A 57,671-nucleotide genomic window follows, 5' to 3' on the forward strand; every position below is an offset into this window, starting at 1 on the left:
TCTGAGATCCACCATCCAGGGTTTAATTTTTTGAGCTTCTTCCATAATGGCCATTTTTATCATCTCCAAACTAGATAATTCTCATTAGAACCTTGACGATTCTTTTTATTTAAAGAAGGTTTAATATTTGAAGGTATGGGGCATATATATTTTTCTCCGTGAAGTCTTTCTTTTAATTCTCTTTTAGCTTTATCAATTAGCTCAGGTTTTTCAAATAGCTCCAATGCAGAAAGTGCCATAACTTTTCCTGCCATCAGCATGCTTTTGTGGCAAAACTCGGCTTTTACCTGAGCTACCACCTGCCAGGAATGTCCCGGTGTTCCAAATGCATAACAGGCTGTAAAACACTGTGCTGTGGGTACAACCCAACTCACATCACTCACATCTGAAGAGGCATGAATTATATTCCGGCTCTCTCTATAAGGTATAATAAAATCCGCAATAGCCTTTTTTCTCAATTTGTCTTTGAGTTTATCATCCAGGGAGACGGGAAAATAATTTTTCTGCTCTTCTGTCAACGTATTTCTTATGGCTTCAGCATATTTGAGATCTTTTTCATCTGGGACAACAGGTCCTATTTCCAGCATCTTTTCATACATTATCTTGCTTAAAGTGCTGTTTATAATGAGATTTGAAAGAGCATTGTCAAAAATCACTTTCACTCTAGTACCTGTCATAAGTGCAGCTCCTCTGGCAATATTTTTAATTCTCTCGTAAATATCCTTTGTCTGGCTCACTTTAGGTGCTCTCACCAGATAAAGTACTTCCGCATAGGATTGTACAACATTAGGCGAAGATCCACCGCTGTTCGTAATGGCGTAATGTATCCTGGCATCCTGAATTACATGTTCTCTCAAATAATTTGCTCCTATGTCCATAAGCTCTACTGCATCCAGTGCACTTCTTCCAAGGTGGGGACAATCCGCCGCGTGGGAACTTACACCATAAAATCTGAAATAGGCTTCTATATTAGCAGTCATACTGCTGCCCAGTACTGTATTTATGCTTTGTGGATGCCATCCAAAGACTGCATCCACTCCATCAAATACTTTCTCACGAACCATATAGGTTTTACCTGAGCCACCCTCTTCTGCAGGACATCCAAAATAACATATAGTCCCGCTCATATTGTGCTTCTTAAGATAATCTTTAACTGCCACTGCAGCCGCTAGAGATCCCGCCCCCAGTGCATTGTGTCCACATCCATGTCCATTCCCATTTTCAACTATGGGTTCCTTTGTGGCAATTTTCCCTTTTTGACTTAAATTGTACAGTGCATCATATTCGCCCAGGATTCCGATTACCGGACTGCCACTGCCGTAAACCGCTTTGAATGCAGTGTCAATTCCCGCTGCATTTCTATGAACTGTAAAACCTTCTTTTTCAAGCACACTGCATAAAAGTTGGCAGGATTTAAATTCTTTAAAGCTGTTTTCAGCAAATTCCCATATTCTATCATTTACATCAATAAATAAATTTCTTTTTTCTTCTACAATATCTATTATTTCATCTGTATTTGCCATAAAATTGTGCCTCACTTCTCAAAAATTGATTATCTTTCATTTGTCGGATCAAAGGCATCTCTCAACCCATCACCAATGAAGTTAAATGCCAAAACAGTAATTACAATCATAATTCCTGGCGGAAACCAAAGCCATGGTTTTGTAGTCAGAACCGTAATAGCCTGGGCATCTGTAAGCATATTCCCCCAGCTTGCTGTAGGCGGCTGTACTCCCATACCTAGAAAACTAAGTGAAGCTTCATATATAATGGCCCTGGCAATTCCAAAAGTGGCATTTACAAGTATTGGCGCCATAGTATTTGGAAGTATATGAGAAAACAATATTCTAGAAGTACTAAACCCCAGTGCTACAGAAGATCTTACATAATCCATTTCTTTGATTGAAAGTACATTTCCTCTTACCAAACGTGCTACACTAGGCCATCCAAGAAAACCCAAAACCCATATAATATTCCAAAGTCCCGGACCTACAATGCTCACTACAACCAATATGAGCATCATCTGGGGAAATGACATGAAAATATCTGTTATACGCATGATAATCATATCTACCTTTCCACCAAAATATCCTGATATAAGTCCAAGAACTGTACCTATGCCTACACTTAAGATTACTGTTCCAATACCAACAATAAGCGAAACACGTGCAGCATATATAAGACGACTCATCACATCTCTTCCTACCTGATCAGTTCCAAGAATATGTCTTGCAGAAGGTGCGGCACCAAAAGAATTCTCTACGGCATACGGACTTTGTGGAGCCAACAATGGAGCAGTTACTGCAATTACAGCTAATATTGCTATAAATATAACTCCAGTTACAGCCATTTTATGTTTTTTAAAGCGCTTTAGAATCAAGCGCGCATAATTTTCACTAGCTTCGGTGGCCTCAATAGCTAAATCGCTTGAACCATTTTTTAATTCCGCTTCCATTTTGCTCATAATATTAACCTCCTAGTTATATCTAATACGCGGATCAACAATAGAATATATGACATCAATTAATAGATTTGCCACTATAACAACTACTGAACCAAATAGAATAAGACCCATTAAAGTAGTATAATCACGACTCATTACAGAGGCTATAGTGAGCTGTCCTATCCCCGGCCACTGAAATATCTGTTCAGTAACTACAGATCCTCCTAATAAAGTTACAATTTCTACACCCGTTATAGTTATAACAGGCAGTATTGCATTTTTAAAAGCATGTTTGTTTATAACTATAGATTCCTTTAGACCCTTTGATCTTGCAGTACGGAGATAATCCTGATTCAGTACTTCAAGCATACTGGAGCGTACATACCTGACAAGTGTTCCCGCCTCATTTACTCCAAGGACAACAGCAGGCAATATCAAATGCCTCAGTCTGTCCACAAAACCATTATCCTGTCCCAGTGTTATCATGCCTCCAGAAGGCAATAATTTTAACTTCAATGAAAAAATATATATAAATACAAGACCTAGAAAAAAAGTTGGAACTGATATTCCAATAAGTGATCCTGTTGTAGAAATATAATCTAATTTTGAATACTGTTTAGTAGCACTCAATACTCCAAGTGGAATGGCAATGACAAATCCAATGAGAAGTGCAGCCCCCATGAGAACAAAAGTAGGAAGTATTCTCTGACCAATTAATTCGGATACAGGTTGGAAAGATGTCATTGAATACCCTAAATTCCCATGGAGCACATTTCCTAACCAAGCTAAATACCTGGCATACAACGGTCCATTTAAGCCAAGTGCAGCTTTTCTAGCCGCAATATCAGCTGCTGTGAGATTTGGATCAACCATTTTGTCCAGCGGACTGCCTGGTGCCATATTTATAATTACAAAACTTATTATAGTTACACCAACTAATACTGGAATACTTATCAATATTCTTCGTAAAATATAGTTACCCATTTAAAAGTCCTCCTTAAATAACATTAGCTAAAAACTATCTTGAAAAAAGCAAGCCGACAGATGTTTCCCATCTGCCCCTTCTACTTGTTTCAACTCCGGTATGTCCTTATCGCATAAATTTTTCTTGGCAAATTTACACCTGGTATGAAATCTACATCCCTGTGGTGGATTAGCTGGACTAGGTACATCCCCTTCCAATATGACTCTCTCTTTGTTTCTCATATGTGGATTAGGTACTGGATAGGCACTTAAAAGCGCTTTAGTATAAGGATGTCTGGGATTTTTAAAAATTTCATCCGTGCTTGCAAGTTCTACAATTTTTCCCAAATACATAACTGCAATTCTATCACTTATATATTTTACTGCCCCTAATCCATGAGCTATAAAAAGATAGGTGAGATTCAATCTCTTCTGTAAGTCCTTTAAAAGATTTAATACCTGCGCTTGAGTAGATACATCAAGTGCAGATACAGGCTCATCGCAGACAATAAGTTTGGGCCTCAGCGCAAGGGCCCTTGCAATACCCACACGCTGTCTCTGGCCTCCAGAAAACTGATTTGGATATCTGTTTTTAAAATTTTTGGGAAGCTCTACCTCATCCAAGAGCTTGTCAATTTCCTCAGGTATTTTGTCTTCAGGGACAATTTTATGAACTTTAAGAGGTTCCGCCAGTATATCATAGACACGTTTCTTAGGGTTCAGTGAAGAATACGGATCCTGAAATATCATTTGCAAATCAGTGCGAATACTGCTCATGCGTTTATTGGAATACCCTGCAATATCTTCATTATTAAAAACTATACTTCCTTCAGTGGGATTTTCAAGTCTTACAATTGTACGTCCCATCGAAGATTTTCCGCATCCTGATTCTCCCACAAGCCCCAAGGTCTCCCCTTCATATATTTCCAAATCCACACCATCTACTGCCTTTATATATCCAACTGTCTTGGATAAAATACCTCTTTTTATAGGGTAATAGGTCTTCAATTTTTTAATAGAAAGCAAAGGCACTGGTGCTGCCTGTTTCTCTATGTCTTTAATCATAAGCTATATTGCCTCCTTATCTACTTCCTCCACATTTTCAGCTAAAAAGCATCGTACTTTATGACCCTCTCTATTAGAACTTAAAGTTGGCGCCTCCATCTTGCATCGTTGAGATGCGTAAGGACAGCGATTATGAAATCTGCATCCAACTATCCCCTGATAGGTAGATGGAACCATCCCTTTTATAGATTCCAGACGTTCATCGGATTTTGCATCAATTTGAGGAATTGACTTTATAAGTGCCCTTGTATAAGGGTGTTTTGGATTGTCAAACAGAGTGAAAACATCCGCTTCTTCAACTACCTGTCCAGCATACATTACAATAACCTTATCTGCCATTTCTGCTACAACTCCCAAATCATGGGTAATAAGCATAACCGACATTTTCATTTCTTTTCTGAGCTTCTTAATCAAATCTAAAATCTGAGCCTGAATGGTAACATCCAGTGCAGTAGTGGGTTCATCTGCAATCAAGAGTTCAGGTTTGCAGCAAAGCGCCATTGCAATCATCACTCTCTGTCTCATTCCTCCAGACAGTGTGTGAGGATAATCATTTATTATTTTGTTTGCCCTTGGTATGCCTACCAGTTTCAGCATCTTCACTGCACATTCCTCTGCTTCTTTATGGTTCATGTTCTGATGCAGCTTTATAGCTTCCGTTATCTGATCTCCTATGGTAAAAATAGGATTTAAAGATGTCATTGGTTCCTGAAATATCATGGATATTTTATTTCCCCTGATGTCTCTCATCTCTTTATCTTCCAAATTTACGAGATCTATATTGTCAAACTCTATCTCACCATTTTTTATATACCCTCTTTTGCCTAAAAGTCTCATTATAGATAGAGAAGTTACACTCTTACCACATCCTGATTCTCCAACTATTCCCACTGTTTCCCCTCGATTTATATCAAAACTCACATCTTCTACAGATACAACTTCTTTTTTATTGGACTTAAATGCCGTCTGGAGGTGTTTTACCGAAAGCAAACAACTCATAATATTTACCATCCTTTCTATAATTTTATAATAAATTCTACTGTATTTTATATTGCAAAAGATTATAGTCTTTAATAAACGTATAATCTTTTGCATAGATCAATTATTTTTACTATTTACTCTGTACATCCCATTTATATACATCAATGAACATACCGTAGTTCTTAGGTTTTCCATAAGTTACTCTCTTATTTACAGCTTTCAGCTGGTTCTGAACATATACTGATGGACAAGGTAAATCCTGCGCAAATATTTCCTGTACTTTATCATAAGTTGCTTTTACCTGAGCTGGATCAGTCTGATGTAAGCCGTTTGAAAGCAGGCTGTCCATTTCCGTATTGCTGTACTGTGACAAATTAAGTCCCTGTCCAGTTTTTAATATAGACGATACATCAGGATTCATAGGATAAACAGGTATACCTACCAGATATATATCAAAATTATGTTTTTTAGCTGTAGCAAGGCTTGTAACAAAATCATACTTTTGAGGATTAACTTTTATTCCCACACTCTTCAGGTTCTGAGTTATAATATCTGCTACCTGTTCACGAACTTTGTTTCCTGTAGGTATATCAAAGTTTATTGCCTTATTTGGATCCCATCCTGCTTCCTTCAAAAGTGCTTTAGCTTTTTCAGTATCATGAGAAGTAGGCTTTAAATCTTTATTTACAAACTTACTTTCCTTCAAATATGGCAGCTCGATTATTTGTCCCTGACCCTTTAATAAACTGTTTATTATCATATTTCTGTCTATAGCATAGGAAATAGCTTTTCTAACCTTTGGATCAGTTATAGTCTTTGTATTTATCATCAAAGTCTGAATAGTGCTTTGAACTCCCTTTGAATCAGTTGTCAAATTGCTCATGCCTTTTACCTTGCTGTAATCTTCAAAAGGTATTTGTCCTAAGTTAGGGTCATTCATGTCAATTTCTCCGCTCTGCAGCTGAGCAGTTATATTAGCTCCAGGCATTATTTTGAAAATCAACCCATCAAGTTTAGGTGTGCCTTTAAAATAGCTTTTATTAGCTGTAAATTGTACATACTGATCTTTTACATATTTTTCAAGTTTAAATGGTCCATCGCTTACTGTTGGCTTTTGAATGAAAGAACTCTGATAGATCTTTTCCGGTGCAGTACTCTGAAGTACGTGTTTAGGAAGAGCCTTAAGCTTAGTTCCAATTGTATCTTCAAACAGTGTCAATTCCATAGGCTGCTTTGTAGTGATTGTCATGGTGTGGTCATCAACTTTTTTCACACCAGATATATCTGTACCCCCTGCAGTATTTTTCCCTTTTTCATCCAAACCTTCAACTATGTTAAAATTTGATGCCACAGTGGATGGCACTTTAGGGTTAGATATAAGGCCAATAGTATACAATTCATCATCTACTGTTACAGGCTTCCCGTCACTCCATTTCGCCTTTGAATTGAGTTTAATTGTAAATGTCTTATTGTCCTTAGTTGTAATGGAATCGGCCAGCATAGGCTTATATTTCATATCATCATCCAATTCTACTAGAGCTTGAAATAATAGTCCACAGCTTACTTCCTGAGCTACGTCTGTCCACTCCAAAGGATTGAAACCACTTGGTGCATTCATCATTCCTATATTAATGATCTTTTTCTCTCCTCCAGAACTTCCGGAACTTCCACCTGAACTTCCACAGGCAGGTAAAATAAGTGCAAGAATACATACCAGCGAAATTAATATTTTACTTTTAATTCCCTTATTTCTTTTCATTCTAGTCATCCTCCCAAAATTATACTAAAAAAACAAATTCAAATGAATGTTTTTATAATAATACCACCATTTATTATTCAATTCAATAATATTTTAATATTTTTATGTTACATTTTTTATTATTTTCTTATATAATCATTCTATTTTTTTAAATATTATTAATCATGTATACGTTTAATGAATATAAATTACGGCATTTATTCATAATTGCAAATTATCATGTGCTTTTAAAAAATTTTTAAATTTAAATTTTCTTTTTCCCATTTAAAAAAGCATAATTAATTCACTAATGTGATATTAATCATGCTTTACCTATTCAATAATAATTAAGAATATATATATATAATTTTTTAATAATTTCTACATTTGATTTAAAATAATTAATCCTCGGTGCTGTCCCATGCCATTTTAGCCAGCGGAAATGGTTTTAAAGCCCTGTCCAATATTCCCTGAACATATGCAATCAAAATGCCGTAGTTGACTATAGGTACATTGAATTGTTTTGCAGTATTTATCCTGTAAATCATAGCAGATCTATTCAACATACACCCGCCGCAGTGAACTACGAGTGCATATTTTTTTATATCATCTGTAAAAGAAACGCCTGAAGAAAACTCAAAATCTATCTTCTTCCCCGTGATCTGCCTTATCCACCTGGGTATCTTCACTTTTCCTATATCATCGGACTGTCTGTGATGGGTGCATCCCTCTGCAATCAATACCTTGTCACCATCTTTTAATTTTTTTACAGCTTTTACTCCCTTTATAAGTTCCACCAGATCTCCCTTATATCTGGCAAACAATATGGAAAAAGATGTCATTAAAATATCTTTGGGAGTATCTGCTGAAACTTTTAAAAATACCTGGGAATCCGTAATCACCACTTTAGGTTTTTTGCCCAAATTCTCCAAAGTCTCTCTGAGCTCATATTCCTTTGTCACCACCGCCATGGCATCGCTTTCCAAGATATCCCTTATGGTCTGCTGCTGTGGAAGTATGAGCCTTCCCTTAGGTGCCGCCTTGTCAATTGGAATGACGAGCACCACAAAATCTCCGGGGCTTATCAGATCTCCTACTATTTTAAATCTATCTTCATCCTGGGGCAATATACCTGCTATTTCATTTCTCAGCTTCTTAATTCCTTCACCTGATACAGCAGACACCGATATTACCGGAGCATTAAATTCCTCTTTTACATTTTTGATATAATTATTATCCTTCTTTAGAATATCTATTTTGTTCAGTACCACTATAAGCGGTATATCCTTGTCTTTTATCTCATTTATTATATATCTGTCATAATCGGTAATTCCAAGAACAGAATCTATCACTACCAGAGAGATGTCAGTTTTATTTAACACCTCCATGGTCTTCTTCTTTCTCAAATGCCCCAATTTACCTTCATCATCAAGTCCTGCCGTATCTATTATCACACAGGGTCCTATAGGTAAAATCTCCATGGATTTATAAACTGGATCTGTAGTAGTCCCCCTTACATCTGATACTATGGCTATATCCTGCCCGGTTATTGCATTTATAATACTTGATTTCCCTGCATTTCTTTTTCCAAACAAGGCTATATGTACTCTTACAGATCGTGGAGTTTCGTTTAAGCCCATAATTACACCTCCAAATATTTATATGCCAGGTATCCCTGGTTTTGTAAGCTGATATGGATTCATTATCTCATTTATTTTTTCCTCTGTCAGCACTTTTTCTTCCAGAAGCACTTTTTTTATTGTCTTGTTTTCTCTCAATGCCTTTTTTGCCAGTTGTGCAGCCCTGTCATAGCCTATATAGTGCACAAGAGCTGTTACCAGCGCCGTAGATGATTCCAGGTTATTTCTGCATTTTTTTTCATTTATTTTAATATTTTCAATGCACTTTTCCTTAAATATGGTAACCGATCTTTCCAGCAATTCAAGAGATTCAAGCAGACACTCCGCAATAAGCGGTGTAAAAGCATTCAGCTCCAGCTGTCCCGAACCGCTGGCCAGGGTGATGGCAGTATCATTTGATATGACTCTCATACTGACCTGACCCACCATTTCCGCTATAACTGGATTTACTTTGCCCGGCATAATAGTAGATCCTGCCTGTACCTCGGGAAGTACTACCTCTCCAATTCCCCCTCTGGGTCCTGAATTGAGCAATCTCAAATCATTGGAAATCTTCATCAAATTTACAGCCAGAGCTTTCAATAGCCCCGACACCTCTACGAATACATCACAATTCTGGGTTATATCCATGGGATAATCGGATCTGGCAAGTCCAAGCCCTGTTAAATTCTGAAGTACATCCGTTATTTCATATATGAATTTATTTCGGGCGTTTAGACCTGTGCCTATGGCAGTACCTCCTATGTTCACTTCCCTCAGTCTTTCTTCTACCTTATAAATTCTCCATCTGTCCCTTGCTATTGCTTTGGCATAGGCGCCAAACCCCTGGCCTACCATCATTGGAAGTGCATCCATAAGCTGAGTTCTCCCCAATTTTATCATATCAGAAAATTCACTTTCCTTTACCTGCAGTTCTTCCTGTAAATCCGCCAGGCAATTACTCAATTTTCTTATCTGTCGTATAGCTGCAATTCTAAGAGCTGTAGGATACACATCATTGGTTGATTGTGACATGTTCACGTCATTTAGTGGATGTACCAGAGTGTACTGGCCCTTTTTACCGCCAAGTATTTCTATGGCTCTATTGGCTACAACCTCATTTACATTCATATTTGTAGAAGTACCTGCTCCCCCCTGAAACGCACTCAGATTAAATTGATCATCAAATCTGCCCTCTATAACCTCTTCACTGGCTCTAATTATGGCATCAGCCTTATCAGAGCTCATCTCTTTTAAATCCCTGTTTACTATTGCGGCTGCTTTTTTTATTAGTGCAATTTCTCTAATCAGATTCAAATTCACTATTTTGCCGCCCAGATTAAAATTTTCCATGGCTCTTTGAGTATTGATGCCAAAATAAGCTGAACTCTGAATTTTTTTCTCTCCCAGCAAATCTCTCTCAAATCTGTCTTCCACATTCTTACCCCCTTTATTTTGCAGTTCATAATTTCATTTCAAAATTGACTTGAATTTTTCATAGTTGGCTCTAATTCCACTGTCAAGATGAATTTCTACTTGCATGTTTTCCATATGATGCAGTTTTTTATCATATTCTCTCAATTCATCCAGCTGATTATGGAGAATTGAAAGTTTTTGAGCTGTGTTTCCTTTTTCAAGACACAGGGCATTCTTTTTTTTATACAATTTGCCTTGAAGTTTACATATATAATCAGTTCTAATTTTGGATAATATATTCTTATCAAATCTATGTACATAGATCAAGCAGTTAAAAGCCTTGTATTTACCGGAAGTAAGCAGCCAGTATATGGGCTTTTTTTTATATCTTTGAAAGTGATCTTTAAAAAAATCATTCATAAAATACCTTCTCAAAGTTTCCTTGTCGCTTTCATTTCTCTTTTTTTTAAGAGTCTGTGCTATAAAAGCAATATTCTGAGATAAATTCTTTTTTCCAAAAGCTATTCTCACAAATTCTACAAACCTGGATACTATGTCATTTCTGAAATAATCCTCATACAATACTGGAATTACATTGTCCTCCTCCGGAGCAAAGGAAGCATCTGTCCACAAATCAGATATAACATTGCCCTCATCATCTTTATCCACCTTTCTTACCTGCCACACCTTATCCCCGTGTTGAGAACTGTCAACTGTAAAGTGCGAACTGAAACTGCCTCCTGCATACACAATTCCCTCCATATCCAGAGAATACCTTCCAAACATACATCCTACTGCATAGGATATAAAGGACTTTATTCCCCTTTCCCTATTGGCTCTCTCTATTGTAATATCTTTTTCCCCAATTTCTGCAGTCATTTCATTTTCAAAACCATAAATTTTTATAAATATTTTATTTAATTCCTCTTCAATACACTTCATCCTATAAAATTGTTTCTCAGAAAAATTCTCCCAATTGTAATAGGCTTTCTCTATGGTATTTGAATTCCCCTTGTAGATCAGCAGAGGATGTTTTTTGAAATCCCAGGAGGTTTCAAAAGAATCCCAGTTATTTCTGGATATGGATATACATTCCCTGCAGAGCAGATCAATTTTTTTTCTTATGGATGGATTTTGTTCCATATATATTGGTATCTGCTTAACAGTACCTGCAGTGAGATTTAACGTAGGGGCAATAAACTCAAAGATATTTGTCATTATCTTGGTGTTAAAAAAGCTCAACATATAATTATAGTCCAATTCATTTTTCACAAATATTGAATCAGCAGACTGGTCAAAAATAAAACCCTCATTCAGTATTCTTATGGTATTTTTTCCAGAGGTTATTCTCTTCCAGCTTATGCCTTTGTGGAAAAAAAACTTTTCATTTCGTATGATGGAACCTTTTTCCTCTCTTACTTTCTGCCCGTTGTCCTTCCAATAAATTATCTCAGATATATTTCCATACCATTTTTTTGCCTCGCCGCCCATTTGATATGGAATCCAGTACTTATCATTCCTATTCACTCCAGAAAAGTTTATGTGATTATAGTCTACCTCAAACCACTGTCTTATGTATTTATCATTGCTACCTGTCTGCATGCCCGTGCAAGGATACGCAACATCAGCTACAACTTTCGATCTATTCAATATTTCAATCTCCCTATCTGTAAGCCAGTATCCAAATCTATTTCCTGGAATCTTTTTCATCTTTTTCTGTTCCACAGTAAATCTGTAATCCACACAGGAATTGGCTATTGCCTCTCTGGTTTTTTCCGGCTGTCTTTTTGCCCCCTTAAAATCCGACAATCTTATATAATTTCCCGGCACATCCACACTATAATTTCTCAAGGTAAATGTGCAAATAGGCACTGTCGCCTCTTCAAATCCAGAGTATTCGAGCTGAATCAAACTACTTATATTTCTGGTATGAATTACAATTTTTCTCAACTCTTCATAGGACTGTATAAACATCCACACAAAAGGTACCATAAAACCCAGATGCCCATTACATTTAACTTTTGAAAAACTATACAGCATAAAAGCAGAAAACATATCCATCTTTGCCACTGGATAATTTTTAGCAATATATTTTCCTAGCAGTGGATTAAAATACCTGTTTCCCATATAAGGTGGATTTGTCACTAAAATATCATAAGTTTCTGACATTATCTCAGCCTGCTTTACAAATTCAGACAATAATTTAATGATTTTTTCCCTTCTTTTATGTTGAATTAAATTGTAATCTGAATTATTTATCATATATTTCAATCTATCTATAAAAAAATCCTTTTTAAATCCTCTCAGTTGTATTAATGATCCGTATATTTTAGCATCTTTAAATGTTTCTATAAATGCCTTCGTCTTTACATAATTTTCACCAAATTTACTTCCTGCTATATAAACTATATCATCTTCATTAAGGTCATTGCTCTCTTGTATAGACACTATATTTAAATCAATGCTTTTAAACTGCCCGTCTCTTGATTTTCTCTCTATATTTTTGAGAAGTTTTTTGTTATATTTCATTCCCTGCATGACAACAGCAAAACACGCCAGCCTATATGCCTTGTCATCTATGTCCATTCCATAAAGATTATTCTCTATAATCAATTCTGGTATTTTCCCTCGATCATAACCACATCTTTCATATATCTGATACAATACATCAAACATGTATATAAGTATATGTCCCGATCCGCAAGCCGGATCAAAACATTTAACATTTTCAATACTTAATTTTCTATCAATATGAGGCCGTAATTTTTCATAAGCTCCAGGCCGTAGATCTTCAATATAAAATTCCCAATTTCTTTTTAGATCGCCATGCTCCGGATGGGCTTCTACCCAATACCTTCCCAGGGAATTTTCAACCATGTATTTGACTATCCAATCTGGAGTAAAGAGCTGTGTCACATATGGTATTTCACCTTTAGTATACTTTTTCTTTGTCTTCATCAGCTTATTTTTTTCCTCAGATATGTAGTATTCATAGAGCCACCCTATAACAGTTACATCTTTCCAATCCTTTTCTGGTATAAGGGAAGTATCTGTCAATTTCCTTATAAAATCTCCATTTATTAAAATTCCCTCCGGAAACAATAATTCACAGCTGCTTTCCATCCTTTCAAACACAAATGGAAGAGAGTTGCTTAAACTATTACACTGAGTTATTATCATATATTTAAACAGGCCCTCCATATCACCATTTAATTTCATCTTGTATATTTTCTCAGTATCTACAGGGAGCTTCACTTCAAAAGCGTATTTCATTAAATCTGGCTCCACAGATCCCGGTAAAGAAGAAGACAATGCCCTTACTCCTGTAGGCAGATAATCATTCACTTCCATAAACCTCAACGCTACAAATCTATTAAACCAGATATAGGCAATTCTCTCAATTACCTTTTTATATCCATTTTCACCTCTATTATTCAGGATCTCAATTTTCTCAATTATTTTTTCCCTCTGTAATTCTTCCTCATTGCTGAGGGTAATTCCATTCACAGCCTCAGGGTTAAATCTTTCAGCATCATCTCCGTGTATGCCATATTGCAGGGCCTTAATATGTACTTTTTCAATTAGTTCAGTTCTGCCTTCACAAGCCAAGTTTTTAAGTGCGCTTTTATTCATATTTCATACTCCTAAATTTAATTTTTCTATGATCAAAAACACTATTGAAATCATAAAAAGTAAAAGTAAATGAATTCAACAGTGCCTTTAACCTTAATCCTTACTAAAATCCTTTTTTTCATCAAAACCCAATGTATCTTTAATGGACTCCAATACAGATTTTACAGTTTTATTAGCCAGATTTTCTATTTCATCCATTATCTCTTCTTTACTTTTTATACCAGTTATATATACGTCTAATTCCTTTTTATAAAGATTTTTTACGGTCTTAACTACAGCATACTCTAAATTATCCTTTTCAGATACTATAATGTCACCTTCCTGAAGAGTTAAATATATAGGGTTCTCCGATTTTATCTGGCTGTGGAATTTTTCCGATTCTCCGGAATCTTCATCTGAAACAATGTAAAAATTTACAGTGATCTCCATTGTACTTCATCCTTTCTTTTCAATTTGTTTCACTGTATTATATTTATTCAGATGATAAAATGTTACTTTCACTTTCCCTCTTCAGATATTCCCTGCATTTTTTCTCTATGTCTTTTAACAAGCAGTGCAGCTGCAACTGTTGTAATGGGTATTGCCAAAATCAGTCCAATACTTCCAGCTAAAGCTTTTAATATTTCTGAAGCAATCACGTCCTGATCAATGGCAGTAGTAATAGAAGTGCTGTAGGAATAGGAAGAAACCATAATCATTATGTACATAGCTCCTCCTACATAGGCGAGTATTAAAGTATTAGCCATAGTTCCCATTATATCCTTACCTACATTCATACCAGATTTTATCAATTCCCTCACTGTTATATCCGGTTTAGCATCTTCAATTTCCTTTACCGAAGAAGCTATTGATATACTCACATCCATGACCGCACCCAGAGCCCCCATAATTATTCCTGCAAACAAAAGGCCCTGAAAATCAAAATTAGAATTTTGCGCAGTATAGATAATAGATTGCATTTGATCATCTGTAAGTCCATTTACCCTTATTATAGAATTCGAAAACATCGTTATAATTCCTGCAATCAGCACGCCTCCTGAAGTGCCTATAATAGCTGCCAGTGTCTTTTCATTTTTCCCGCCTATTATAACAAGATTTACCACAATCGCAAACATGCATATAATTGAAGAAACAACTACCGGATCAAACCCCTGTATTACAAGAGGTATTAAAACCTTCAACACCATAACTCCGGTTATAGCCAAAGTTATAACTGATTTGAGTCCTTTTTTGCCCCCAATAATTATCAAAAGCAGAATAAAAAATATTCCCAATTTATAGAGGTATTTATACCTGACTATTTCATATATATATGCACTCTTCACATTACCGCTTTTATCATATTTGTCGACATTTATCAAAACCTCGTCTCCAACTTTCACAAAACTTTGAGTGCTGCTGTTCTCATCTTTTATCTTCCCTCCTACAAAGTTTTGCACAGTAACCGTTTTGCCCTTGAGCTTTCCCGAAATTATTTTTACATCCACATTGGAAAATCTTTGAGAATTTTTGTCTCCCTGTGATTCTATTTTAACAACCATGCCATGGATAGGTTTGTTATATTCATCAGATACGGCTTTTACAGAAAATATACCCGAAAATAGCAATATAAAAATCATTAACATAACTGAAGTATTTTTTGCTCTTAATATTTTAATTCACCTTCTTCTCATGAAGTCTCTAACTAATCTGAATTTATTTATGGAACTTCACATAATAAAATGCTCCAACATCCATATATTATAATCTAAATTATATAGACATTAAAACCATATTATATAATATACTTTACATTATACAGTGTATATGTTACAATAATGTGAGTGATAACCTTAAGGTAATATTTAGCACATTTAGAGAATATATTACTCTGTAGAAATAATAAATATAAACTAACTTAAATATCAAAATATACTGTTAAAAGGAGTACTTTAGAATGGAAAATTTAGCTGCCTTTTTATCAGGAGCTTTACAGATAACTTTACTCGACATAGTCTTAAGTGGTGATAATATAGGAGTAATCGCTCTGGCAACGAGAGATTTGCCAAAAAAACATGCAAAATCCGCTTCAATGATTGGAGTGTTTGTTGCAGTTTTCCTGAGAATACTGTTTGCATGTCTTATTACCTATATACTCTTAATAGAATGGCTTCCCATAAAATTAATCGGTGGAATTTTACTTATAAAAATAACCTGGAATTTCATAAGACCCCAATCAAAAAAAGTGAAAAAAAAGCAGATAACCCCAACGGGCAAATATTTTTCAGCAATTTTAAGTATAGTCATAGCTGATGCCACTATGAGTTTGGATAATGTGCTGGCAATTGCCGGTGCGGCCGAAGGTCATATATTACTTATAATTTTCGGACTGCTGCTCAATATCCCCATTATATTCTTTGGAAGCCAGTATGTAGCAAAACTTATGAATAAACACCCTATGATAATATACCTGGGAGGCGCCATACTTGCCCATACAGCTTTTAAAATGCTATTAGAGGACAGACTTTTACATAATTACACTTCTCCCATGATGATAAATGTAATATCTTTCGGTTCTGCTTTAATTGTACTGCTCTATGGAGTTTATAGAACTAGGAGGCCCGTTTCCCGTTCTTTAAAAGAGTTTAAAGAACAGCATTCTATCAAATAAATTAGTAAACTAGAATCAAAAATAGGCTTCAGAGGAAATTTTTATTCCTCTGAAGTACCATACAGATCTTTATAGACTATATTAAACACTTCTAATGATTCTTCTATTTTATTTTTTAAAAGTTTCTTCTTACTCTTCAATTCACTGACACCCAAATCCGTTAAAGTATATATTTTTTGCATTTTGTTTTTAGAATCATCCCACTTTCCTTCAATTAATTTACTTTTCTCCAGTTTTTTTAACAATGGGTAAATTCCCCCCGTACTAGGTATCCACCTGCCGCCAGTTCTCTCTCCTATTTTTCGGGATATATCATTTCCATTAGTAGCTTCCAAGCTTAAAATATAAAGAACATATATTTGTAAAAGGCCTTTTGTAAATACCTGTCCTACAGCTTCCCTCTCTTTCTTCACCTTCTTGAGCTCAGCTAACTTTTGCTTGTATTCTCTATATAGACGCTTTTCTTCTTCTTTCGTACTCTTTTCCAAATCAAATTTATCCATAAAATTTATTCTTCCTCAAATAATACTAAACCCACTAGGCCAGGTCCGCTGTGCACTCCTGCCACAGGGCTTATATTTCCTCCAAAAGTGGCAGAAACTACATTTGGATTTTTTTTAATTTCATCAAATACTTTTTTAGAATCTTCCAGAGCACATCCATGTAGTATACTCATCCTGCATTTTTTGGTTTTAAGAATGTTATTTGCAATTTCAACCATTCTATTTAAAGATTTTTTTCTTCCCCTCACTTTGTCATAAGTAAAATATTTTCCATCATTTACATCAATGGCTACAATAGGCTTTATATTTAAAAGTTCTGCAATAGTACCTGCTACCTTGCCTATTCTCCCGCCTTTTTTTAAATATTCTAAAGTACCAACTACAAAATACAAATGCAGTCTTTTTCTTAAAGAAGGCAAACTATTTACTATTTCATCGAAAGTCATTCCTTTTTTTATAAGTTTTGCACATTCTTCTACTAGCATGGCCTCTCCTACAGAGATGGACTTGGAATCATATATGTAAGTCTTAATATTAGGATAATTCTCACTGACCAGCTTTACCCCATTAAAAATACCAGTCAAACCGCCAGAAAGAGTTACAACTATGGCATGAGTATATCCTTCATCTTGTAAATTGTTGAATAAGTTCTCCATTTCATTCATAGAAGGCAATGAAGATGTAGGTATTTCCCTGTCTAAATTATCATAAATATACTTTGAATCTACATTTATCCCATCAACAAATTCCCTGTCTTTATATATTATCCTATAATGAAGTATTTTTATATTATATTTATCCGCCACATCCTTAGGCATATCACTTGTACTATCCGTTATCAATGCAATTTTTTCCAAACTTTATTCCCTCCACTTTTTATAAAATTTTAATTAAATTTTTACAACATAATAATTATATCATCTTCTGCTCAATTATCAATAGTGATATATATCACTATTGATAATTAACTGGATAAAAAACAGCAGCCTATAAACAGACTGCTGCACTAACTTATCCGAACGCTACCATTGTTAATACTCCCAACTTCTTAAAGTGGGCGATAAGCACTGCTACGCGCCTGGATAAGTTCTGCTGAGGTTCAGGTGGAGAAAAGTATTCCTTATTAGAAAACTCCACCTGAGCCTAAGAATCACTTTATTTTGCCTTAAATTTTAAAGAGCATTTAGGACATGATAGCACATTATCTTTAGTTGTAGTTTTCAACAAGATAAGATTGCCGCATCTAGGACATTTTTTATATCTTTTTCTATTCTTCAACCTCAAATTTTTTAGAGATATTCTACCATGCCTAATATTATAGATAACACGAAACACATCATTTAAAAACTTCAGCAGTGACCTTTCTTCTCTAGTTCTTTTCATAACATTTTTAGATCGGCTTCTCCAAAAAGCATACGATATCATAAGCAATCCTAAAAAAGCTTCATAGGCAGTAAGTAAACAGAAAATGCATCCAATAAAAGTTAGGATCTTAGAAAAATTATCCCATCCATACGTGATCTTCTCTGGACAATTATTGTTTGTATTCATAACGTTTACATCTCCTTTTTATAAAACCTTTCCCTATTCCTTAATTTAATATTACCATAAAATATCTAATTGGAGAATAATTTTACACTATTTACATTCTTTCATCATTACATCTAAAATCACTCCATCTGTATTTGCCATTCCTTCAACAGATATCCTTCCTAAATTTTGTATGGTTTTTTCCGCTGATTCATCCAGTATGCCATCTTGAGACGGTATAAAGATATTTCTATTTGCCATCTTAGCTGCATCTAAAGCTGCATTTACGGATATGGCCAATTTATAGGAACATCCAATCTTTGCACCATCACATATCATTCCGCTTATTCCTGCAATCATATTTTTAATGGCTCCCTTTATTTGGGCTAGATTCCCACCCATTAAATAAGAAAGTCCTGCACTAGCTCCTACACCAGCTGCTACCCCACATCCGCAAACTGGCGAAAGTGCTCCCGTATAGCTTTTTATATAAATAGTTACAAGATGACTTAAGGCAACGCTTCTAACTATCTTTTCCCTTTTAACTCCCATTTTTTCTCCAATTATAGCTATAGGAAGTATAGCCACCAATCCATGATTTCCACTTCCTGCACTGCTCATTACCGGGAGAGGATAGCCCGACATCCTTGCTTCCGAAGCAGCAGATGTAATGGCCTTAGCATACTGCTCTGCATTAGAGCTGTTATTGAATAAATGCCCGATACCTATTCCAAGATCCAATTTTAGACCTGTTTTCCCTATTTCTTCATTCATATTTATCCCATCTTCAATAAATTTTATTTTTTCATAAGAGACATTATCCACAAAATCTTTAAAATCTTCTATGGTAAATTCTCTGATCTTATCTCTCAAAGATGGCTTATCAGCAATGTTATTTCCGCTATCTTTTGAAAAAATTTGAGTTCCATTTTTCTCAATCATCACTATATTTAAGTGACTATTTCTTATGATAACTCTGGAAGAATTTCTGCCTTTTCTTGCAATTACTTCTATATATAGACCTTTTACATCCTTTTTCAGGTTTAATTTAATCATATTCCTATCTATTATATCAAGTGCACTTTTTAAGCTTTCATCTGAAACATCCTTTAATACCTGTAATTTATATTCCGATTTACCTATGACCATAGATAGAGCTGCTGCTGTCAAAATACCTTTTTTATCCGTACCAGGTATTCCCACCTCTTTACCATTTTTAAATATATTTCTATCCACATATATCTCCAGTCCAGTTATATCCTCCCCTAAAACTTCCTTGGCTTTGGCAACAGCATAAGCTACTGCTGTCGGTTCCGTACAGCCTAAAGCCGGCACTACTTGATCTCTCAATATATTTACTAACAATTCATAATCTTTCACAGATAATAACCTCCTCTACAATTAAATATTTATATACTTTATACAGATGAATGTATATCATAGCCCATAAGCTGTAAATCCTATATAGAAAATCTCTTATTAAATATTATCAGCACTTTTCATGCCAGTACTTTAACCCATATTATACACATTAATTCTCAATAATGATAAAAATATAGAGGATGTATATTCGTCATATGCATCCTCTATCTCCTATTGCTTTAAATTTACTTTACATATCAAAAATGATAATTAATTCTCATTTTTGATACTTCTCGTCACCTATTTTTCTGTATAAAGTAGCTGTACTTATTTTTAGCTTTTTAGCTATTAATTTTTTCGAATCGGTATCTGAACCATACTTCTCTATAAAACTATTTATAATCCCCCTCTCATATTTTAATACCATATCCCTAAGGCTTTCATTTTCCACAACCCTGTCATTAAATTTTCCTGTCCTTCTCCTTATAGTTTCAGAAGTTATAATACTTCCCTTTTCAAAATTTATAGCATATTCTATAAGATTTTGAAGCTCTCTTACATTTCCAGGCCAGGAATATTCTAAAAACATTTCTTTCACTTTTTCAGAAAAATCTCTTATATTTTTATCATATATATTATTATATCTATCTAAGAAATACTGCGAAAGCTCTAATATGTCATTTCCCCTTTGCCGGAGGGCAGGTATCCTTATTGGAATCACATTCAACCTGTAAAAAAGATCTTCTCTAAACTGTCCTTTTTCAACCATGCCGTATAAATCTTTATTAGTAGCCGCTATTATTCTAGGATTTACCTTTATAGTGCTTATGCCGCCTATTCGCACAATCTCTTTTTCCTCTAACGCCCTCAGAAGCTTCACCTGCATGTGAAGGGGCAAATCTCCTATCTCATCTAAAAATATAGTTCCATCTTTCGCTATCTCAAATTTACCCATCTTTCCGCTGTTACTTGCACCGGTAAAAGCTCCTTTTTCATATCCAAATAATTCACTTTCCATCAACGTTTCAGGTATAGCACCACAATTTATGGGCATAAACACCTCATTTTTTCTATAACTCTCATAGTGTATAGCCCTTGCAAACAATTCTTTTCCAGTGCCACTTTCACCCAGAAGTAAAACAGGCATATCCTTTTTGGCCACTTGCTTTACTTGATCTTTAACCTGGACAAAAACATCGCTGCTTCCTATTATATCCTTAAATCTAAACATGGAATTCTTTCCGTCCATCTTAAATACAGACTGCTGCAATTTGTTAAAATCCTTAAAAGTTATTACTGCACCATATATCCCTTTATCAAAATTTATGGGTCTCACAGATAATAAAAAATTAAATCTCGATTTATTAAAATCCACAGTTACAGTTTCTTCCTCTATATAATAATTATTGGGTTGGAATTTATTTACTATTTTTTCCGGTATAATTCTACTTACATCCTTATTTATAAGATAGGTTTCTTTTAACTTAAATTTTTCTTTTATATATCTATTTAAATTCAATATTCTATTATTACTGTCTATAGTTATAATTCCCTCATTTACAGAATCTATTATAGTTAAAAGTTCGGTAGATTTATACTCCAATTTATGATGCATATTTTTTTCCTTTATCCTAAAAGAAATAAGTTCTCCCATCCTCCTATCAAAATTTTTATAGCTATCCCTTTTTTTTAAAAACATTTCCTTTTTATCTTCATCAAATATTATCATGGCTATAATACCTTCTGCCCTACCATCTATGATTATTGGGAAACATACTTCTGCCTTTTCATCACACTGAGTCTTTGTTTCACAAATTATACATTCAGTACAACCTCCTGGATTTTCAATAAAATATGATTTTCCACTTTTTAAACATTTTTCGAACACGGAATTTTTAGGTGCACTCAATCCAATCTTTTTTTTGAGTCTTCCAGTACCTGCCACTCTCAAAAGCCTTCTATCCATAATAGTGATATCAATGTCTATTACTGCCTTGATAGTTTCCGCTATATCCTGCAAATCATTTTTTATTTGTTCTATCACAGAGAGTTTCCCTCCTTTTCAAATTTAACATTGCCTATCCTATTTCTTTTATTTTATAACATATTAAAGAAGGATAAAAGTGCATCTGCAGCTTTTATCCTTCTTTAAATATCAATTACTCTCTTTATATATATCGTGTCCAAACCACTTTATGGAGAGCTTAGATAATGTACCATCTTTTTTAAGATCATCCAGTGCTTTATTTAAAGCCTCTTGTAATTTTTTATCTTTCTTTTTTACACCTATTCCAACGGGCTCTTTAGTAAGTTTATCTTTAAGTACAGTGTAATTTACCTTGTCCTTTGCCACATAGTATTCACCTACCTCAGAATCACATATGAGAGCATCAACTCTGCCTATATTGACTTCATGAAAAGCTTCCGTTATCTTGTCATATTTCTTAATTTCTTTAATACCTTCTATTTTCCCTGCTGCCTGCTCTCCCGTGCTTCCAAGCTGAACTCCAACTACTTTACCTTTCAAATCCTCTTTAGTGCTCATGGATTTGTTTCCGGATTTAACTACTATTATCTGTCCTCCATTGATATATGGTCCTACAAAATCTATATTCTTTTTTCTCTCATCGGTTATACTCAATGTAGCTAATATGGCATCAAATTTTCCGGATTGCAATGCTAAAATTATTCCATTAAAATCTGTAACTACAGGATTATATTTTACTCCCAACTTTTTAGCAAGTTCTTTCCCCAAATCTATATCGAATCCTTCCAATTCATTTTTATCATTTCTAAATTCCATAGGTGGATAGGAATCATCTAATCCTATAGAAAGTTTACCAGAATCTTTCACTCTCTGAAGTGAATTATCTGTTTCATTATTACTAGATTTACTGTTTGAGCCACAGCCTGTAAAAAGTGCGAACACCATAATTACACTTAATATTATTATACCTATTTTTCTCATGCTTTTCCCCCCAATTACTTTTTTATAATTATACATTATATATTATAAATATTCAATAATAAATTTCAAAACCTTTTTATATTTTTTAATTCACCATAATTTTTTATTAAATATCACTTGAAATTTCCATAGGATAATTTTTATAATATTATATAGACAATATTCCTTTAAAAGGTTATTATTAATACATTATATGCTTTATACATACTATATAATATATACCAAGGAGATATGATATGAGTTCCCTAAAAGATTTTTTTTCAAAAGATTCCATAAAAAGAATACTTTTTTTTATTGCTATACTTCTCTTTTTCTATTGGTCTAAATCCGTGTTTGACATATTCTTACTTACTTTCTTATTTTCCTATATAATGAACAGCCTTCAAAATCTGATATTAAAAAAGGTCCATAAAGTAACTGTAGCAAAAGAGAAATTTATTACTGTAATTTTATATACACTCTTATTTGTATCCATAGTATTAATTGTTGTAAAATTAGTTCCACAGCTTATAAATCAGACAAAATATATAATAAATAATATATCAGATTTTCAAATAAATTCGAAATCTTATTCAAATACGGTCCAAGGCTATTTAATAAACATGCTAAGTGAAATAGATATAAAAAGTTATTTGAAATCAGGATTCAATATATCTATACAGCTTGCTGCAAATATAGGAAAATGGAGTCTTAACACTTTTATTTCCATAATGCTCAGTTTATTTTTTATGCTAGAAAAACATAAAATTATTTCCTTCTTAAAAAAATTCAAACACAGTAAGATATCTGGATTATATGAATATCTATGTTTCTTTGGGGAAAATTTTTTAAATACTTTTGGTAAGGTAATTCAGGCTCAGATCTTAATAGCCTTTTTCAATACCATTGTATCTATAATAATGCTTTCCATATTGAATTTTCCTCAGCTGGTAACTATTGGCTTTATGATATTCATATTGAGCTTAATACCAATAGCCGGAGTGATAATATCCCTTATTCCATTGTGTATTATTGCTTTCAGCATAGGCGGCTTTACTAAAGTGGTATATGTATTGATCATGATTGCAATAATTCATGCTATTGAAAGCTATATCTTGAATCCTAAACTGATGTCTTCTAAAGTACAGCTTCCTATATTTTTTACCTTTATAGTGCTGATAGTTTCTGAACACCTTATGGGTATATGGGGTCTTCTCATAGGTATACCCCTGTTTATTTTCATATTGAATCTTCTAGGTGTAAAAACTGACGAATAGCAATTTCCATATATAAAATAAAGATGGATTTTTCCGAAAAATAATTTCTGGAAAAATCCATCTTTTTTACTCATTTACTTTTTAACTAAATCTATAGGATCTCCCTCACCTATCCATCCATCTTTAACTACTTTGGCGAACACACCTTCTCTGGGCATGATACAATCCCCCACCTGTTTACGTATGGCACATCCACTGTGACATTCTTTTCCAATCTGTGTAATCTCCAAAAGCACTTCCCCTACTTTGAGTACAGTTCCCACTGGAAGTTCATATAAAACGATACCTTCCGTAGTAAGGTTTTCTGCAAATTTTCCACTGGATAAACCTTTCACTCCGAGGGATTTCATCTTATCAATGCTCTCTTTTCCAAGTAGACTTACCTGTCTATGCCAATTTCCAGCATGAGCGTCATTTTCCAATCCATTATTTTGCCTGAATAATCCCTTACCTATAGGTTTTTTTATTTCTCCTTTTTTTTCACTTATGTTTACCGAAACAACCTTTGCCATAGTTTCTTTCTTCATCTCCTACAGAACATATTTAAAGTTTTCTTTTAAATAGACCAGACTTACCTCCACTTTTTTCAACAAGCATTATATCCGATATTACCATTCCCCTGTCCACAGCCTTACACATGTCATATACGGTAAGAGCTGCTGTACTGGCTGCCACCAATGCTTCCATTTCAACTCCCGTTTTTCCAGAAATTTTTGCAGAAGCCTCTATGTCAATTTTGGACTTTTCAAAATCCAGTGTAAATTTTATGTCACACCCTGTTATATTTAAAGAATGACACATTGGAATTATATTGGCAGTATTCTTTGCGGCCATAATCCCTGCCACCTGGGCTACCGATAAAACATCACCTTTTTTTGCCTTTCCCTCTGCTACAATGGATAATGTCTCTTTTTTCATATATACGGAAGCTATAGCTACCGCATATCTTTTTGTATTTTCCTTTTCGCTTACATCTACCATTCTCGCTCTACCCTGTTTATTTATATGTGTCAACTCCATAAGCTATTCTCCCTTTCTTCATTTTCTCTCACCACATTCAGAATCCCAGCCCATCAATATGTCAATACCATGGGGTAGTGCAGGCAATATGAATTGAAGATTCTCCGCTGCCCCCTTAGGGCTTCCAGGCAGATTTACAATCAATGTACTTTTTCTTATGCCGCACACTGATCTGGAAAGCATGGCCTTTGGAGTTATCTCCATAGATTTCATTCTCATAGCCTCTGCTACTCCCGGCACATTTTTTTCTATAACTTTTAAAGTAGCCTCTGGAGTAACATCTCTAGGTGAAAAGCCTGTCCCACCATTTGTAAGTACTAAATTTACTTTCAGCTCATCACAAACATAACACAATTCACTTTCTATATCCTCAATTTCATCAGGTATTATTTTGTAATATACAATGTTGTATTTAGACTTATCCAAAATATTTTTTATTTCAGGTCCAGTTTTATCGATTCTCTTCCCCTGTGACCCCTTATCACTTATTGTAATTACAGCAGTTTCTATCATAGTATAACCTAAAAGGTTTTCAGCTCCTTTCCCAGCTAATCCTTAAAATCATAACATTCTCTTATTTATTATTGGCTATTTTTTAATTTCATCATAATCCACATCTACAATTTTCTCACGTGAGATGTCAAAAGGTATATCTTCCTTTTTTCTTATATTATTTACGTTTTTATGCCTGAATTTATCTATTTTTCTATTTTTAAAATATTTCTTCACCTTAAAGAAAGCAAATACAGCAACACCAGTTATCACAACTAAAGGTATTATCCTTATGAATATAAATACAGCAGCTAATGCCAACAAAACCTTGCAAACCAAAGAAAAATTTTTAAATATAAAATCCATATTACTCATCCCTTTATACCTTTATAATTATTATTATAAATTGATTATATCATAAAATAAGTTTTAATAAAGTATTGTATCTTTCATTTAGAATTCTTATTTAAGATAGCTCTTTTATTTCTAAAGGTTATAAAATCTTCAATTACATCAGGTCTTGTATGCACAAAGTCTATAAAATCCTTTAAATGCATTATAGTTTGATTGTTTATGGTATGCTCCACTTTTTCTGTTTGTTCTAATACATTTTCCGATATGCCAATAACTTTTAAAAAACTTTCCACAATATTATGCCTGTTCAGCAAATACTGTCCCATATTCTTGCCCTCTTCTGTGAGAATTATTATACCATATTTCTCATATTTTATAAATTTTAACTCAGCAAGTTTCTGAATCATCTTTGTAGCCGAAGGAGGTTGCACATTCAAGGCCTTTGCCAGTTCATGAATCCTTGTAAAACCTTCTTTATAAGCTAATCTATAAGTCATTTCAAGATAATCTTCCATAGATGCTGTCAAAACATCATATTCCTTTTTCATATATTCACTAAAAGTAAAAAAATCTCCATCTGTCATATTATTCTCCTACAAATTGCTATTTTTTATGAATATTCCGTATTTCTTCAATAAATTCTCTTACATCACACCACACCAGAATTAATAAACTCAAAGGTATAATACATATAAATATAACAAAAATGATCTGTAATATATTTTCTATCAACATAACTGATTTTTCAGTTTCAAAAATGAAACTCCTCCCCACTACAGCCGGCTAAATAATTCATAAATAAAATATGTCCATTAAAATAAAAAATTATATATGTACTATTTATAAATAATATGCTTTAAATTTTTTACATATACTAATTAATACAGTTTTACTAAAATATTATCTTCATATCTATATAATATGATATAATCATAATTACAAGACGATCTAACTTTATATCTAGGGGGAATACAATCAAATGGAAACTTTTTTTACTACTAAGCAATCAGAGGCATTTACCTCCATAGCTCCTTTTTTACAAAATTTTTTCAAAGAGGACATCTTGATATCCACTTCTGACACTGAAAAATATACATATATATTTGGAAATGAAAAATTCAATTTAAATGTAAAACCTGGCGATAAAATAACAAATTCAGGTTCTGATTACACTGCAATGAAATCCAAAAAAATTGCCACAGAACGAATTCCAGAAAAAATTTTCGGGAAAGAAGTTGAATCCACGTCCATTCCAGTTATAGATGATAAGGGTATAGTAGTAGGATCTGCCGCAATAGTAAAAGATTTAAGCAGAAGTTATAAAATATCTAATTTATCACAATCTCTTTCAGATGCATTATCTAAAATCAGTGAATCTACCAACAGCATGTCAATAGATATACAAGCTATGGCAAAAACTAACAGCAGCATAAAGAGCAGCATTGAAGATACAAAAAATCAATCCAGTGAAACAGATGAAATATTGGCGTTTGTAAAAAATATAGCCAATCAAACTAATTTACTTGGCCTAAATGCTTCTATAGAAGCTGCCCGGGCTGGGGAATATGGTAAGGGATTTGATGTAGTAGCCCATGAAATTAGAAAGCTATCCTCTTCCAGTTCAGATTCTCTAAAAGAAATTGACGAGATTTTAAAAAAGATTCAATATTCCATATCGGATATATACAAAAATATGAATAGTATAAACGGTACCTTCAACGATGAAGTTTCAAAATTTGAAGACATAAATGCCATTTTACAAGAACTCTCAGCCAGTTCTCAAATATTAAAAGATATCGCCAACAATTATTAAAACGGAATATAGCAGATAAAATACCACATCATAGAAAAATTAACTATGATGTGGTTTATTTTTTTACTTACTGCAATACCATTTTCATTTTTTTTGGCTGAACTCACTTATCAGATTATGATTCTGCAGATCATCCGAATACTGCAGTTCTTTTGTATACTCGTCCTTTTCCTTCTTCAGTTTTTCTGTCTCATTTACTTTAGTCCCAGATTTCAAATCATAGTAAGTGTTTGACCAGGATACATATAAGTTTTGTCCATCTATGAAAGAACCATTTCTAAAAATAACTTTCTGGCTGTTTCCGTTTAGCATGTCTTTACCAAACATATAATTTTGGGGTAAATTATACATATTAGCCAGTGTAGGGTATAAATCCATCTGGCAGGTATACCTATGGTTTACCCCTGCATACTCATCATTTGGAAAATGAAGCAATAAAGGTACTTTTTGATATTTAAACCAGGTATAATCATCGCTGCTGCTTTCATTTCCAAATTTAAAAAGCTGCTGGGCATTGTCTTTGGGAATGGCAAAATGATCTCCATACAAGGCTATAATAGAGTTTTGCATTATCCCATCTTTCTCAAGATTATCTAAAAATTTCCCAAGTTGTGCATCTGTATAGTGTATGGCTTTTAAATATTTTCCAATAAATGTTCCCTCATATTCGCCCACATTAAAATCTCCATATTTATCTACTGCTTCATAGGGGAAATGGCTCGTTAATGTGACTAAAAAAGAATAATAGGGCTGTTTGAAATTCTTCATTTTTTCCAGTGATTGATTTAAAAAGGATTTATCGCTTAACCCTAATCCTATTTTTTCATCTACATTAAAACTATGTTCCCCAAAGAAATCGTCAAAACTCTGAGCTTTATACATAACATTTCTGTTCCAAAATCCCTCACTATTACCATGTAAAGCTGCAGTATAATAATTTTTATCCTTCAGTGCAGCTGCCAGGGAATCATATTTGTTACCACTGTAAGTATAATAGGCAGCCCCGGACTGTGCTGGGTAAAGTGAATTGTTGGACATAAGCTCTGCATCTGATGTATTTCCTCCTGCAACCTGATAATAGTAATTGTCAAAATACATGCATTTATTTACCCATTTATTCAAATTTGGGGTAATTTCCTGACCATTTACCTTTTGATTTATCACAAAACCCTGCAGTGCTTCTACCTGAATCACTATCAGGTTTTTTCCCTCTCCTATGCCCTTAAAATTACTTTCCTCCGTAGAACTATTGTTTTTCTGTAAAAATGCTTTGATATCTTTTACCCTTTCCTCAGGCAAGTCTTTTGAATTTTTTACAGCATTGTTTATATAATTATAAGAATCTACCAAATGAAAATCTATATTTCCTATCATATTGGTTAAATATATTCTATTGCTCATAGCTGTAAGCAGTGTAGGCTGTTCTTTAGAAACCCTGTAAAAAACACCGGCATTTATTCCAATTCCCAATGCAAATATTATTAAAAAGCTCAATATTCTTTTAGGTAGAGGCTTCGAATTTTTTCTCCTCTTTTTATAAATTCTTCCTAAAGGAAGTAAAATAAACAAGTCCAAAAAATAATAAAGGTCTTTTGCACTAGCCACACTGCCTACACTTGATGACACTCCCTGTAATAATTTAGCATTCCTTATAGCAGCCACTGTGGTTATATCCTTGAAATATCTATAATACATCAAATCTGCCACAAGTATTGCACTTAACACAATATCGACTATGTATAAAAAACTAGTCCTATTTTTTTCTTTAAAAAGAAATGAAAAACTTATTAATATCAATATTGATGCAGCTATTGGGAAAATCACAGACTTGTCCATATAGCCTGAAGATATGCTCTTTTCATAGGAGATAAGTTTTACATAAACTATGCTAAAAAATAAAATAACATCTATATTATTAGCCAATAAATTAAATAATCCATCAAACATTCTTCTGTTTTTAACATGTATAAACCTCATTTTATTTCCTCTCTTCTAAGCAATCACTTTAAATATAAGTTAGATCTTAGATTATATTTTATATCATTTACGTGACACTTAAATGACAGGTTTTTTAACATTCTGTTAACAAATTCATAATCTATTATTAATAAAAGCTTCTTATTCATGTATTTTATGCATAACAAAATAAAATATAACCCCTTTATCTGTATTTCTTACACCATATTTGTAACCGTGCAATTCCAATATATTTTTAACTATGGCAAGACCAATGCCAGTACCGCCTAATTCCCTGTTTCTGGACTTATCTATTTTATAAAAATTGTTCCATATCTTATCCATATCTTCTTCTGGTATATTCTTTCCAGTATTTTCTACAGATATAATAACCTCATTTCCACTTTCTGTCATGGAAAAGTTTATATTTCCACTCTCTTCTGTATTTTTTATAGCATTGGTAGTAAAATTGACCATAACCTGTTCCATTTTATTCCAGTCAGCATACACCTTAACATTCTTCAGCATTTTAAAATCGACTCTTATATTTTTATCTTTTATAATCTTTAAAAATTTTCTGGATGCAGAAATTATGAGTTCATCCATAAAAAATATCTCCTTATCCAATTTAATCGTACCGGATTCAAGGTGAGATAAATTGAGCATATCTGCTACCAGATTTGCCATCTTGTTGCTTTCATCTATTATGACATCAATGTAATAGTCCTTTTCATCTGCTTTAAATATATTATCCTTTAACCCCTCCGCATATCCCTCTATTAAATTTATTGGAGTTTTAAGTTCATGAGATACGGAAGCCACAAATTCTTTTCTAACTTTTTCTATTCTCCTCTCCCTTTCTATGTCTTTTTCCAATTTTTCATTGGCCTTTTTAAGTGAAGTTAAAGCTTTATCTAAGTTATCAGATAAAAAGTTCATAGTATTTGCTAAATTTCCTATTTCGTCTTCATTTTTAATATCACATTTTTCCGAAAAATCAAGTGACGCCATCTTCTTTGCAGTATCATTTAACTTAACCAGAGGCTTTGATACCATATTTGTATATATAAGAGAGAGCATGAGTATTAATACTACTGCACCTATATAAAAATATATATAAAATTCTTTTATTACGGAAGATGCTTCATCCACCGGCTGAAGTGAAGTCACTGCAAATATTATCTCTTCCTTTTTATTGTCTGGAACAGCCGTGAGGATATTTTTTCTCCCATAGATTTCTCTATCAGTAATTACAGTTACAGCTTTATTGTATTTTTTCATCTCATTTAAAAGGTTAGAATTTTCTGCCCATTTTACTATAATATCATCTATTATCTTTATTCTAACCGCATCATAATTTTCATTGTTCAATTTTGTTATAAATTTTATTTTATCATATTTATCCATTATAACCAATTTAGCATTATTATCTTCTTCAAAACTTCTTATAATATCTATTACTTCATCTTCATCCTTTGCCCTATTATAAACTGCTTTAAATTTTTGTGTCTCATTCTGTAAACTTTTTTCCTTCCTATTTATATAGAATTTTCCAAAAAATAACGATTGAAAAATCAGAGTGCTGCTTATAAAAATTATAAACACCAAAGTGGTTATTATAAATAATTTCCAGGTTATATTTTTTCTTATCTTTAATATAAATCTATTTTCCCAGAAAATGTTTTTTATCTTCATTATTTTTTACCTCAAATTTATAACCAATTCCCCTGACTGTAGTTATTAAATAGGACTTTACTCCTAATTTTTCTCTCAATCTTTTAACATGAGTATCTACTGTCCTAAGATCTCCATAGTAGTCCAATCCCCATATAGAATCTAAAATTTTTTCCCTGCTCAAGACTATGTTCTTATTTTTTATTAAATAGCACAGCAGTTCAAACTCTTTTGGTGAAAGATATACGGTTTCCCCATCTACTTTTACTTCATGTCCTTCCTCATTTATAAAAATACCGCCATAAATATTTTCTCTCACGCTGTCATCTTCATCGTAAACTCTTTTTAAAAGCGCCTTTACCTTAGCTACTAAAATTTTAGGACTTATAGGTTTGGTAACATAACTGTCTGTACCCAATTGAAATCCCAAAAGTTGATCTTCATCTTCAGCTCTAGCAGTAAGCATAATTATTGGAACATTTGAAATTTTTCTAAGCTCCTTACAGGCTGCCCATCCATCCATTACAGGCATCATTATATCAAGTACTACCAAATCCACCTGGTTTTTCTTAAATTTTTCAAGCGCATCCCGGCCATTTTCCGCCAAAATGACATTCAATCCCTCTCTTTTCAAATATGCCTCTATGAGAACTCTCATCCTCTGTTCATCGTCCACCATCAAAATAGTTCTATTCATCTTATATATATCCCCTAAATATATTATTTTAAAAATACAAATCATTTTATCCATTTACATTAATATAATATAGGAAATAAAATAATTTGTACAGAAATTTTTATATTATATAAAAAAGAATACCTCAAGATTTATTTTGAGGCAACTTCTTTTCCAATATTCCAATCCATCAATTTTTTTTATCAATATAGCTATTGTAGATATTTTCAAGATATTTTTTGGGTTCAGGCATAGGATAATTCTTCCCTTTTTTCCTCAGTTTTTTATGTTCATCATAACGTTTCACTATCCTATTCCAATCTTCAGGATAATTCTGCTTAAACATTCCTATAAATCCCTCTAAGCTGGAATCTTCTTTTAAATCACCAAATATTTTTTCAATTTTATCGGTTTTATCTTTTATTAGCTGTGATTTTGAAACATGTACTTTTCCCATAATATAACCAACCCCTCTCTATATTTTATATTCTCCCCCTTTTACATAAATCCTTCAAATATTTATAAAATTTAAATTATTATTAATAATTTGGACTATAAATCCAATTTATTTTCTATAAGATAAGCTGTGGCATAGAACATGGCCGCAATGAAGATCAATGATACAGCAGTCTCAGCTACATTCAGATTTACCACTCCTGAGGAAAAAATATTACTTGGATTAGTAAAAGTATTTACTGTACTTTTTATCAATGGTTCTCCATTATCAAAGTTAAATATCCTCAGCATAAAACCCTGGGGAAATACACTGGAAAAAAGATTTTCTATTTTGGCCTGTATAATGCACAGTACTATAAATATGCCGAATGTGCCTATTTTACCCAGTTTTCTGTTTTTAATGGCAACCCTGCCCAATGCAAGAGATAAATATACAGTGAGTAAAAATGAAATATACACTATAACTAATATCAATATGGAATATACTATAAATTGCAGAGTTACAGCACTAAAAATCTGACTGAAAGATATTCCCGTATAAAGTGCAAATCCCGGGGTCAGCTTTAATATTTGAATCAAAATAGCCGTAAATGCCAATGAAAAAAATGATATTATCAGGCACTGAAGGATAGCTGTAATGATCTTGTTCATCAATATATTCACGCCGCTTTTAGGCGTAGTAAAGACAAGATAGGCAGTGTCTTCATATATATCCCTGCTGAACAGCCTTATATTCCATATTATAACTACTATACCCGCTGCAAAGTTTATGGCAAGATTCAAAAAAACTATAAGCTGTGGTTCCCACGTCCAAGTATTTATTCTTGTAAACAGCAGTATATTCAAAATTATTATAGTGCAGATCATTATTATAAAATCCTTAAAACATCCCTGAAGATCATATTTTACAAATTTAAACATTACTTGAATACCTCCCTGTATATTTCATCTATGGACATTTTCTTTTCTGACCTGAGTTCTTCTGCATTTCCAAATAATATTATCTTGCCCTCAGATATAAAGGCCACATCGTCAAACAATCTTTCAATATCACTTACCAAATGTGTAGTTATAAGTATGGAGCTGTCCTCTGTATAATTTTTGAGTATTGCATCCAATATTTTTTCTCTAGTAGTGGGATCCACTCCTCCTAAAGGTTCGTCCAGAACATAAAGCTGTGATTTTCTTGAAAGCACCAAGGTGAGATAGAGCTTTTCACTCATGCCCTTGGACAGTTCTTTGACTTTGCTGTCCTCATTTAGATCCATGAACTCCAGCAGCTCTTTTGCTTTTCCTTCGTCAAAATCATCATACATATCTTTAAAAAAGTCTATGGCATCACTTATTCTCATCCATTTATAAAGATAATCCCTGTCAGGCAGATATGAAACCTGAGCCTTCGTTTTTCTTCCTGGCTTGTTTCCGTTTATAAATATTTCTCCAGAACTCGGCCTTAGTATTCCTGCCACTATTTTTAAAAAAGTGGTCTTCCCACTTCCATTTGGTCCTAGAAGTCCCATTATTCTCCCTCTTTTAATTTCCAAATTGAGTCCATTTAAAGCAATTTTCCTGAAATAGTATTTCTTTAGATCAGTACATTTTAGTATTGTTTCCATTTTTAAACATCCTCCTGTATATTTTCTCTTACTACTTCAACTATTTCTTTTGACGAAAAGCCCAGCTCTTTCATACCTCTTATAAAATTACACAATATATCCTGCGCCATTTCTTTTTTTAACTTTTTTATAATAGAAATGTCTCCACTTACAAAAGTACCCATACCTCTTTGCTTATAGGCAATACCCTGCCTTTCCAATTCCTGATAAGCCCTCTGAATAGTATTGGGATTGACTTTAAGTTTTACAGACATCTCCCTTACAGAAAATAATTTATCCTCGGGTTTTAATTCCTCATTTACTATTTTTTTCTTTACAATATTCATTATCTGAACATATATGGGTATATTGGGATCAAATTCGCTATCCATCCTCTCACCTCCACATCAAGTTATCAAGCTTAGTGTACTATTATAATAGTACACTAAGCTTATGATAATGTCAATATACATCTATTATATGCACTGTTTGTCCATAAATTGCCTATTTTGTTTCTCTTAAATAAATATAATTTTTTTAACAAATTCTATACAAACAAAATGCTATCGTTGACTATGTAAGAAATAACTCCTCTTTTATGCCCTGGAAATATAACGGATTTTATTTTTATCTTGCCTATATTGACTTCATCTCCATCTTTAAGCCTTTCATAATTTAAACTTTCAGTATTTTCAATATGAAAACATATTTTCTTCGATTTCTCTATGGATATATCCGCTGAAAAATAAATATCCGCATTCTTAAACAATTTAATTCCTCCCATATGATAAAAATTGGGATAAGTTAAAAATATTCCACAAACTGATTGGGGATGAATATCTATTTTTTTCAGTTCTCTATCTATAACAGAGGGCATAAAACCTGCATTAAAGCATATAGTAGTTTCACAATCAGAATATATAAAGAAATTAGAAATCAATGTTCTCACTACATATATATTTCCTGTCAGCTTTTGTGTCTTCCCCAATTTAAACAATATATATTCCCTCCTAATTCCACCATATCTTTTTTAAACAATAAAATATATTCTTACTGTAGCATATCCTCCTTCTATTAATTTATACATCTATAGTTCAAATGCAGCTGCCAAAAAAAATAACAGCCAGATAGTCTTTAGCTACCTGGCTGTTACTATTTCCAATAAAAAATAAGTTTTATCAACTGTATAATCAATACAATAATAAATATTACATTGATTACAAAATAGCATATTATTTTTTCCGAATCAAACTTAAATGCAAATAAAATCACAATAAAATTGACCATTACAAATAATATATACTTTTTGTCCGGCTTTCTATGAATTTTCACTGCAGCTGCTATAGACAAAATCAAAATTATCACCAAAGTCCAGATAATTTTATTTCTCATAAAAAAATTATCATATCTTTCATTTTCATATACAAGCCACCGCATTATACCCATTTTCTCATTGGACAAATGCCAAAAGATTGCAGAAAATAAAACAAGGCATATTTGAACAACGGAAAGGAATTTCTTGAAAACAGCTCTGATTTTCATCATATCCTGCCTCTTATTTTCTAGGATCTCCTGTTTCTATTGGATTAGGAGCATTACCCGTATTTCCACTCCATTCATTCCATCCACCATCATAAAGAGAAATATTTTTTAATCCCATTACATCCGCATAAGTTAAAGCTTCTGCTGCTCTCCATCCTGTTCCGCAGAAAAAAGCTAACCTCTGATCCGGCGTAATTCCCCATTCTTTCCACATAGCAAGTATTTCATCCTTATTCCTCATCGTATTATCCAAATTTCTATAATCCTGTAGATTTGAAGAATCCGTGCCAGCATGTCCCCAAACCGCACCTGCAGGACGTCCCTTTGGCTTTATATAATCATATCCTGAGATTTTTCCTATATACTCGTCCCAACTTCTCACATCTACCAGCTTGCTGCCTTTTTTATCCGCCAGTATTTCCTTTGCCTGCGGCAGATCAATAATATAATTTTTGTTCACAGGAACCGTTGCCCCAAAAGAACTTACCGGTGTTTTCGGATTTGAAGTCTTCTGCAGTGCGTATCCTGCATTTTGCCATTTAGTAAATCCTCCATTCACTACTCTGACGTCTTTAACACCCATATATTTTAATATTACAGCTACTCTAAAAGATGGCATGGGATCAGTTCCATACAATACAACTGTAGTATCTGTAGTTATTCCATTATTCTCAGCAAATTTCTGAAGCCTAGCATCGGATAGACGATTCCAAAGTGGGCCCTCCTCTACTTCATCTGTATTTATATGTACAGCTCCCTTTATATGTCCTATTTTTAAATAATCTGGAGATTTTGATTCATCGCCCCAGGAAACTTCAAAAATTTTATATTTACCACCATTATAGGTTTCAGGCTTCTTGCCATCTACTAAATCCTTAACCCACGAAACTGGAACCAATTCCTGATAATTAGGATAGGATTCCATAGGAAGACTGGTGTCTTTAGCCCAATCTTTTACATCATAAGTATATAAATTCTTATATCCATTTTTAGATAAGTACTTGGCCACTTCAACATTATCTTTTCCATTTGCCGCATAAAGTACTATATTTTTCTCAGAAGATATTTTTTTCGTTTTCAATGCCTCTTTCAATCTCTTGTCCTTATCTTTATCCTTGACCTTCAACCATGCAGATGAAAAGTCTACAGCTCCTTTTATATGGCCTCCTCTTTTCACTCCATCCAGTTTCCAGCCAATATAGGCATCATTTTCCCTGGTATCCACTACTACCCAATTGCTTTTTCCAAAATTGTCTTTTACCTCTTTAGTCGAAATACTCTTATAGCCTTCATCACTTTTACTCTGCTGCCCATTGCTGCAGGCAGATACTGCCAGTGCAAAAAACAACAAGGTAAAAAAAACAGTTACACATCTAATCCTTTTCCTCATTACAGCACTTCATCCCCTCTATAGTTTTATACAAAAGCAATTATATTCTACTACCTGTAAAGAGGCCAATCAAATAGAATATTCTTATTCTTGCCATGTATACAATTACATTTTCTTATGAGCATTATCTGTAAGTTTATATTTTTGAAAATAGTATAAATTAAATTTATAAGCTAAAAATAGTTAGCAGAATGTAATTGAACATTACGAGGAGGTATAAAATGGAAAAACTGCTGTATATTACTGCAAATACAAAACCTGAAGAGACATCTACAAGCAAGACCGTAGGAAGACGTTTTATAAACAATTTTATATCTAAAGTTCAAAACTACACTGTAGAAGAATTAGACTTATACAATGAAAATATTCCTGAAATAAATCACAGGATATTTAATGGAAGGGGACAGCTGGCTTCTGGAGATATTTATAATGCCCTATCAGAAGAAGATAAAAAATCAGTGGACAGAATCAATGTACTCTGTGATCAGTTTTTAAATGCAGATACTTATGTAATCGCAGCTCCCATGTGGAATTTAGGTTATCCTTCAAGGCTTAAGTCATATCTGGACTGTATTATGATAAATGACAAAGTCATTAAGATATCACAGGATGATGCAGTGGGACTCTTAGATGATAAAACTCGCAACATGGTCTATATACAATCCTGTGGAGAAATCTACCCCAAAATATTTGATTCCAAATTCAACCATGCCATTGATTATTTCAGAGATGTATTTAAGTTTCTGGGGGTAAATAAATTTGAAAGTATACTGGTTGAGGGCACAGATACATCTTCCGTTGGTATTGACAAAGCTATAAAAGATTCTCAAAAAGACATAGAGGATGTAGTAAATAAATTTTCCAAAACCAGTTTATCTTCATCAAGCAATTCTTAGGTTCAAATAGATTCTAACTTATCCGGCGGTTACCAGTTCTAAACCTGCCAGTTTTACAACATGGCAGGTTTAGAACTGGTACGCCACTGGATAAATATTTAAATAGAAATGAACTGCTGCACCAGTTAATAATTTACATGTACAAGCCAAAATTTTATATTTTTGTCGCTCCACCCCAAATCCCAAGGTACCCTGTTCCTATCTGTATTATGGCAGCTCACCAGTGAATATCCTCTGGAATCTGCACCTGTTACTACAGAGATATGAGTTATATCTCCTTTTTTTTCGTATGCTACGAAATCCCCCGGAATAAGCCTGTAGGAAGCCTTATAGACCTTTTCGTAACTTCCATGGGCGATGACCGATGCCCTTCCGCTGTATATCATATAATTTTTGAACCCATCTGCATTAAGCCAGGAACTGGTAGCTCCAGATCTGTCATAATTCCAGGCAGAATTTTTTCTGAATTTTCCGCCCTCGTGCAGTACCTGAGAGGCAAAATTGGCACAGTCACCACCTCTGGAATTATAGTTTCTATATTTTTTATTATAGGTATATCCATATTTTTTTTCTGAAGCTATACCACAGTACCTATCTGCGTATTCCACAGAAGATCTTCTCCTGTCCGTCATACTGGAAAAATCTCTTTTACTTTGAGACAATATATACTGCTTTACAGAATCCACCTTCAAATTATCTAAATTAAGAGAGTCTTCAAAGGGATCTTTGTACCATTCTTTTGTAATAATCCATCTTCCATCTTTTTTTACCATGTTCAATATATGTGAAGTTCCTATTCTACAACTGTTTATAAATTTTGGAGCATCCTTGTATATATATTTATATTCAGTGGAACATATCAAGTTGATGGAAAATTTATCATCACTGCCTCTCACTCTCTTAATTACTATATCAGGTATTATTTCAATAAATTTAGCCCCTTGTTTTTCTTCCCAATTCTTCAAATATTTCATCTTTTTCTCTTCATGTTCATAAGCCCAGATACCATATTTCGTATTTTTGTCATATTTAGATTCTATAAGCTTTAAATTACCATTTAATATGGCTTTATTTCTATCTTCAAATATTTGTTTCGCAGAATTTATGATCTCATTTTTCTCATCAATTTCTTCACCATGTATATTTTTAAAAGGGCATACAAAAAATATAACTAAAATTACCATTGTGATCCTAAAAACTCTTTTTATTAAGGAATGTTTCATAAGCTATACTCCTCATACAATTTAATAATAGATTAAATTTCATATAATTTGTACACTTATTGTACCCAATTGTAAAAATAATCACCCTGTAAATTTTGATAAAAGCTTCATATTTATTACAGAATACCCACTATAATTTTTCATTGATTTTTCCGATATAATTTTTTACACTTTCATCTTTATAGGGGGCACCTTCATACCAATATTTTTTATTTTGGGACTTATCGCCAAAATATCTGGATTTTAGAATTATCTCAGGCCTATATTCAAAATGCAGTGTATCAAAATGACTCCATTTTCCTCCCCATACAAAATTATTCTTTTCAAATATTTCTACAATTTCTCTGGGATACTCTTTTATCCTCAGGCTTCCTTCTGCCCTGGGCACCCATTTCCAATAATCTCTTCTATCTCTAGCAAGATCAATAGCTATTCCAAAGGAATGAGGGCTCAACATACCTGTTCCAGAAATATACCTGTAATTGAAAGTACCGCTGCTGGGGAACAGACATTTTGAAATATCTCCCCTTTTTTGTGAAATAGGCATAAGTTCCTTCATTGCATTTTCAAGAGATATTGAAGCGCCATTATTTCCATTAAACTGAAATCTCCTATATCCTAAATTGGCCATTTTAAGATTTGACTCCACAGAATTTTTATTATCACCATACACCTCTTTTAAAAGAGAGTAAACTCTAAGCCTTCCTGGATCAGAATTTTTCTGTGCAGCTTCATCTACAGTTCCCAGCTGATAAGGTTGTTCCATCATATCCTGTAGATCTGTATTTTGAAATTTCTCTTCAAAACTTTTTTCCCTTTTATCATCATACAAAATTTTTTTACCTGATTTCATTACTATATACACGCTGCCGCCATTATCCTTTTCCACATCTGTAATATATCCTGGATAGGCCATCATAAGACACAAAATGTCCTGCTTCAATGTAGTGTTGTAATCAACGGCCCTAACTTTTTCATGTATACTAAAACACATGCATATCAATATAAAAAATACAATTATCCTTTTACTCATAAAATGAACCACTCCAATTTTACAATTATCAACAATTATTGTATGTACATATATTGACTTTATGCATGGCAATTATAATAATAGCTAATTACTTTTTTGCTCTTCAAGCCATTTAAGTACTTCTTTGGCAAGAGTTATTCTTCTGCTGACAAAAGAATGATCACCATCTAAAATTATTTCCTTGAGATCAACTTTCTGCTTCTTAAGTGACTGTACAAGAGGCATATAATGCTCCTCTAAAGGTGCTATTACGTCTTTTCTTCCGCCTATCATCAATACAGAATGATTTTTTAAATTTTCCGATATATTTAACAAATTCCATCTGTACTTATTTTTTACAATATCATCAATAAAATTTTGCACAGTCATGCCATTAAGAGATATAACTGCTTTTTCCCATTTTTTTGCAGCAGAATCCATTAGGGATTTACTCTTAGAAATATTTTCCGCATAGAGGCCAAAATTAAAACCTGCAATACACCCCACTGACTTGATCTCATCATGACCTGCTGCAGTTATAAGGGCACTGAATCCTCCCAGGCTGTGTCCAATTAAAATTATATTTTTATCATCAATTCTATATAATTTTTTGGCAAAATCTGATTTTAAAAATTCAATTGAGGATTCAACATCCTCAAGTACATGGTCTATTGAGTAATCTCCTCCACTTCCCCAGCTTCCTCTATAGTGAAATATCAACACGTTGTATCCACTTCTCAACAGCACATGAGCTAGATCAAAATTTTGTTCATATCCTGGAAATCCATGTAATAAAATTACTGTGGCATGAGGGCCTATACCCTGAGCTATGTATATTACCCCCAGAATTCTAGATCCACCGCTATTATAATCAACACCCTGTATCATCGCAGGGTAAGTTTCATCAAGCTTTTCAGGATCTGTCCATATTGTCTTAAAATCCATATAATCATCTTCCTCCCAAATTCTCACAAAGCAACTCCAATTTTGCAATATTTTTTACAATTTACATCAATAATTATATTCTATCAAAGTTTGTTATCATTGTTAATGTTTTAATTCTTAAAAGTTATAATATAAAAGCAGTATATTTACAAGCTATTTGCATTTAAATTTAATTTGCAATTAGCTTATTTATTGTATAAAATTAAATTACATAAATGAAGATTTTCGGATAAAGCTGAAAATCAACTGAATTTGATATTTTATGCTTGTACCTTACACTTTAAATTAAGTTTGGGGTGTTAATTTTGTCAAAAGAAGAAATTTATAAATTAAAAAGGAAACTTGAGTCGTTGATCCATCAAAATGCAAGCACAGATAAGATCTCGGAGGTGAACAACAAACTGGATGAGGCGCTGGAAAAATTTTTATACGAAAATCTTAAAAATACGACCCCGCCTAAAAAATAGTTTATCTCACAATTATGTATAGGAATTATATTGATTGTAAAAGATACTTCTTAAGCAACTTTTACAGTCAATATAATTTTAGTCCCATTTTTATTTAACTACACTTGACAATTTCTCTATTCTTAACTCTTTTTTCTAAATACTCCTTCATTGTTCTGTATTCTATATCCTCATCATTTTTTTCTACTATTATAGTTTCAATATAAGCATTGGCTGTATCAAGACAAGTAAATATTATCTTATCATGAATCAATGCAGTACGCCTTAGTTCAAAACCAGGTTTTTTACTGTCATATCCCTGAGTAGGTATATCAATAACTATATTTATTTTATTTTCTCTTATATACTTTACTACATCTTGTATATCAATTCTGGTACACTTAATTCCGTTTTTATCTAAAAATTCACAGGTTCCTGCAGAAGCAAAAATATTAAATCCCAATTTGTCATATTTTTCTATTACATGCACGGAATCAAGTTTATCCCTGTCATTTACAGAAACATAGACATTGCCTTTTTGAAAAATTTTAAACCCTGCTGCCTTGAAGGCCTTGTATACAGCTTTATCTTTATTAAAATCGACTCCCAGAACTTCCCCTGTGGACTTCATCTCAGGTCCCAGGGCTACATCCACCCCAGGCAATTTTTTACTGGAAAATACAGGCATCTTTACAGCATAAATATCACTGAATTTGTATTCATCTTGTCTGTAGCTGAAATCTTTTATTTTCTTACCAAGCATAACCTGTACAGCTATTTCCACCATCGGTATATCTGTAACTTTGCTCAATATTGGTACAGTTCTTGAAGCCCTTGGATTTACCTCTATGACATATACTTTATCTCCGTCATAAGCATATTGTACATTCAAAAGTCCCTTTACATTCAGCTCCCTTGATATCTTCACCGTATAATCCTCTATTTTTTTTAGTACCTCTTCTGGTAAATCACTGGCAGGATATACTGCAATGCTGTCTCCAGAATGTACTCCTGTACGCTCTATATGCTCCATTATTCCAGGAATTATCAAATCCTGTCCATCAGATATGGCATCTACTTCTATTTCTCTGCCCAATATATATTTATCCACCAATACTGGATACTCTTTTGACAAATTTACTGCATCCTTTAAATACTGGGATAATTCTCCGTGGTTGTATACAACTTTCATAGCTCTTCCCCCTATTACATAGGAAGGTCTCACAATTACAGGGTAACCTATTTCATGCACCAGTTCATCTGCCTCTTTTAAACTTGTCACAGAACCCCCTATGGGCGAATTAATACCCAATTTTTTTAAAAGAACCCTAAATTTTTCTCTATCCTCCGCCAGATCTATGGACTCAAAGGAAGTTCCCAACAATTTTACCCCAGCATCATTTAACTTTTTCGATAAGTTCAGGGCTGTTTGTCCTCCAAATTGTACTACAACCCCATCTACTTTTTCCTCATTTATAACGTTCATCACATCATCTATATACAGGGGATCAAAATAAAGTTTATCTGAAATATCAAAATCCGTGCTTACAGTCTCGGGATTATTATTTACTATAATGGCCTTATACCCTGCTTTTTTTATTGCCCATACACTATTCACACAGCAGTAGTCAAATTCTATTCCCTGACCTATTCTAATTGGGCCGGAACCTATTACAAGTATTTTTTTATCATCTGACACCATATTATCATCTTCCAGATCATAGCAGGAATAATAATAGGAAGTCTTTGCCTGAAACTCACCACTGCAGGTATCCACCATCTTGTACACTACCTTTATCCTGTTTACTTCCTTAATCTGTTTCAAATCCTCCAGCTTCATACCTATCAATTTGCATATATACTCATCCGTAAATCCCATAAGTTCAGCTTGTTGTATATTTTCCACAGTTGGAGCATTGTTTACCAATTTATTCTCCATCTCTATTATATTTTTTATCCTATTTATAAACCACTTATCTATTTTAGTTATTTCATAGAGTCTATCTACACTTATTCCCTTTCTCAAAGCTTCCGCCATGGCAAACAATCTTTCATCATCCTGTCTGTTCAATTTATCAATTATCTCCGGTATATCAAGTTTCTCCAATTTATCCAGTTGAAGTCCTATTATCTTTCCCTCCAGGCTTATTACAGCTTTTAAAAGGGCACTCTCAAAGCTCCTGTCTATGGCCATAACTTCTCCAGTAGCTTTCATCTGGGTTTTCAAACTCCTATCTGCAGTTTTGAATTTGTCAAAAGGCCACTTGGGCATTTTGACTACACAATAATCAAGAGCCGGCTCAAAAAGGGCACTGGAACTTCCTGTAACATAGTTTTTCAATTCATCCAGAGTATATCCCAGTGCAATTTTAGCCGCAATTTTAGCTATTGGATATCCTGCCGCTTTAGACGCCAGTGCACTCGATCTGCTCACTCTAGGATTCACTTCTATAACCATATATTTGCTGCTCTCTGGATCTAGTGCGAACTGTATGTTGCACCCGCCTTCTATTTTCAAAGTTCTTATTATCTTTATGGCAGATCTTCTGAGCATTTGGTATTCCATGTCATTTAGTGTTTGAGAAGGGGCTACCACTATACTATCTCCCGTGTGTATACCTACAGGATCTAAATTTTCCATATTGCACACTACCATGCAGTTGTCCTTCTTATCCCTCATTATTTCATATTCCAGTTCCTTCCATCCCGCTAAACTCTGCTCCAACAATATTTGAGTTATGGGGCTTTCTTCTAAACCATTTTTGCATATTTCCAGATATTCCTCATAGTTGTTTGCAATACCTCCACCAGTGCCTCCTAAAGTATATGCAGGTCTTATTATAATAGGCAGACTAATTTTGTTTAAGAATTCTTTGCACTCATCCAGGTTGGTAGCTATGGTACTAACTGCTATGGGTTCGTTTATTTTTCCCATGAGATCTTTAAAACTCTTTCTGTCCTCTGCATTTTCTATAGATTCAACCTTTATTCCCAGTAACTCCACCCCATATTTTTCTAAAACCCCAGCCCTATTCAATTCCATTGCCAGATTCAAAGCTGTTTGTCCACCAAAGCCTGCTAAAACACCATCTGGTCTTTCTCTTGCTATTATTGCCTCTAATGATTCAACAGTCAAAGGTTCTATATAGGTTTTATCTGCAATATTTTTATCCGTCATTATAGTTGCTGGATTACTGTTTACAAGAACTGTCTCTACTCCCTCTTTTTTTATTGCTTCACAAGCCTGAGTTCCTGAGTAATCAAATTCTGCAGCTTGACCTATTATTATAGGACCCGATCCTATTATCAAAACCTTTTTCAAGTTTTCTCTTAACGGCATTATATCACTTCTCCTTGCTATTTATACTATAGAGTCATATATTTTAAAAATTTATCAAATAAATAGGCTGTATCTGTAGGCCCTGGAGAACCTTCTGGATGAAACTGTACCGAAAATATAGGAAGTTTTTTATGTCTTATTCCCTCTACCGTATTGTCATTTAAATTCACATGAGTTACTTCAACAACATTTCTGTTTAAACTTTCTTTTCTAACTGCATAGCCATGGTTCTGAGATGTTATAAAAGCCTTATCCAGATTTCTGTCATATACTCCATGATTGCCGCCCCTGTGACCAAACTTCATTTTATAGGTATCTCCTCCAAGCGCAAGAGCTAATAATTGATGTCCCAGGCATATACCAAATATGGGAATACTGCCAATTAATTTTTTTACAGTGGGTATAATTTCATTTAAGTCCTTTGGATCTCCCGGTCCGTTGCTCAAAAGCACTCCACTGGGATGTATCTCCATTATATTCTCATAAGAAGAATTATATGGAAACACAGTTATATCACAATTTCTATATTTTAGATTTTCAATTATATTGTTCTTTGCACCAAAATCTAAAACCGCCACTTTAGGCCCTTTTCCCTCAATCCTTTTTATAAAAGGAGTACTTACCTGCTGAACTAGCTCTTTATCATCATTGGAATTCAGCATATTTTTTATTTCACTTATGGACTCATTTTTATTACATATCACACATTTCATAGTTCCCTTGGATCTTATCTTCTTAGTTATACTCCTTGTATCTATGCCGCTGATACCCACTATGCCGTTTTTCTCTAAAAAATTTGTAAAACTATCTTCACTTAAATAATGAGATGTATCATTGTAGATATTTTTTAATACTATCCCCTTTACCTGTATTTCTTTGGACTGGCTAAAATTATGGTTAACGCCGTAATTTCCTATATAAGGATAACACATGGTTATCACCTGTCCTCTGTAAGAAGGGTCAGTAAGTATCTCCTGATACCCTGTCATTGAAGTATTGAAAACCAGTTCTCCTGTAGTTATACCCTTTTTTCCTATAGCTTTTCCCATGAATACAGTTCCATCTTCTAAATACAATATGGAATTCATAATATTCCTTCTTTCTAAATATTACTGCACAAAGTTGCTACCATGACCGCCTTTATAGTGTGCAATCTGTTTTCTGCTTCATCAAATACTATAGAATGTTTTCCCTCAAACACTTCTTCTGTAACTTCTAATGCTTCATATCCAAACTTCTGGTATATATCCTCACCAGTATCTGTCTCCCTGTTGTGAAAAGCCGGAAGACAGTGCATAAACTTTACATTTTCATTTTCACAGGCTTCAATGAGTTTGCTATTTATCTGATAGGGCATCAGGGCTTCAATTCTATTTTTCCACAAGTTCTTATCTTCACCCATGGAAAGCCATACATCCGTATACAGGACATCTGCGCCCTTTACACTGCCATATATATCATCACTTATTGTAATGTTTCCTCCATTTTTATCCGATATTTTTTTACATTCTCCAATCAATTCATCCTCAGGAAACAACTCCTTTGGCGTTACAATTTTAAAATCAATTCCCATTTTCGCTGACCCTATCATAAGGGCATTTGCCACATTGTTTCTACCATCGCCAAGATATACAAAATTTACATCTTTAAGAGGTTTATTTACATGTTCTTCTACGGTTAAAAAATCTGCCAATACCTGAGTGGGATGATCCTCATCTGAGAGTCCATTCCACAGAGGAATTCCCGAATATTTTGCAAATATCTCCATATTTTTTTGTGAGAATCCCCTGTATTCCACTCCATCAAACATTCTACCCATCACCCTAGCAGTATCTTTTACCGATTCTTTCTTACCCATATGACTTCCAGTGGGACCTATATAAGTCACTGTAGCACCTTCATCATAAGCTCCCACCTGAAACGAACATCTTGTTCTTAAAGAATCCTTTTCAAATATAAGCGCTACATTTTTTCCCTGTAATCTCTTTTTTTCCTTTCCGCTGTGCTTTTCCTCTTTGAGTTTTTTAGAAAGATCCAGCAGATATCTTATCTCTTCCTGTGAAAAATCCTTAAGAGTTAAAAAACTTCTTCCTTTTAAATCAGCCACAAATATCTCCTCCTTGAAATCATTCTTTATAGGCGTCAAATCCAAACCATTTTACTGAAAGTTTTGAAAGTGTTCCATCCTTTTTCATATCTCCTATGATTTTATCTATTTCCTTTTTTAGTGAATCATCACCTTTTCTATAAGCCACTCCCATAGGTTCTTTGCTCAGCGCACCCGGTACTATTTTAAATTGGCCTTTTTTCTTCTGGATGTAATATCCACCTACCTGCTCATCCATTACTGCGGCATCAATCCTGCCTATGGACATATCTTGAAAGGCTTCCGTTATCTTATCATATTTTTTTAACTCCTTCACGCCTTTAATTCCATTCGCCACTTTTTCTCCTGTAGTACCTAATTCACAGGCTATGACCTTTCCCTTTAAATCATCTATTCCCTTTATATCCTTTCTTCCATTTTTTACTGCAATAATCTGCCCTCCATTTATATAGGATGTAGAAAAATCCGTGTTTTTCTTACGCTCATCTGTTATGCTTATGGATGCAATAGCCGCATCAAATTTATTTGAATCAAGAGCCAATATAAGTCCATTAAAATCCATAACTAGGAAATTTGCTTTAACTCCCAGCCTTTTTGCCACTTCATTGGAAAAATCCACATCAAATCCTACTAATTTACCATTGCTATCCCTAAATTCCATGGGAGGATATCCCTCTTCTGTCCCTATAGTGATTTTACCTGATTTTTTTACTTTATCCAGCAAATTTGAATTTGTACCATTTTTAGTAGTTTGCCCACAAGCTGTGAATAATACTATACTAAAAATAATCATAATTAAAGCCGCCATTAACTTTTTCATTATCAATCCCCCTTAATTTTAAGCAATTAAATATATACATTATCACAAATCATTGATATATTTTATAATTATACATAAATACTTATAAAAATGCAATATGCTTTAGTATATTTTTCTATTTATTCATCATAAGGCTGATATACTTGTTCAATTTACAATACATAATATATGCTCTCGATCTGGAAAACAAATAAGTAGATAAAAAAATCCGGCCTTTAATTTCAGCCGAAATAACCGCTATTAAATTACGAAAATATTTATCTTCAGGATTATCAGAATCCGCTTACAAATTTCACAGTAATGTTTATTTATCATCTGCATTGCATAGCATCTGCCGTATGACTCATTTTAAATACGCAATATTTTCCGGAAATAGTTTTTCCAAAATTAATATACTTAATAAATAAAGCCATTACTGATAAAAATACTAATTACGATAATAGCACTAAAAAATTTGATCCATATAATAGTACTTTTGACCAACTAATAAAAGAAGACAGAAAATTGCTTAATGAAGGTTTCTGTTAAGCTGAATACCGAACATATCTGCTATTGCTGTAAGATGTATTTCAGTTAATTTATCAATCATACTTTGGTTTATCATTAGTGTTTACCACTGTAATATCTGGCATCTCTTGTGATACCATGATTATTCTGAGTAGTTTTTAATTTGGAATTTAACGTTCGTGTCTTATTTTGTCCTGTTTTAAGTATGTTTTTAATACTTTTGTTAAGTCTATTCCCAAGTAAAATTTTATTATTTATTTTTATCATTAATAAAAAAGATTATCAGTAAAAAAAAACTAAAAACATAAAAAAGCTATAAAAATACCTATGGTCATAAAGATTCAAAATAGCAACAACAAGAGATACTATCAAAGCTATCCAGAATGAAAAATCTTTATTTATATTCATTAACTATTACCACCTTAATCCTCATTTCACTTTCCAAAACAATTTCCACACTTCTCTCAAAGTAAATTTTTTTTTCATAAAAGTTAAGTACAAAAAAAATATACTAAAAATAGTTCCAAAAACTATATCTCCCAAGTCGTCAATTTTAACCCAAAAAATTAATTGTATAAAAATTACCAATACATAAGTTACAAGGAAATATTCAACATCATTTTTTAATTTTTCAGTATTAAATATAAAAAATCTTTTCAAATAATCCACCCCTTAATACGGCTATTTAATGCAATCTCTATTTTTCAATATTATTTTTTTATAGAGCCTTCCTATTATTTTAAACGATATCAACAATAAAACATATAGAACAAATAAGTATATTGACATATACGGAATGCCTTCTTTTTTTATAATTAGTTTATTATTAATTGAAAAATGTGAATATATTATTGCATATAATAGAAAAACTAAATACATGAGTGTAAGTTCTATCATGTTCTGCTTTATTCCACTTTTTTTCTCCAGGACTGAACTAAAAATCAGATCAACAACGGTAATTATTACTAACGTTAATATCATAAATTTTATTATATTCATTATGATTTCAAATTTATTAGTTCCATTAATTATTATTAAGTTTGTCTTCCACATTGCCAATATTCCTTTGCAAAATATGATTGTCGGAATTGCTGTTATACTCATACACATAACCGCCACTATTATAACAGCAAATACTTTATCATTTACAGTACAGTTATATTTTTTTTACACTACTACCCACCTCAACGTAAATTGAATGCTATGGATATTATCATATATAATATGATATTTAGACTCTAAACTTTGATATTTGAACACGCTTCTATGTATTTAAATTCTATAAAATTTCCACTACTTTATTTACAAGACTCCCTATTTTTTCAATGTAACATTCCACTACATCCCCATTTTTCAATACCTTGATGGGTTCAAATCCCATACCTACACCGCTGGGAGTGCCTGTGGATATAATATCGCCCGCCTTTAAAGTCATTCCCTTTGATAGATCACTTATTATATATGGTATATTAAAAATCAAGTTTTTAGTATTTGAATTTTGCCTGATTTCACCGTTCACCATACATTTGATATCTAAACTAACCGGAAATGGTATTTCATTTTTATGGACTATACAGGGACCCATAGGACAAAAAGTATCCAGACTCTTCCCCTTAAACCATTGAGTATGCTTTCCCTGAAGATCCCTGGCAGACACATCATTTATTATGGTATATCCAAAAATATATTCTTCTGCATCTTCAGCCTTTATATTTACGCCGTCTTTCCCTATTACCACCCCTAGTTCAGCTTCATAATCCACCTGTTTTGTAACTTTAGTGGAAAACTCAATATTATCTCCAGTCCCTACAGCAGGTGATGCAACTTTAGTAAAATATATAGGTGCGCTTGGTATGCCATTTCCCGATATTCTGGTTATTTTTATCTCCCTGGCATGTTCTATATAGTTCTTTCCAAGACAAAATACATTTCTCTCTGGATAAGGTATTGGGGCTTTCAATTTAACTGAATCCAGCAAAACGGATTCAACGCCTCTATCATTTAAAAAACGCTCTATTCTGTTTAAATTATCTTCATTCAGATACTCTATAAATTTTTGCATAGTTCCAGGTATATCCTTTTCCCCCATTTTCTCCAGTAGGTTTCTTATATTAAAGATCTCATTATTCTGCAAAATACCTATACTTTCTTCTCCTTCATAAACATAAGTTACAAATTTCATATTACCACCCCATTTTATAGTTTTAAAATTGAAAAATCTAATTATTATTCTCCATGATGAAATCTTTAAGTATGACTGCTTTTATCTTGTCATAGCTTATACTGTCTGGAAGGGATTTCTTGATTGGCTTCAACCTGGACATCCCCAATTTTTTTATAGCTTTCAGAATCTTACTTTCCTCATCTCTCGTAAACAAATTATAGAACTTTATCTCTGCATTTAGTTTTTTTCCCTGTTCCACATATTTTTCTATATGAGACAGTACTGTTGATATGGTAAGGCTCCTCTTTTCTGAAATTTCCTCTATATTCATATTGTCCTCAAGCATACTTACAGTAATCTCAAAAGTTTTTAATTTGTTATTTTTCCCAGTATTGTTTTTCTGCAAATTCATTTCAAAAACCCAGTTGGGTTCTATTTTATTCTCATACACATATTTCTTCACAATTTTTAAAAATACATTTCCATACTTTTTGAGCTTTAATTCACCAACTCCAGATATATCAAGCATTTGTTGAGGAGTTACAGGATACCTGCTGCTAATTTCTCTTAAAGTAGTATCCGAAAATATCAAATATGGTGGGACTTCTTCTTCTTTAGCTATTTCTCTCCTGCAGCTTCTCAGTAATTCAAACAGATCACTGTTTGTGGTTATTTTCTCCGCTTTAGTAGATTCCTTTAAAATTACCTTTTCTTCTCCTTTTAATATCTTTACGGAATTGGAATTCAACATTACCGTAGGATATTCCCCTTCTTTCAAGGAAATATAACCTTGAGCTATAAGTGTATTTACAAAATTCGAAAGTTCCTCCTTTGAATAATTCTTCATTATTCCATAAGTGGATATCTTATCAAAGCCGTATTGAAGTACTTTTTTTTGTGAAGAACCTCTGAGCACATCCACTATCATATTTACGCCAAATTCCCTTTTCATTCTATAGATACAGGAAAGAACTTTTTGAGAATCCACTGTTTTATCTACATATTCTCCTTCTCTTATACAGTTACTGCAATTTCCACATTCCTCGTAATCCACCTGTTCTCCAAAGTAATTTAATATATATTTTCTCAAACATCCATTATAATGGACAAAATCCACCATACACTGGAGTTTCTTATATTCACTTATTCTCCTGTCTGAAGACTGAATACTAGTTTCTATCAAATACTTTTGTGTAATTATATCCTGTGGAGCAAACATGAGTATACATTCGCTTTTCTCACCATCACGACCTGCCCTCCCTATTTCCTGATAATAACTTTCTATATTTTTGGGCATATTATAGTGAATTACAAATCTTACATTTGATTTATCAATACCCATTCCAAAAGCATTAGTTGCAGCTATGACATCCACCCTGTCATAGACAAAATCTTCCTGATTTTTTTTCCTATCCTCTATTGATAATCCTGCATGATATCTTCCTGCAGATATATTATTGGCCTTGAGCTTTTCATATAAACTATCCACTTCTTTTCTAGTAGCTACATATATTATACCTGACTGTCCTGCATTTGCCCTTATATAATCAAGTATGTATCTAAACCTATTTCCCACCTTCAAGCAGCTTATTTTTAAATTTTTTCTATCAAATCCAGATATAAAAACCACAGGGTTATTCAATTTTATCTGCTCTGCAATATCCTTTCGTACCTTCTCCGTAGCAGTAGCTGTAAATGCTGTAACAACAGGCCTTTTGGAAAATCCAGCTATAAATTTCCAGATATATGTATAACTCACTCTAAAATCATGACCCCATTGAGACACACAATGGGCTTCATCTACTGCCACCTGCGAAACCCGCAGATTTTTGATTATACTGCAGAATTCAGAAGATTCCAGTCTTTCTGGAGCTACATACAATATTTTTATATCTCCACTTTTTAAGGAAGAACATATATTTAAAATTTCACTTTGAGAGATGGAACTGTTTATATAAGCAGCTTTTATTCCCAGAGCTTTTATACTGTCCACTTGATCTTTCATAAGAGAAATAAGAGGAGATATTACAATAGTTATACCCTTAAAAAGTAGTGCCGGTATCTGGTAGCATATGGATTTTCCGCCTCCTGTAGGCATTATGGCCATGGTGTCTCTTCCATTCAATATGCTTTCAATCACCTTACCCTGATCTCCCCTAAAATTATCGTATCCATAATATTTATTTAAAGCTTTTAAGGCGCTGTTAATCAATGACTTCACCCCTATATCGTTATGCTTTTAAAAAAATTATACCATATAAAGTTGTCACCTAACCCAAAACATATGTGTAAAATACTTATATGAAAATATTATGAGATTTAACGAATATTATCTTGATATATGCACTATAATTCATTATAATGAGTATTATAATTGATAATTGATGATTTATTTAATTAGACGCACTTTTAAATATAAAATATATATCTATATTCATAGCGGTATCAATTTATTTTCATACAAAATCTACCCTGTGAAGAGAGTCTTTCATCCCAAAAGGGACGGAGGGCTTTTATAGTGCCATTATTTTAAAAATAGGAGGAGAGTGGAATGAAACAAAATGTATGGGATTTAGCCGTAATTTTATTAGGATTATTTTTAATTTCCTTTGCTTTAAATGTTTTTCTTGCGCCGCATAAAATTGTACCAGGCGGAGTTTCTGGACTGGCTATTGTACTGGAATCTATACTGCACATAAAAAAGTCAATAATAATAGGTTTCTTCAATGTGCCAATTTTTATCATAGGGTTATTGACACTTGGGAAAAAATTTGTACTAAATACAGCCTTAGGCGCTCTTCTCATTCCAATATTTGTGGAATTAACCAGCAATACTGCTCCTTTTACCAATGATACCTTGCTATCATCCCTACTTGGAGGAGTTCTTACGGGAATCGGCGTGGGAATGCTTTTAAGTAAGCAATCTTCCGTAGGAGGTACAGATACTATAGCTAAAGTCATATGCAAATACGCCCACAAACCTGTTGGCAAAGTAATGATGAGCTTGGATTTGTCCATAGTAATGCTTACCTGTTTTGTCTTTGGTATAGAAAAAGCTCTATATGGTGTGGTCACAGTATATTTAATTGGAAGAGTGGTGGATATATATATCAAGGGCTTTACCGATTCCAAATCCGTATTTATAATTTCAGATAAAACCGAAGAAATCAATAATTTGATTTTGACCAGACTTCACGAGGGCACTACCAAAATCGAGGCAAGAGGCGGATACACAGATGACAAACGCGATATACTGATGTGCCTTGTAACAAATACAGAGCTGGTTAAACTTAAGAAAATAGTAAAAGAAGTTGATATAAATGCTTTGGTTTTAATACAAAATTCCTATGAGGCCTATGGAAAGGGATTTGGTACTGCTTAATCAGAGTCTATATATTTGTATATTAAATGGACAGAAGTGGACTTGTGTCCACTCTTTTTATTTTAAATTATCCTAACATTATAAAAATCTTCAATTTAAAACCAGGCTTTTTTTAAAGACCTTATTCCATTTCCCATCTCTTCAAAACTCAGATGTCCATATCCCATCAACACCATATTATGTTTTTTATAATTATTTTTATCAAAATAGTAAAAGGATACAGGATAGACTTTGACCCCCTTTTCCAGGGCTGCATTTATCAATTCCGACTCATCCAGCTTGTTTTTTACCTGAAGTACAACGTTGAGCCCTGCTTTCTCGCCATAGACGGCAGCATTTTCTCCAAATTCATTTTTTATACAATCTATAAGAAACTGCTGTTTTCTAGCATATATATTTCTCATTTTCCTGAGATGGGCTTCAAATAATCCTTTTCTCATAAATTCTGCAATTGTCAGCTGATGAATTTTGGATGCAGTTTGATTTATAAAGCTTCCTTTTTCAATAAAAAGATTCATTATGCTTTCAGGTAAAATCATGTATCCAACATGCATTCCTGGAAAAAGAGTTTTTGAAAAAGTTCCAAGATAGATCACTCTATTTTCATTATCCAGGCTTTGAAGTGAAGGTATTGGATTTACATTATATCTAAATTCGCTGTCATAATCATCCTCAATAACATATCCACCGCATCTATCAATAAAATTGAGAAGTCTTATGCGGCTTGAGACAGGCATGATCATACCCATGGGATGCTGATTGGACGGTGTTACATATATCAACCCTGGAACTGTTTCAAGGCCTTCAAGTTTTTTTATATCCATTCCGGACTGCGTTAATTCAACAGGCTCTATGTTATATCCATACCATTCAAAAACCTTTCTCACAGGAGAAAAGCCCGGTTCTTCAAAAGCAACGTTCCTATTACAACGCTCACTAAGCAGGTCACATAATATAGCCATCAAAGTCTGTGTCCCCGCACCTACAATTATCTGTTCAGAACAGCAGGCCACTCCTCTTGAACTTTTGACATAATCTGCAATCTGATTTCTTAATTCAAATTCACCTCTGGGATCCGAATAGGTCAATATGTCTATATTTTCTTTTTTCATAATACCCTGCTCAATTTTTCTCCAGCTTGCAAATGGAAAACTGCCGTGATCCACCGAGCCGGGTTTAAAATTACAGGGATATGCTCTATCATCTATATGAATACTTCTCAACGGTTTAAGCTTTAAGGGTATATTTTCTCTCTTGACGGTTTTTATCTGCTTATCTATAGCTTCCACATAATAACCACTGCCCTTTCTACTATAAACATATCCTTCACACAGCAGCTGGTTATAAGCCTCCTGAACTGTATTTCTGCTGATACAAAGCCTGTTCTTAAGCTGTACTATAGATTCCAGCCTGTCGTCTTTTTTAAGTATCCCTTCCAGTATAGCTTTTTTGTAGCATCCATATATCTGGATATACAGCGGTTTTTTACTGTCCTTTTCGATGAACACCGGTATTTCCATAAAATCATCCCCATAATTTTTATAAAAATTATACCTTTTTACAGTAACAATTATATAGTAATATTGTATCAAATATATATCACATGTAAAGGAGATCGTTTTATGATAAAAGAAATATTGTTACTTGGAAATGAGGATCTATACAAAAAAAGTCTTTCTGTTGAGAAGGGGGAAATGGATGCAGTAGAGAAGACTGTTTCGGATTTGCATGATACCTTAATTGATTTCCGCAAAAAATATAATGCAGGAAGAGCAATTGCAGCTCCGCAGATTGGAATATTTAAAAGGCTGATATACATGTATATTCACAGGCCCATGGTTTTTATCAATCCCATACTTAAATTTGACAATAACCAGATGATGGAAGTTATGGATGATTGCATGTCCTTTCCAAATCTGCTGGTAAAAGTCAAACGCTATAAAGAATGTACCGTGATGTACAAAGATATAAATTTCACGGATAAAACAATAAAATTTCAAGGAGATCTATCAGAACTGATACAGCATGAATATGATCACCTGGATGGAATACTGGCAACAATGAGAGCTATAGACAACAGATCCTTCTATCTAAAAAACAAAGGAGTATAAGAAATTATGAAAAAAATAGGAATTCTGGGCGGAATCAGTTCCGCCTCCACAATTCAATATTATAAAACCATACTTGATATGTACTATAAAAAATTCTCGGATTACTATTACCCTGAAATAATAATCAACAGTTTGAATTTTCAATATTTTACGAATTTAGAAAATGAGCATAAAACCTCTGAATATATAAATTATATAATAAACGGTATAAACAGCTTACAAAAATCCGGTGCCGATTTCGTCATAATGGCTGCAAACTCCCCCCACTCAGTATTTCACAGTATAAAGCAGCAAATAGATCTGCCTGTGCTGAGTATTGTGGATGCAGCTGCTGAAGAATGCAGCAGACTTAAATTGAAAAAAGTATTATTGACAGGGATAAAGTACACCATGCAAAGCTCCTTTTATCAAAAGGGATTTGAATCCTTCGGCATAGAGGTATTGACCCCGTCAGAAAAACATCAGGATAAAATAAACTCAATAATTTTCAGTGAACTTGTTTTAAATAGGGTAACGGAAAATACCAGAGAAAATTTCAGGGAAATCTTGTCCAGCTATGATGTGGATGGTGTAATTTTAGGCTGTACCGAATTACCCTTGCTTCTAAATCAGAAAGATATGAAACTCCCACTGATTGGCACCCTCAAGCTTCACTGTAAAGCGGCATTATCATACGCTTTAGCAGAATCCTAGACTGCTTGGAGTTATCTCCAAATCGCGGCCAAAAGTACATTTATCTCATTGTGAACTACCACCACTTATAGAAGTGGATGGCTTCTTAGTCAATATTCCTAATGGAACAAGTTTACCTAAGCTCTAAAGTCGAACCAACCTCAGTGTATTACCAAAATTATATGGCTAATTTCAGCAGATTTTTGCTGGCGTTTATATCCCTGTCATGGTATGTGCCGCATTTAGGACAAGTCCATTCCCTGAGTGCAAGATTTTTTACTTCTCTATTTTTATATCCACAAACTGAACACAATTGACTACTTGCATAATTACCGGGTGCCACTATTATTTTTCTGCCGTACCACTCAGCCTTGTATTCCAGCATTCTTCTGAATTCACTCCAGCTTGCTTCGCTTATTGCCTTTGCCAGCCTGTGATTCTGCTGCATATTTTTAATTTTTAAGTCCTCAATAACTATAGATTGGTTTTCTCTGATTAGTTTTATTGATAACTTATTTAAGAAATCTGCCCTTTGATTCACTATCTTCTCGTGTAATTNGTACCACTCAGCCTTGTATTCCAGCATTCTTCTGAATTCACTCCAGCGTGCTTCGCTTATTGCCTTTGCCAGCCTGTGATTCTGCTGCATATTTTTAATTTTTAAGTCCTCAATAACTATAGATTGGTTTTCTCTGATTAGATTTATTGATAACTTATTTAAGAAATCTGCCCTTTGATTCACTATCTTCTCGTGTAATTTAGATAATTTTAATCTAGTTTTTTTTCTGTTATTACTGCCTTTTTTCTTCCTTGATAGATCCCTTTCAAGTTTGACAAGTATATCTATATCTAAATACCCAAAAGATTTGCTACTTTTGCTTCATTGAATCCCACCAGGTATTCGCCATTTATCACTATAACTGGAACAGATCTGTATCCCTTTGCCATAAG

General features: G+C 33.5%; 52 protein-coding genes and 1 pseudogene (1 of these 53 running past the window's edge). 8 read left to right on the forward strand and 45 right to left on the reverse strand.

Annotation, left to right across the window (positions count from 1 at the left end; translation table 11 throughout):
• Window positions 1-59 precede the first annotated feature (59 nt).
• From ACFHWD_RS09045 to ACFHWD_RS09095, 11 genes are all read right to left on the reverse strand, one after another.
• Window positions 60-1,523 (reverse strand): M20 family metallopeptidase, encoded by a 1,464-nt coding sequence (locus ACFHWD_RS09045; protein ID WP_378061474.1) that lies wholly within the window; start codon window positions 1,521-1,523, stop codon window positions 60-62.
• 29 nt (window positions 1,524-1,552) lie between these two features.
• Window positions 1,553-2,464 carry an oligopeptide ABC transporter permease gene (opp4C, locus tag ACFHWD_RS09050; RefSeq protein ID WP_378061476.1) on the reverse strand — a complete coding sequence of 304 codons (912 nt, stop codon included), beginning with the start codon at window positions 2,462-2,464 and terminating at the stop codon, window positions 1,553-1,555.
• Window positions 2,465-2,476: 12 nt separating this feature from the next.
• A complete protein-coding gene (locus tag ACFHWD_RS09055) occupies window positions 2,477-3,427 on the reverse strand; it encodes an ABC transporter permease (protein WP_190972207.1) in 951 nt (316 codons plus the stop codon).
• 27 nt (window positions 3,428-3,454) lie between these two features.
• Entirely contained in the window at window positions 3,455-4,471 is a 1,017-nt protein-coding gene (locus ACFHWD_RS09060; protein ID WP_378061479.1) for an ABC transporter ATP-binding protein, read from the reverse strand.
• 3 nt (window positions 4,472-4,474) lie between these two features.
• The gene (locus tag ACFHWD_RS09065) at window positions 4,475-5,470 is read right to left on the reverse strand and encodes an ABC transporter ATP-binding protein (protein WP_378061481.1); all 996 of its coding nucleotides are present in this window, start codon (window positions 5,468-5,470) and stop codon (window positions 4,475-4,477) included.
• A gap of 112 nt (window positions 5,471-5,582) precedes the next feature.
• The gene (locus tag ACFHWD_RS09070; protein ID WP_378061483.1) at window positions 5,583-7,211 is read right to left on the reverse strand and encodes an ABC transporter substrate-binding protein; all 1,629 of its coding nucleotides are present in this window, start codon (window positions 7,209-7,211) and stop codon (window positions 5,583-5,585) included.
• Window positions 7,212-7,591: 380 nt separating this feature from the next.
• Window positions 7,592-8,830, reverse strand: a complete 1,239-nt coding sequence (gene hydF / locus ACFHWD_RS09075; protein ID WP_378061485.1) for a [FeFe] hydrogenase H-cluster maturation GTPase HydF — start codon at window positions 8,828-8,830, stop codon at window positions 7,592-7,594.
• A gap of 18 nt (window positions 8,831-8,848) precedes the next feature.
• Entirely contained in the window at window positions 8,849-10,246 is a 1,398-nt protein-coding gene (locus tag ACFHWD_RS09080) for an aspartate ammonia-lyase (RefSeq protein ID WP_378061487.1), read from the reverse strand.
• A gap of 33 nt (window positions 10,247-10,279) precedes the next feature.
• A complete protein-coding gene (pglX, locus tag ACFHWD_RS09085) occupies window positions 10,280-13,858 on the reverse strand; it encodes a BREX-1 system adenine-specific DNA-methyltransferase PglX (RefSeq protein ID WP_378061489.1) in 3,579 nt (1,192 codons plus the stop codon).
• 93 nt (window positions 13,859-13,951) lie between these two features.
• Window positions 13,952-14,287 (reverse strand): hypothetical protein, encoded by a 336-nt coding sequence (locus tag ACFHWD_RS09090; RefSeq protein ID WP_378061491.1) that lies wholly within the window; start codon window positions 14,285-14,287, stop codon window positions 13,952-13,954.
• A gap of 68 nt (window positions 14,288-14,355) precedes the next feature.
• Window positions 14,356-15,477: a YibE/F family protein gene (locus ACFHWD_RS09095; protein WP_378061493.1), complete on the reverse strand. Its 1,122-nt coding sequence runs from the start codon at window positions 15,475-15,477 to the stop codon at window positions 14,356-14,358.
• Window positions 15,478-15,794: 317 nt separating this feature from the next.
• Here ACFHWD_RS09095 and ACFHWD_RS09100 point away from each other — a divergent pair, with 317 nt between their 5' ends.
• Window positions 15,795-16,508, forward strand: a complete 714-nt coding sequence (locus tag ACFHWD_RS09100) for a TerC family protein (protein ID WP_378061495.1) — start codon at window positions 15,795-15,797, stop codon at window positions 16,506-16,508.
• A gap of 41 nt (window positions 16,509-16,549) precedes the next feature.
• Here the strand turns inward: ACFHWD_RS09100 and ACFHWD_RS09105 are convergent, their stop codons facing one another.
• From ACFHWD_RS09105 to ACFHWD_RS09130, 6 genes are all read right to left on the reverse strand, one after another.
• Window positions 16,550-17,011, reverse strand: a complete 462-nt coding sequence (locus ACFHWD_RS09105) for a PadR family transcriptional regulator (RefSeq protein WP_150358265.1) — start codon at window positions 17,009-17,011, stop codon at window positions 16,550-16,552.
• A 5-nt stretch (window positions 17,012-17,016) separates the two neighbouring features.
• Complete coding sequence (locus tag ACFHWD_RS09110) at window positions 17,017-17,868, reverse strand: DegV family protein (protein WP_378061497.1); 852 nt, start codon at window positions 17,866-17,868, stop codon at window positions 17,017-17,019.
• Between the two features lie 298 nt (window positions 17,869-18,166).
• A complete protein-coding gene (locus ACFHWD_RS09115) occupies window positions 18,167-18,562 on the reverse strand; it encodes a hypothetical protein (protein ID WP_378061499.1) in 396 nt (131 codons plus the stop codon).
• A gap of 87 nt (window positions 18,563-18,649) precedes the next feature.
• Window positions 18,650-19,921, reverse strand: coding sequence for a serine dehydratase subunit alpha family protein (locus ACFHWD_RS09120; RefSeq protein WP_378061501.1), 1,272 nt, complete (start codon window positions 19,919-19,921; stop codon window positions 18,650-18,652).
• A gap of 259 nt (window positions 19,922-20,180) precedes the next feature.
• Complete coding sequence (locus tag ACFHWD_RS09125; RefSeq protein WP_150358261.1) at window positions 20,181-21,947, reverse strand: sigma-54-dependent Fis family transcriptional regulator; 1,767 nt, start codon at window positions 21,945-21,947, stop codon at window positions 20,181-20,183.
• A 111-nt stretch (window positions 21,948-22,058) separates the two neighbouring features.
• The gene (locus ACFHWD_RS09130; RefSeq protein ID WP_150358260.1) at window positions 22,059-22,871 is read right to left on the reverse strand and encodes an ABC transporter substrate-binding protein; all 813 of its coding nucleotides are present in this window, start codon (window positions 22,869-22,871) and stop codon (window positions 22,059-22,061) included.
• Window positions 22,872-23,107: 236 nt separating this feature from the next.
• Between ACFHWD_RS09130 and ACFHWD_RS09135 the strand changes: the two genes are divergently transcribed.
• Window positions 23,108-24,127 carry an AI-2E family transporter gene (locus ACFHWD_RS09135; RefSeq protein ID WP_378061503.1) on the forward strand — a complete coding sequence of 340 codons (1,020 nt, stop codon included), beginning with the start codon at window positions 23,108-23,110 and terminating at the stop codon, window positions 24,125-24,127.
• A 74-nt stretch (window positions 24,128-24,201) separates the two neighbouring features.
• Here ACFHWD_RS09135 and ACFHWD_RS09140 read toward each other — a convergent pair whose 3' ends face one another.
• The 5 genes from ACFHWD_RS09140 to ACFHWD_RS09160 all read right to left on the reverse strand — a co-directional run bounded on the left by ACFHWD_RS09140 (window position 24,202) and on the right by ACFHWD_RS09160 (window position 26,577).
• Window positions 24,202-24,639, reverse strand: a complete 438-nt coding sequence (locus ACFHWD_RS09140; RefSeq protein ID WP_150359014.1) for an MOSC domain-containing protein — start codon at window positions 24,637-24,639, stop codon at window positions 24,202-24,204.
• A gap of 31 nt (window positions 24,640-24,670) precedes the next feature.
• Window positions 24,671-25,147, reverse strand: coding sequence for a cyclic pyranopterin monophosphate synthase MoaC (moaC, locus tag ACFHWD_RS09145; RefSeq protein WP_150359013.1), 477 nt, complete (start codon window positions 25,145-25,147; stop codon window positions 24,671-24,673).
• Window positions 25,148-25,165: 18 nt separating this feature from the next.
• A complete protein-coding gene (locus ACFHWD_RS09150; protein ID WP_150359012.1) occupies window positions 25,166-25,660 on the reverse strand; it encodes a MogA/MoaB family molybdenum cofactor biosynthesis protein in 495 nt (164 codons plus the stop codon).
• A gap of 75 nt (window positions 25,661-25,735) precedes the next feature.
• Window positions 25,736-26,005, reverse strand: a complete 270-nt coding sequence (locus ACFHWD_RS09155; protein ID WP_179977604.1) for a hypothetical protein — start codon at window positions 26,003-26,005, stop codon at window positions 25,736-25,738.
• Window positions 26,006-26,088: 83 nt separating this feature from the next.
• Complete coding sequence (locus tag ACFHWD_RS09160) at window positions 26,089-26,577, reverse strand: metal-dependent transcriptional regulator (protein WP_150359089.1); 489 nt, start codon at window positions 26,575-26,577, stop codon at window positions 26,089-26,091.
• Window positions 26,578-26,972: 395 nt separating this feature from the next.
• Here ACFHWD_RS09160 and ACFHWD_RS09165 point away from each other — a divergent pair, with 395 nt between their 5' ends.
• On the forward strand, window positions 26,973-27,806 hold the full coding sequence (locus ACFHWD_RS09165) for a methyl-accepting chemotaxis protein (protein ID WP_179977605.1): 834 nt from the start codon (window positions 26,973-26,975) through the stop codon (window positions 27,804-27,806).
• A gap of 84 nt (window positions 27,807-27,890) precedes the next feature.
• Here the strand turns inward: ACFHWD_RS09165 and ACFHWD_RS09170 are convergent, their stop codons facing one another.
• The 10 genes from ACFHWD_RS09170 to ACFHWD_RS09215 all read right to left on the reverse strand — a co-directional run bounded on the left by ACFHWD_RS09170 (window position 27,891) and on the right by ACFHWD_RS09215 (window position 37,095).
• On the reverse strand, window positions 27,891-29,783 hold the full coding sequence (locus tag ACFHWD_RS09170) for an LTA synthase family protein (protein ID WP_150356008.1): 1,893 nt from the start codon (window positions 29,781-29,783) through the stop codon (window positions 27,891-27,893).
• Between the two features lie 141 nt (window positions 29,784-29,924).
• A complete protein-coding gene (locus ACFHWD_RS09175; RefSeq protein WP_150356007.1) occupies window positions 29,925-31,457 on the reverse strand; it encodes a HAMP domain-containing sensor histidine kinase in 1,533 nt (510 codons plus the stop codon).
• Window positions 31,426-32,133 (reverse strand): response regulator transcription factor, encoded by a 708-nt coding sequence (locus ACFHWD_RS09180; protein WP_150356006.1) that lies wholly within the window; start codon window positions 32,131-32,133, stop codon window positions 31,426-31,428. Before ACFHWD_RS09180 ends, ACFHWD_RS09175 begins: the two co-directional genes overlap by 32 nt.
• A gap of 169 nt (window positions 32,134-32,302) precedes the next feature.
• Window positions 32,303-32,569: a hypothetical protein gene (locus tag ACFHWD_RS09185; protein ID WP_150356005.1), complete on the reverse strand. Its 267-nt coding sequence runs from the start codon at window positions 32,567-32,569 to the stop codon at window positions 32,303-32,305.
• Between the two features lie 95 nt (window positions 32,570-32,664).
• The gene (locus ACFHWD_RS09190) at window positions 32,665-33,489 is read right to left on the reverse strand and encodes a hypothetical protein (RefSeq protein WP_150356004.1); all 825 of its coding nucleotides are present in this window, start codon (window positions 33,487-33,489) and stop codon (window positions 32,665-32,667) included.
• Window positions 33,489-34,184, reverse strand: coding sequence for an ABC transporter ATP-binding protein (locus ACFHWD_RS09195; RefSeq protein ID WP_150356003.1), 696 nt, complete (start codon window positions 34,182-34,184; stop codon window positions 33,489-33,491). Before ACFHWD_RS09195 ends, ACFHWD_RS09190 begins: the two co-directional genes overlap by 1 nt.
• Window positions 34,185-34,186: 2 nt before the next feature.
• Window positions 34,187-34,555, reverse strand: coding sequence for a GntR family transcriptional regulator (locus ACFHWD_RS09200; protein WP_150356002.1), 369 nt, complete (start codon window positions 34,553-34,555; stop codon window positions 34,187-34,189).
• Window positions 34,556-34,710: 155 nt separating this feature from the next.
• Window positions 34,711-35,160, reverse strand: a complete 450-nt coding sequence (locus tag ACFHWD_RS09205; RefSeq protein WP_229981482.1) for an MBL fold metallo-hydrolase — start codon at window positions 35,158-35,160, stop codon at window positions 34,711-34,713.
• Window positions 35,161-35,315: 155 nt separating this feature from the next.
• Window positions 35,316-35,708: a hypothetical protein gene (locus ACFHWD_RS09210; protein ID WP_378061510.1), complete on the reverse strand. Its 393-nt coding sequence runs from the start codon at window positions 35,706-35,708 to the stop codon at window positions 35,316-35,318.
• 10 nt (window positions 35,709-35,718) lie between these two features.
• Window positions 35,719-37,095, reverse strand: coding sequence for a sulfurtransferase (locus ACFHWD_RS09215; protein ID WP_378061512.1), 1,377 nt, complete (start codon window positions 37,093-37,095; stop codon window positions 35,719-35,721).
• A gap of 221 nt (window positions 37,096-37,316) precedes the next feature.
• Here ACFHWD_RS09215 and ACFHWD_RS09220 point away from each other — a divergent pair, with 221 nt between their 5' ends.
• Complete coding sequence (locus ACFHWD_RS09220; protein WP_150355998.1) at window positions 37,317-37,991, forward strand: FMN-dependent NADH-azoreductase; 675 nt, start codon at window positions 37,317-37,319, stop codon at window positions 37,989-37,991.
• A 125-nt stretch (window positions 37,992-38,116) separates the two neighbouring features.
• Here ACFHWD_RS09220 and ACFHWD_RS09225 read toward each other — a convergent pair whose 3' ends face one another.
• The 3 genes from ACFHWD_RS09225 to ACFHWD_RS09235 all read right to left on the reverse strand — a co-directional run bounded on the left by ACFHWD_RS09225 (window position 38,117) and on the right by ACFHWD_RS09235 (window position 41,198).
• Entirely contained in the window at window positions 38,117-39,214 is a 1,098-nt protein-coding gene (locus ACFHWD_RS09225) for an amidase domain-containing protein (RefSeq protein ID WP_150355997.1), read from the reverse strand.
• A 130-nt stretch (window positions 39,215-39,344) separates the two neighbouring features.
• Complete coding sequence (locus ACFHWD_RS09230) at window positions 39,345-40,208, reverse strand: M15 family metallopeptidase (protein ID WP_378061566.1); 864 nt, start codon at window positions 40,206-40,208, stop codon at window positions 39,345-39,347.
• 123 nt (window positions 40,209-40,331) lie between these two features.
• A complete protein-coding gene (locus tag ACFHWD_RS09235; protein WP_207876538.1) occupies window positions 40,332-41,198 on the reverse strand; it encodes a S9 family peptidase in 867 nt (288 codons plus the stop codon).
• Window positions 41,199-41,476: 278 nt separating this feature from the next.
• Between ACFHWD_RS09235 and ACFHWD_RS09240 the strand changes: the two genes are divergently transcribed.
• On the forward strand, window positions 41,477-41,638 hold the full coding sequence (locus tag ACFHWD_RS09240; protein WP_179977608.1) for a hypothetical protein: 162 nt from the start codon (window positions 41,477-41,479) through the stop codon (window positions 41,636-41,638).
• 94 nt (window positions 41,639-41,732) lie between these two features.
• Here the strand turns inward: ACFHWD_RS09240 and carB are convergent, their stop codons facing one another.
• From carB to recQ, 7 genes are all read right to left on the reverse strand, one after another.
• On the reverse strand, window positions 41,733-44,957 hold the full coding sequence (gene carB, locus ACFHWD_RS09245; protein ID WP_150355994.1) for a carbamoyl-phosphate synthase (glutamine-hydrolyzing) large subunit: 3,225 nt from the start codon (window positions 44,955-44,957) through the stop codon (window positions 41,733-41,735).
• Between the two features lie 26 nt (window positions 44,958-44,983).
• Window positions 44,984-46,045, reverse strand: a complete 1,062-nt coding sequence (carA, locus tag ACFHWD_RS09250; protein ID WP_179977609.1) for a glutamine-hydrolyzing carbamoyl-phosphate synthase small subunit — start codon at window positions 46,043-46,045, stop codon at window positions 44,984-44,986.
• Window positions 46,046-46,059: 14 nt separating this feature from the next.
• On the reverse strand, window positions 46,060-47,064 hold the full coding sequence (argF, locus tag ACFHWD_RS09255) for an ornithine carbamoyltransferase (protein WP_150355992.1): 1,005 nt from the start codon (window positions 47,062-47,064) through the stop codon (window positions 46,060-46,062).
• Window positions 47,065-47,083: 19 nt separating this feature from the next.
• The gene (locus ACFHWD_RS09260) at window positions 47,084-47,884 is read right to left on the reverse strand and encodes an ABC transporter substrate-binding protein (RefSeq protein WP_150355991.1); all 801 of its coding nucleotides are present in this window, start codon (window positions 47,882-47,884) and stop codon (window positions 47,084-47,086) included.
• Window positions 47,885-49,072: 1,188 nt separating this feature from the next.
• The gene (locus ACFHWD_RS09265) at window positions 49,073-49,495 is read right to left on the reverse strand and encodes a hypothetical protein (RefSeq protein WP_179977610.1); all 423 of its coding nucleotides are present in this window, start codon (window positions 49,493-49,495) and stop codon (window positions 49,073-49,075) included.
• Window positions 49,496-49,670: 175 nt separating this feature from the next.
• Window positions 49,671-50,573, reverse strand: coding sequence for a fumarylacetoacetate hydrolase family protein (locus ACFHWD_RS09270; RefSeq protein ID WP_150355988.1), 903 nt, complete (start codon window positions 50,571-50,573; stop codon window positions 49,671-49,673).
• Between the two features lie 37 nt (window positions 50,574-50,610).
• On the reverse strand, window positions 50,611-52,764 hold the full coding sequence (gene recQ / locus ACFHWD_RS09275) for a DNA helicase RecQ (protein ID WP_378061568.1): 2,154 nt from the start codon (window positions 52,762-52,764) through the stop codon (window positions 50,611-50,613).
• A 342-nt stretch (window positions 52,765-53,106) separates the two neighbouring features.
• Here recQ and ACFHWD_RS09280 point away from each other — a divergent pair, with 342 nt between their 5' ends.
• Window positions 53,107-53,937 carry a YitT family protein gene (locus ACFHWD_RS09280; RefSeq protein WP_150355987.1) on the forward strand — a complete coding sequence of 277 codons (831 nt, stop codon included), beginning with the start codon at window positions 53,107-53,109 and terminating at the stop codon, window positions 53,935-53,937.
• A 95-nt stretch (window positions 53,938-54,032) separates the two neighbouring features.
• Here ACFHWD_RS09280 and ACFHWD_RS09285 read toward each other — a convergent pair whose 3' ends face one another.
• Window positions 54,033-55,457 carry a PLP-dependent aminotransferase family protein gene (locus ACFHWD_RS09285; RefSeq protein ID WP_179977612.1) on the reverse strand — a complete coding sequence of 475 codons (1,425 nt, stop codon included), beginning with the start codon at window positions 55,455-55,457 and terminating at the stop codon, window positions 54,033-54,035.
• 102 nt (window positions 55,458-55,559) lie between these two features.
• On the opposite strand from ACFHWD_RS09285, the gene ACFHWD_RS09290 reads away from it, so the two are divergent.
• Both ACFHWD_RS09290 and ACFHWD_RS09295 read left to right on the forward strand, forming a co-directional pair.
• A complete protein-coding gene (locus ACFHWD_RS09290) occupies window positions 55,560-56,048 on the forward strand; it encodes a peptide deformylase (protein ID WP_150355985.1) in 489 nt (162 codons plus the stop codon).
• Between the two features lie 6 nt (window positions 56,049-56,054).
• Window positions 56,055-56,741, forward strand: coding sequence for an aspartate/glutamate racemase family protein (locus ACFHWD_RS09295; protein ID WP_236035324.1), 687 nt, complete (start codon window positions 56,055-56,057; stop codon window positions 56,739-56,741).
• 157 nt (window positions 56,742-56,898) lie between these two features.
• Here the strand turns inward: ACFHWD_RS09295 and ACFHWD_RS09300 are convergent.
• Window positions 56,899-57,558: pseudogene (locus ACFHWD_RS09300) on the reverse strand (RNA-guided endonuclease TnpB family protein); the annotation flags it as partial.
• An 11-nt stretch (window positions 57,559-57,569) separates the two neighbouring features.
• Window positions 57,570-57,671 carry the end of a glutaredoxin family protein gene (locus tag ACFHWD_RS09305; protein ID WP_150355983.1) on the reverse strand. Its footprint extends 129 nt past the window's final position, so 102 of the gene's 231 nt are visible here — the last part of the coding sequence; its start codon lies off the right edge, out of view; its stop codon occupies window positions 57,570-57,572.

The sequence above is a fragment of the Clostridium sp. MT-14 genome, from assembly GCF_042436595.1.
Taxonomy (GTDB): Bacteria; Bacillota; Clostridia; order Clostridiales; family Clostridiaceae; genus Clostridium_B; species Clostridium_B aromativorans.

Bases quoted from the DNA above. Each gene is read 5' to 3' on its own strand.
- ACFHWD_RS09045 (WP_378061474.1), bottom strand. From the start codon at position 1,523: ATGGCAAATACAGATGAAATAATAGATATTGTAGAAGAAAAAAGAAAT.
- opp4C (WP_378061476.1), bottom strand. From the start codon at position 2,464: ATGAGCAAAATGGAAGCGGAATTAAAAAATGGTTCAAGCGATTTAGCT.
- ACFHWD_RS09055 (WP_190972207.1), bottom strand. From the start codon at position 3,427: ATGGGTAACTATATTTTACGAAGAATATTGATAAGTATTCCAGTATTA.
- ACFHWD_RS09060 (WP_378061479.1), bottom strand. From the start codon at position 4,471: ATGATTAAAGACATAGAGAAACAGGCAGCACCAGTGCCTTTGCTTTCT.
- ACFHWD_RS09065 (WP_378061481.1), bottom strand. From the start codon at position 5,470: ATGAGTTGTTTGCTTTCGGTAAAACACCTCCAGACGGCATTTAAGTCC.
- ACFHWD_RS09070 (WP_378061483.1), bottom strand. From the start codon at position 7,211: ATGAAAAGAAATAAGGGAATTAAAAGTAAAATATTAATTTCGCTGGTA.
- hydF (WP_378061485.1), bottom strand. From the start codon at position 8,830: ATGGGCTTAAACGAAACTCCACGATCTGTAAGAGTACATATAGCCTTG.
- pglX (WP_378061489.1), bottom strand. From the start codon at position 13,858: ATGAATAAAAGCGCACTTAAAAACTTGGCTTGTGAAGGCAGAACTGAA.
- ACFHWD_RS09090 (WP_378061491.1), bottom strand. From the start codon at position 14,287: ATGGAGATCACTGTAAATTTTTACATTGTTTCAGATGAAGATTCCGGA.
- ACFHWD_RS09095 (WP_378061493.1), bottom strand. From the start codon at position 15,477: ATGATTTTTATATTGCTATTTTCGGGTATATTTTCTGTAAAAGCCGTA.
- ACFHWD_RS09100 (WP_378061495.1), top strand. From the start codon at position 15,795: ATGGAAAATTTAGCTGCCTTTTTATCAGGAGCTTTACAGATAACTTTA.
- ACFHWD_RS09105 (WP_150358265.1), bottom strand. From the start codon at position 17,011: ATGGATAAATTTGATTTGGAAAAGAGTACGAAAGAAGAAGAAAAGCGT.
- ACFHWD_RS09115 (WP_378061499.1), bottom strand. From the start codon at position 18,562: ATGAATACAAACAATAATTGTCCAGAGAAGATCACGTATGGATGGGAT.
- ACFHWD_RS09130 (WP_150358260.1), bottom strand. From the start codon at position 22,871: ATGAGAAAAATAGGTATAATAATATTAAGTGTAATTATGGTGTTCGCA.
- ACFHWD_RS09135 (WP_378061503.1), top strand. From the start codon at position 23,108: ATGAGTTCCCTAAAAGATTTTTTTTCAAAAGATTCCATAAAAAGAATA.
- ACFHWD_RS09140 (WP_150359014.1), bottom strand. From the start codon at position 24,639: ATGGCAAAGGTTGTTTCGGTAAACATAAGTGAAAAAAAAGGAGAAATA.
- moaC (WP_150359013.1), bottom strand. From the start codon at position 25,147: ATGGAGTTGACACATATAAATAAACAGGGTAGAGCGAGAATGGTAGAT.
- ACFHWD_RS09150 (WP_150359012.1), bottom strand. From the start codon at position 25,660: ATGATAGAAACTGCTGTAATTACAATAAGTGATAAGGGGTCACAGGGG.
- ACFHWD_RS09155 (WP_179977604.1), bottom strand. From the start codon at position 26,005: ATGGATTTTATATTTAAAAATTTTTCTTTGGTTTGCAAGGTTTTGTTG.
- ACFHWD_RS09160 (WP_150359089.1), bottom strand. From the start codon at position 26,577: ATGACAGATGGAGATTTTTTTACTTTTAGTGAATATATGAAAAAGGAA.
- ACFHWD_RS09165 (WP_179977605.1), top strand. From the start codon at position 26,973: ATGGAAACTTTTTTTACTACTAAGCAATCAGAGGCATTTACCTCCATA.
- ACFHWD_RS09170 (WP_150356008.1), bottom strand. From the start codon at position 29,783: ATGAGGTTTATACATGTTAAAAACAGAAGAATGTTTGATGGATTATTT.
- ACFHWD_RS09175 (WP_150356007.1), bottom strand. From the start codon at position 31,457: ATGAAGATAAAAAACATTTTCTGGGAAAATAGATTTATATTAAAGATA.
- ACFHWD_RS09180 (WP_150356006.1), bottom strand. From the start codon at position 32,133: ATGAATAGAACTATTTTGATGGTGGACGATGAACAGAGGATGAGAGTT.
- ACFHWD_RS09185 (WP_150356005.1), bottom strand. From the start codon at position 32,569: ATGGGAAAAGTACATGTTTCAAAATCACAGCTAATAAAAGATAAAACC.
- ACFHWD_RS09190 (WP_150356004.1), bottom strand. From the start codon at position 33,489: ATGTTTAAATTTGTAAAATATGATCTTCAGGGATGTTTTAAGGATTTT.
- ACFHWD_RS09195 (WP_150356003.1), bottom strand. From the start codon at position 34,184: ATGGAAACAATACTAAAATGTACTGATCTAAAGAAATACTATTTCAGG.
- ACFHWD_RS09200 (WP_150356002.1), bottom strand. From the start codon at position 34,555: ATGGATAGCGAATTTGATCCCAATATACCCATATATGTTCAGATAATG.
- ACFHWD_RS09210 (WP_378061510.1), bottom strand. From the start codon at position 35,708: ATGATGAAAATCAGAGCTGTTTTCAAGAAATTCCTTTCCGTTGTTCAA.
- ACFHWD_RS09215 (WP_378061512.1), bottom strand. From the start codon at position 37,095: ATGAGGAAAAGGATTAGATGTGTAACTGTTTTTTTTACCTTGTTGTTT.
- ACFHWD_RS09220 (WP_150355998.1), top strand. From the start codon at position 37,317: ATGGAAAAACTGCTGTATATTACTGCAAATACAAAACCTGAAGAGACA.
- ACFHWD_RS09225 (WP_150355997.1), bottom strand. From the start codon at position 39,214: ATGAAACATTCCTTAATAAAAAGAGTTTTTAGGATCACAATGGTAATT.
- ACFHWD_RS09230 (WP_378061566.1), bottom strand. From the start codon at position 40,208: ATGTGTTTTAGTATACATGAAAAAGTTAGGGCCGTTGATTACAACACT.
- carB (WP_150355994.1), bottom strand. From the start codon at position 44,957: ATGCCGTTAAGAGAAAACTTGAAAAAGGTTTTGATAATAGGATCGGGT.
- carA (WP_179977609.1), bottom strand. From the start codon at position 46,045: ATGAATTCCATATTGTATTTAGAAGATGGAACTGTATTCATGGGAAAA.
- ACFHWD_RS09260 (WP_150355991.1), bottom strand. From the start codon at position 47,884: ATGAAAAAGTTAATGGCGGCTTTAATTATGATTATTTTTAGTATAGTA.
- ACFHWD_RS09265 (WP_179977610.1), bottom strand. From the start codon at position 49,495: ATGAGTATAACAGCAATTCCGACAATCATATTTTGCAAAGGAATATTG.
- ACFHWD_RS09270 (WP_150355988.1), bottom strand. From the start codon at position 50,573: ATGAAATTTGTAACTTATGTTTATGAAGGAGAAGAAAGTATAGGTATT.
- ACFHWD_RS09280 (WP_150355987.1), top strand. From the start codon at position 53,107: ATGAAACAAAATGTATGGGATTTAGCCGTAATTTTATTAGGATTATTT.
- ACFHWD_RS09285 (WP_179977612.1), bottom strand. From the start codon at position 55,457: ATGGAAATACCGGTGTTCATCGAAAAGGACAGTAAAAAACCGCTGTAT.
- ACFHWD_RS09290 (WP_150355985.1), top strand. From the start codon at position 55,560: ATGATAAAAGAAATATTGTTACTTGGAAATGAGGATCTATACAAAAAA.
- ACFHWD_RS09295 (WP_236035324.1), top strand. From the start codon at position 56,055: ATGAAAAAAATAGGAATTCTGGGCGGAATCAGTTCCGCCTCCACAATT.